48 protein-coding genes and 2 tRNA genes are annotated in these 56,876 nt (G+C 72.8%); 27 read left to right on the top strand and 23 right to left on the bottom strand.

What is annotated here, in order from left to right:
• Positions 1–196: 196 nt before the first annotated feature.
• Entirely contained in the window at positions 197–2,422 is a 2,226-nt protein-coding gene (locus ACIRD3_RS16040; protein WP_402216263.1) for a (Fe-S)-binding protein, read from the bottom strand.
• A gap of 344 nt (positions 2,423–2,766) precedes the next feature.
• Here ACIRD3_RS16040 and dnaK point away from each other — a divergent pair, with 344 nt between their 5' ends.
• The 6 genes from dnaK to ACIRD3_RS16010 all read left to right on the top strand — a co-directional run bounded on the left by dnaK (position 2,767) and on the right by ACIRD3_RS16010 (position 9,621).
• Positions 2,767–4,611: a molecular chaperone DnaK gene (gene dnaK, locus ACIRD3_RS16035; protein WP_402216260.1), complete on the top strand. Its 1,845-nt coding sequence runs from the start codon at positions 2,767–2,769 to the stop codon at positions 4,609–4,611.
• The gene (gene grpE, locus ACIRD3_RS16030) at positions 4,608–5,231 is read left to right on the top strand and encodes a nucleotide exchange factor GrpE (RefSeq protein WP_402216257.1); all 624 of its coding nucleotides are present in this window, start codon (positions 4,608–4,610) and stop codon (positions 5,229–5,231) included. Before dnaK ends, grpE begins: the two co-directional genes overlap by 4 nt.
• A 247-nt stretch (positions 5,232–5,478) precedes the next feature.
• A complete protein-coding gene (dnaJ, locus tag ACIRD3_RS16025) occupies positions 5,479–6,633 on the top strand; it encodes a molecular chaperone DnaJ (RefSeq protein WP_402216255.1) in 1,155 nt (384 codons plus the stop codon).
• 16 nt (positions 6,634–6,649) lie between these two features.
• A complete protein-coding gene (locus ACIRD3_RS16020) occupies positions 6,650–7,180 on the top strand; it encodes a heat shock protein transcriptional repressor HspR (RefSeq protein ID WP_402216367.1) in 531 nt (176 codons plus the stop codon).
• Positions 7,181–7,376: 196 nt separating this feature from the next.
• Entirely contained in the window at positions 7,377–8,378 is a 1,002-nt protein-coding gene (locus ACIRD3_RS16015) for a helix-turn-helix domain-containing protein (RefSeq protein ID WP_402216252.1), read from the top strand.
• Positions 8,379–9,009: 631 nt separating this feature from the next.
• A complete protein-coding gene (locus tag ACIRD3_RS16010; protein ID WP_402216249.1) occupies positions 9,010–9,621 on the top strand; it encodes a hypothetical protein in 612 nt (203 codons plus the stop codon).
• A gap of 7 nt (positions 9,622–9,628) precedes the next feature.
• Here the strand turns inward: ACIRD3_RS16010 and ACIRD3_RS16005 are convergent, their stop codons facing one another.
• The 4 genes from ACIRD3_RS16005 to ACIRD3_RS15990 form a co-directional block, all read right to left on the bottom strand.
• Positions 9,629–10,597, bottom strand: a complete 969-nt coding sequence (locus tag ACIRD3_RS16005) for a LuxR family transcriptional regulator (protein ID WP_402216247.1) — start codon at positions 10,595–10,597, stop codon at positions 9,629–9,631.
• Complete coding sequence (locus ACIRD3_RS16000; RefSeq protein WP_402216244.1) at positions 10,590–11,534, bottom strand: helix-turn-helix domain-containing protein; 945 nt, start codon at positions 11,532–11,534, stop codon at positions 10,590–10,592. The genes ACIRD3_RS16005 and ACIRD3_RS16000 overlap by 8 nt, the downstream gene beginning before the upstream one ends.
• Positions 11,524–12,519 carry a LuxR C-terminal-related transcriptional regulator gene (locus ACIRD3_RS15995; protein WP_402216241.1) on the bottom strand — a complete coding sequence of 332 codons (996 nt, stop codon included), beginning with the start codon at positions 12,517–12,519 and terminating at the stop codon, positions 11,524–11,526. The genes ACIRD3_RS16000 and ACIRD3_RS15995 overlap by 11 nt, the downstream gene beginning before the upstream one ends.
• A gap of 704 nt (positions 12,520–13,223) precedes the next feature.
• Complete coding sequence (locus ACIRD3_RS15990) at positions 13,224–14,336, bottom strand: TDT family transporter (RefSeq protein ID WP_402216239.1); 1,113 nt, start codon at positions 14,334–14,336, stop codon at positions 13,224–13,226.
• A gap of 71 nt (positions 14,337–14,407) precedes the next feature.
• Here ACIRD3_RS15990 and ACIRD3_RS15985 point away from each other — a divergent pair, with 71 nt between their 5' ends.
• A complete protein-coding gene (locus ACIRD3_RS15985) occupies positions 14,408–15,346 on the top strand; it encodes a LysR family transcriptional regulator (protein ID WP_402216236.1) in 939 nt (312 codons plus the stop codon).
• Positions 15,347–15,530: 184 nt separating this feature from the next.
• Positions 15,531–18,152 carry an ATP-dependent chaperone ClpB gene (gene clpB, locus ACIRD3_RS15980; protein WP_402216234.1) on the top strand — a complete coding sequence of 874 codons (2,622 nt, stop codon included), beginning with the start codon at positions 15,531–15,533 and terminating at the stop codon, positions 18,150–18,152.
• Positions 18,153–18,281: 129 nt separating this feature from the next.
• Here the strand turns inward: clpB and ACIRD3_RS15975 are convergent, their stop codons facing one another.
• On the bottom strand, positions 18,282–18,566 hold the full coding sequence (locus ACIRD3_RS15975) for a helix-turn-helix domain-containing protein (RefSeq protein ID WP_402216231.1): 285 nt from the start codon (positions 18,564–18,566) through the stop codon (positions 18,282–18,284).
• A gap of 355 nt (positions 18,567–18,921) precedes the next feature.
• Between ACIRD3_RS15975 and ACIRD3_RS15970 the strand changes: the two genes are divergently transcribed.
• From ACIRD3_RS15970 to pyrE, 6 genes are all read left to right on the top strand, one after another.
• The gene (locus tag ACIRD3_RS15970; RefSeq protein ID WP_402216228.1) at positions 18,922–19,479 is read left to right on the top strand and encodes a YbjN domain-containing protein; all 558 of its coding nucleotides are present in this window, start codon (positions 18,922–18,924) and stop codon (positions 19,477–19,479) included.
• Between the two features lie 188 nt (positions 19,480–19,667).
• Positions 19,668–20,828, top strand: a complete 1,161-nt coding sequence (locus tag ACIRD3_RS15965; protein WP_402216226.1) for a pyridoxal phosphate-dependent aminotransferase — start codon at positions 19,668–19,670, stop codon at positions 20,826–20,828.
• A 501-nt stretch (positions 20,829–21,329) separates the two neighbouring features.
• Complete coding sequence (locus ACIRD3_RS15960; protein WP_402216223.1) at positions 21,330–21,860, top strand: DUF2617 family protein; 531 nt, start codon at positions 21,330–21,332, stop codon at positions 21,858–21,860.
• Between the two features lie 154 nt (positions 21,861–22,014).
• Entirely contained in the window at positions 22,015–23,658 is a 1,644-nt protein-coding gene (locus tag ACIRD3_RS15955; protein ID WP_402216220.1) for a polyamine aminopropyltransferase, read from the top strand.
• Between the two features lie 378 nt (positions 23,659–24,036).
• Entirely contained in the window at positions 24,037–25,107 is a 1,071-nt protein-coding gene (locus ACIRD3_RS15950; RefSeq protein ID WP_402216218.1) for a hypothetical protein, read from the top strand.
• A gap of 65 nt (positions 25,108–25,172) precedes the next feature.
• Complete coding sequence (pyrE, locus tag ACIRD3_RS15945; RefSeq protein ID WP_402216215.1) at positions 25,173–25,709, top strand: orotate phosphoribosyltransferase; 537 nt, start codon at positions 25,173–25,175, stop codon at positions 25,707–25,709.
• Positions 25,710–25,790: 81 nt separating this feature from the next.
• Here the strand turns inward: pyrE and ACIRD3_RS15940 are convergent, their stop codons facing one another.
• On the bottom strand, positions 25,791–26,510 hold the full coding sequence (locus tag ACIRD3_RS15940; protein ID WP_402216213.1) for a DedA family protein: 720 nt from the start codon (positions 26,508–26,510) through the stop codon (positions 25,791–25,793).
• A gap of 380 nt (positions 26,511–26,890) precedes the next feature.
• Between ACIRD3_RS15940 and fbaA the strand changes: the two genes are divergently transcribed.
• Positions 26,891–27,913 (top strand): class II fructose-bisphosphate aldolase, encoded by a 1,023-nt coding sequence (gene fbaA, locus ACIRD3_RS15935; protein ID WP_402216210.1) that lies wholly within the window; start codon positions 26,891–26,893, stop codon positions 27,911–27,913.
• Between the two features lie 93 nt (positions 27,914–28,006).
• Here fbaA and ACIRD3_RS15930 read toward each other — a convergent pair whose 3' ends face one another.
• Both ACIRD3_RS15930 and ACIRD3_RS15925 read right to left on the bottom strand, forming a co-directional pair.
• Positions 28,007–28,426 carry a DUF3151 domain-containing protein gene (locus tag ACIRD3_RS15930; RefSeq protein ID WP_402216207.1) on the bottom strand — a complete coding sequence of 140 codons (420 nt, stop codon included), beginning with the start codon at positions 28,424–28,426 and terminating at the stop codon, positions 28,007–28,009.
• Positions 28,427–28,495: 69 nt separating this feature from the next.
• Positions 28,496–29,491, bottom strand: coding sequence for a zinc-dependent alcohol dehydrogenase family protein (locus ACIRD3_RS15925; RefSeq protein ID WP_402216204.1), 996 nt, complete (start codon positions 29,489–29,491; stop codon positions 28,496–28,498).
• Positions 29,492–29,602: 111 nt separating this feature from the next.
• On the opposite strand from ACIRD3_RS15925, the gene ACIRD3_RS15920 reads away from it, so the two are divergent.
• Both ACIRD3_RS15920 and ACIRD3_RS15915 read left to right on the top strand, forming a co-directional pair.
• The gene (locus ACIRD3_RS15920) at positions 29,603–30,337 is read left to right on the top strand and encodes a TetR/AcrR family transcriptional regulator (protein ID WP_402216201.1); all 735 of its coding nucleotides are present in this window, start codon (positions 29,603–29,605) and stop codon (positions 30,335–30,337) included.
• Positions 30,338–30,411: 74 nt separating this feature from the next.
• Positions 30,412–31,302 (top strand): DUF3152 domain-containing protein, encoded by an 891-nt coding sequence (locus tag ACIRD3_RS15915; RefSeq protein WP_402216198.1) that lies wholly within the window; start codon positions 30,412–30,414, stop codon positions 31,300–31,302.
• Positions 31,303–31,356: 54 nt separating this feature from the next.
• Here ACIRD3_RS15915 and ACIRD3_RS15910 read toward each other — a convergent pair whose 3' ends face one another.
• From ACIRD3_RS15910 to purS, 4 genes are all read right to left on the bottom strand, one after another.
• Positions 31,357–32,169: a sterol carrier family protein gene (locus tag ACIRD3_RS15910; protein WP_402216195.1), complete on the bottom strand. Its 813-nt coding sequence runs from the start codon at positions 32,167–32,169 to the stop codon at positions 31,357–31,359.
• 63 nt (positions 32,170–32,232) lie between these two features.
• Positions 32,233–34,488 carry a phosphoribosylformylglycinamidine synthase subunit PurL gene (purL, locus tag ACIRD3_RS15905; protein ID WP_402216192.1) on the bottom strand — a complete coding sequence of 752 codons (2,256 nt, stop codon included), beginning with the start codon at positions 34,486–34,488 and terminating at the stop codon, positions 32,233–32,235.
• Positions 34,488–35,165 (bottom strand): phosphoribosylformylglycinamidine synthase subunit PurQ, encoded by a 678-nt coding sequence (gene purQ / locus ACIRD3_RS15900; RefSeq protein WP_402216189.1) that lies wholly within the window; start codon positions 35,163–35,165, stop codon positions 34,488–34,490. The genes purL and purQ overlap by 1 nt, the downstream gene beginning before the upstream one ends.
• Positions 35,162–35,416: a phosphoribosylformylglycinamidine synthase subunit PurS gene (purS, locus tag ACIRD3_RS15895; protein ID WP_049654013.1), complete on the bottom strand. Its 255-nt coding sequence runs from the start codon at positions 35,414–35,416 to the stop codon at positions 35,162–35,164. Before purS ends, purQ begins: the two co-directional genes overlap by 4 nt.
• Positions 35,417–35,883: 467 nt before the next feature.
• Here purS and ACIRD3_RS15890 point away from each other — a divergent pair, with 467 nt between their 5' ends.
• The 7 genes from ACIRD3_RS15890 to ACIRD3_RS15860 all read left to right on the top strand — a co-directional run bounded on the left by ACIRD3_RS15890 (position 35,884) and on the right by ACIRD3_RS15860 (position 40,489).
• Entirely contained in the window at positions 35,884–36,201 is a 318-nt protein-coding gene (locus ACIRD3_RS15890; protein ID WP_030056585.1) for an Lsr2 family protein, read from the top strand.
• Between the two features lie 143 nt (positions 36,202–36,344).
• Positions 36,345–36,417, top strand: a tRNA-Gly gene (locus ACIRD3_RS15885).
• A gap of 39 nt (positions 36,418–36,456) precedes the next feature.
• Positions 36,457–36,529: transfer RNA gene (locus ACIRD3_RS15880), tRNA-Gly, on the top strand.
• A gap of 150 nt (positions 36,530–36,679) precedes the next feature.
• Positions 36,680–37,690, top strand: coding sequence for an ABC transporter ATP-binding protein (locus tag ACIRD3_RS15875; RefSeq protein WP_402216185.1), 1,011 nt, complete (start codon positions 36,680–36,682; stop codon positions 37,688–37,690).
• Positions 37,687–38,535: an ABC transporter permease gene (locus ACIRD3_RS15870; protein ID WP_402216182.1), complete on the top strand. Its 849-nt coding sequence runs from the start codon at positions 37,687–37,689 to the stop codon at positions 38,533–38,535. The genes ACIRD3_RS15875 and ACIRD3_RS15870 overlap by 4 nt, the downstream gene beginning before the upstream one ends.
• Positions 38,536–38,621: 86 nt before the next feature.
• Positions 38,622–39,866: a sensor histidine kinase gene (locus ACIRD3_RS15865; protein ID WP_402216179.1), complete on the top strand. Its 1,245-nt coding sequence runs from the start codon at positions 38,622–38,624 to the stop codon at positions 39,864–39,866.
• Positions 39,866–40,489, top strand: a complete 624-nt coding sequence (locus ACIRD3_RS15860; protein ID WP_402216176.1) for a response regulator — start codon at positions 39,866–39,868, stop codon at positions 40,487–40,489. The genes ACIRD3_RS15865 and ACIRD3_RS15860 overlap by 1 nt, the downstream gene beginning before the upstream one ends.
• 33 nt (positions 40,490–40,522) lie before the next feature.
• On the opposite strand, the gene ACIRD3_RS15855 is transcribed toward ACIRD3_RS15860, so the two are convergent.
• The 4 genes from ACIRD3_RS15855 to purD form a co-directional block, all read right to left on the bottom strand.
• Positions 40,523–41,422: a phosphoribosylaminoimidazolesuccinocarboxamide synthase gene (locus ACIRD3_RS15855; protein WP_402216174.1), complete on the bottom strand. Its 900-nt coding sequence runs from the start codon at positions 41,420–41,422 to the stop codon at positions 40,523–40,525.
• Positions 41,423–41,530: 108 nt separating this feature from the next.
• Complete coding sequence (locus ACIRD3_RS15850; protein WP_402216171.1) at positions 41,531–43,069, bottom strand: N,N-dimethylformamidase beta subunit family domain-containing protein; 1,539 nt, start codon at positions 43,067–43,069, stop codon at positions 41,531–41,533.
• A 239-nt stretch (positions 43,070–43,308) separates the two neighbouring features.
• Positions 43,309–44,892, bottom strand: coding sequence for a hypothetical protein (locus ACIRD3_RS15845; protein ID WP_402216168.1), 1,584 nt, complete (start codon positions 44,890–44,892; stop codon positions 43,309–43,311).
• A gap of 525 nt (positions 44,893–45,417) precedes the next feature.
• A complete protein-coding gene (gene purD, locus ACIRD3_RS15840) occupies positions 45,418–46,665 on the bottom strand; it encodes a phosphoribosylamine--glycine ligase (protein WP_402216165.1) in 1,248 nt (415 codons plus the stop codon).
• A gap of 368 nt (positions 46,666–47,033) precedes the next feature.
• On the opposite strand from purD, the gene ACIRD3_RS15835 reads away from it, so the two are divergent.
• Positions 47,034–47,819, top strand: a complete 786-nt coding sequence (locus ACIRD3_RS15835) for an SLATT domain-containing protein (RefSeq protein ID WP_402216162.1) — start codon at positions 47,034–47,036, stop codon at positions 47,817–47,819.
• 70 nt (positions 47,820–47,889) lie between these two features.
• On the opposite strand, the gene ACIRD3_RS15830 is transcribed toward ACIRD3_RS15835, so the two are convergent.
• The 3 genes from ACIRD3_RS15830 to ACIRD3_RS15820 all read right to left on the bottom strand — a co-directional run bounded on the left by ACIRD3_RS15830 (position 47,890) and on the right by ACIRD3_RS15820 (position 50,638).
• Positions 47,890–48,537, bottom strand: a complete 648-nt coding sequence (locus ACIRD3_RS15830) for a hypothetical protein (protein WP_402216160.1) — start codon at positions 48,535–48,537, stop codon at positions 47,890–47,892.
• 116 nt (positions 48,538–48,653) lie between these two features.
• Positions 48,654–49,706, bottom strand: a complete 1,053-nt coding sequence (locus ACIRD3_RS15825; RefSeq protein WP_402216157.1) for a GntR family transcriptional regulator — start codon at positions 49,704–49,706, stop codon at positions 48,654–48,656.
• 134 nt (positions 49,707–49,840) lie between these two features.
• A complete protein-coding gene (locus ACIRD3_RS15820) occupies positions 49,841–50,638 on the bottom strand; it encodes a carbon-nitrogen family hydrolase (protein ID WP_402216154.1) in 798 nt (265 codons plus the stop codon).
• Positions 50,639–50,811: 173 nt separating this feature from the next.
• Between ACIRD3_RS15820 and ACIRD3_RS15815 the strand changes: the two genes are divergently transcribed.
• Both ACIRD3_RS15815 and ACIRD3_RS15810 read left to right on the top strand, forming a co-directional pair.
• Positions 50,812–51,633, top strand: coding sequence for a maleylpyruvate isomerase family mycothiol-dependent enzyme (locus ACIRD3_RS15815; protein ID WP_402216151.1), 822 nt, complete (start codon positions 50,812–50,814; stop codon positions 51,631–51,633).
• Positions 51,634–51,745: 112 nt separating this feature from the next.
• Positions 51,746–52,489: a Bro-N domain-containing protein gene (locus ACIRD3_RS15810; protein ID WP_402216364.1), complete on the top strand. Its 744-nt coding sequence runs from the start codon at positions 51,746–51,748 to the stop codon at positions 52,487–52,489.
• A 55-nt stretch (positions 52,490–52,544) separates the two neighbouring features.
• Here the strand turns inward: ACIRD3_RS15810 and ACIRD3_RS15805 are convergent, their stop codons facing one another.
• The 3 genes from ACIRD3_RS15805 to ACIRD3_RS15795 all read right to left on the bottom strand — a co-directional run bounded on the left by ACIRD3_RS15805 (position 52,545) and on the right by ACIRD3_RS15795 (position 56,795).
• The gene (locus ACIRD3_RS15805; RefSeq protein ID WP_402216148.1) at positions 52,545–53,945 is read right to left on the bottom strand and encodes a nitrate/nitrite transporter; all 1,401 of its coding nucleotides are present in this window, start codon (positions 53,943–53,945) and stop codon (positions 52,545–52,547) included.
• A 132-nt stretch (positions 53,946–54,077) separates the two neighbouring features.
• Complete coding sequence (locus tag ACIRD3_RS15800; protein WP_402216145.1) at positions 54,078–55,310, bottom strand: M64 family metallopeptidase; 1,233 nt, start codon at positions 55,308–55,310, stop codon at positions 54,078–54,080.
• A gap of 261 nt (positions 55,311–55,571) precedes the next feature.
• Complete coding sequence (locus ACIRD3_RS15795) at positions 55,572–56,795, bottom strand: benzoate/H(+) symporter BenE family transporter (RefSeq protein ID WP_402216142.1); 1,224 nt, start codon at positions 56,793–56,795, stop codon at positions 55,572–55,574.
• Positions 56,796–56,876 lie beyond the last annotated feature (81 nt).

Here is a 56,876-nt window from a genome sequence, read left to right as displayed (position 1 = left end):
GCCTACTGTATTTCCTTCCGACCGAATGCCCGTCCGGCCCCTGTGCGACGGACGTCACCCCCGGTTCGCCCGCCGTACTGCCGCGGGCCGTCGGAAACGCCCAACTGCCCGGCCCGGCGGGCGCGTTGGCGGCGTCCACCGGGCCGGGCAGTTGTAGCAGAACTGTCGAACAGCGGGGCTGTCCGGCGACGGACGGCTACGCGTCCACCGTCGCGGGCCGCTCCTCGGCCTCGGCCGGCGGAGTGGCCTTCACGGAGTCGAGCAGCAGCTGGGCCACGTCGACCACCTTCAGGTTCTCCTTGGCCGCGCCCTCGTTCTTCTTGCCGTTGACCGAGTCGGAGAGCATCACCAGGCAGAACGGGCAGGCGGTGGAGACGATGTCCGGGTTGAGCGACAGCGCCTCGTCCACGCGCTCGGTGTTGATCCGCTTGCCGATGCGCTCCTCCATCCACATCCGGGCACCGCCGGCGCCGCAGCAGAAGCCGCGCTCCTTGTGGCGGTGCATCTCCTGCTGGCGCAGACCGGGGACCTTGTCCATGATCTCGCGCGGCGGGCTGTAGACCTTGTTGTGGCGGCCCAGGTAGCAGGGGTCGTGGTAGGTGATCAGGCCCTCGACCGGGTTGACCGGGACGAGCTTGCCCTCGTCGATCAGGTGCTGCAGCAGCTGGGTGTGGTGGATCACCTCGAAGTGACCGCCGAGCTGCGGGTACTCGTTGGCGATGGTGTTGAAGCAGTGCGGGCAGGTGGCCACGATCCGCTTGGTCGGGGCGTCCTCCAGCGCGGCGTTCAGCGTCTCGACGTTCTGCGCGCCGAGCATCTGGAACAGGAACTCGTTGCCCAGGCGGCGCGGGGAGTCACCGCTGCAGGTCTCCTCCTTGCCGAGGATCGCGAACTTCACGCCCGCGGTGTGCAGCAGCTCGGCGAAGGCCTTGGTGGTCTTCTTGGCGCGGTCCTCCAGGGCGCCGGCGCAGCCGACCCAGTAGAGGTACTCGACCTCGGCCGGGTCGATGTCCTCACCGATCACCGGCACCTCGATGCCGGTCTCCTTCTTGAGCTCCTTGACCCAGTCCAGGCGCGCCTTGGTGGCCAGGCCCCACGGGTTGCCCTTGTTCTCCAGGTTCTTGAGCATCGTCCCGGCCTCGGTCGGGAAGTTGCTCTCGATCATCACCTGGTAGCGGCGCATGTCGACGATGTGGTCGATGTGCTCGATGTCCACCGGGCACTGCTCGACGCAGGCGCCGCAGGTGGTGCAGGACCACAGGACGTCCGGGTCGATGACGCCGTTCTCCTCGGCGGTGCCGATCAGCGGGCGCTCGGCCTCGGCCAGCGCGGCCGCCGGAACGTCCTTGAGCTGCTCGGAGGTCGCCTGCTCGGTGCCCTCCATGTCCTTGCCGCCACCGGCCAGCAGGTACGGGGCCTTGCCGTAGGCGTGCTCGCGCAGGCTCATGATCAGCAGCTTCGGCGAGAGCGGCTTGCCGGTGTTCCAGGCCGGGCACTGCGACTGGCAGCGGCCGCACTCGGTGCAGGTGGAGAAGTCGAGGATGCCCTTCCAGGAGAAGTGCTCGACCTGGGAGACGCCGAAGACGGCGTCGTCGGCCGGGTCCTCGAAGTCGATCGGCTGGCCCTTGCTGGTCATCGGACGGAGCCCGCCGAGCGCGGTGCCGCCGTCCTCCTCGCGCTTGAAGTAGATGTTGAAGAACCCGAGGAAGCGGTGCCAGGCCACGCCCATCGAGGGGTTGATGCCGATGGTGATCGCCCACGCGAACGAGATGCAGATCTTCAGCATCGCGAACAGGTAGATCAGGTTCTCCAGCGTCCCGTGCGAGACCCCGGAGAAGGCCGCGACGATCGGGTACGAGACCAGGTGCTCCAGCCCGTACGAGTCGACGTTCTCCAGGGCGCCTTCCAGGCCGCGCAGCATCAGGATGCAGAGGCCGATGCCGAGGATCGTGTACTCGACGTAGAAGGCCTGCCAGGCGATCGAGCCGGCGAAGCGGGACTTCCGGCCGGACCGGGAGGGCAGGCTCAGCAGCCGGATCACGATCAGGGTCGCGATGCCCAGCGTGGTCAGGGTGCCGATCAGCTCGACGAAGAGCTGCCAGACCGTCCAGCGTCCGATGACCGGCAGCGCGAAGTCGGCGTCGAAGAGCTGGCCGAAGGCGTTGACCAGGGTCAGCACCAGGCTGAAGAAGCCGACGGCGACGAACCAGTGGGCGATGCCGACGATCCCCCAGCGGTTCATCCTGGTGTGGCCGATGAACTCGACCGCGACGGTCTTCACCCGCTGGGCGGGCTTCCCGAAGCGGGTGGAGTCCGGCGCGCCGGTCAGCACCACCTTGAAGATGTGCCACGCCGCACGGAGGGCGAGCGCGGTGCCGATCACGAAGGTGACCAGCGAGATGACGATCGCTGCTAGTTGCATCGCTCTCCGTCTCCTGCGGCTTGCGGTTGAGCAGTGTCTGCGGTTCTACGGTTCTACGGAGCTGAGTGTACTGGTCGGTAACTTGCCGGGCCGACGGCCCGGACATTACCGGTCGGCAACAGTTCCCCAGAAGGTTCCCAAGCTATGGCGGCAGTCACGTGACCACACCCCCGCAGCGGCCTCCACCATGACCCGCTCGGCGGCCGCCCGACGGCACCCTCACCGTCACTCGACGATCGCGCTCAGCAAAGTTGAGCGGCTCGCACTCAGGGCTGTTGACGCTGCCCCCCGGGTCATGCATCCTTGAGCCCGTAAAGCTCAACTCTTCCGTGGAGGTATCTACGATGGCACGCGCGGTCGGCATCGACCTCGGCACGACGAACTCGGTCGTCAGCGTTCTGGAGGGTGGCGAGCCCACCGTCATCACGAACGCCGAGGGCGCGCGGACCACGCCGTCCGTCGTCGCCTTCGCGAAGAACGGCGAGGTCCTGGTCGGCGAGGTGGCCAAGCGCCAGGCGGTCACCAACGTGGACCGCACCATCCGCTCGGTGAAGCGCCACATGGGCACCGGGTGGAAGATCAACATCGACGGCAAGGACTTCAACCCGCAGCAGATCTCGGCCTTCGTGCTGCAGAAGCTGAAGCGCGACGCCGAGGCGTACCTGGGCGAGACCGTCACCGACGCCGTCATCACCGTCCCGGCGTACTTCAACGACTCGGAGCGCCAGGCCACCAAGGAGGCCGGTGAGATCGCGGGCCTCAACGTCCTGCGCATCGTCAACGAGCCGACCGCGGCCGCCCTCGCGTACGGCCTCGACAAGGACGACCAGACCATCCTGGTCTTCGACCTCGGCGGCGGCACCTTCGACGTCTCCCTGCTGGAGATCGGCGACGGGGTCGTCGAGGTGAAGGCCACCAACGGTGACAACCACCTCGGTGGTGACGACTGGGACCAGCGCGTCGTCGACCACCTGGTCAAGGTCTTCCAGTCCGGCCACGGCGTCGACCTGTCCAAGGACAAGATGGCCCTGCAGCGTCTGCGCGAGGCCGCCGAGAAGGCCAAGATCGAGCTGTCCTCGTCCTCCGAGACCTCGATCAACCTGCCGTACATCACGGCCTCCGCCGAGGGCCCGCTGCACCTGGACGAGAAGCTCACCCGGGCCCAGTTCCAGCAGCTGACCGCCGACCTGCTGGAGCGCTGCAAGGTCCCGTTCCACAACGTCATCAAGGACGCCGGCATCTCGCTCTCCGAGATCGACCACGTCGTCCTCGTCGGCGGCTCGACCCGCATGCCGGCCGTCGCCGAGCTCGTCAAGGAGCTGACCGGCGGCCAGGACGCCAACAAGGGCGTCAACCCGGACGAGGTCGTCGCCATCGGCGCCGCGCTCCAGGCCGGTGTCCTCAAGGGCGAGGTCAAGGACGTCCTGCTGCTCGACGTCACCCCGCTGTCCCTCGGCATCGAGACCAAGGGCGGCATCATGACCAAGCTGATCGAGCGCAACACCACGATCCCGACCAAGCGCTCCGAGATCTTCACCACGGCCGAGGACAACCAGCCGTCCGTGCAGATCCAGGTCTACCAGGGCGAGCGCGAGATCGCGGCGTACAACAAGAAGCTGGGCATGTTCGAGCTGACCGGCCTGCCGCCGGCGCCGCGCGGCCTGCCGCAGATCGAGGTCACCTTCGACATCGACGCCAACGGCATCATGCACGTCGGCGCGAAGGACCTCGGCACCGGCAAGGAGCAGAAGATGACCGTCACCGGCGGCTCCTCGCTGCCGAAGGACGAGGTCGACCGCATGCGCCGCGAGGCCGAGCAGTACGCCGAGGACGACCACAAGCGCCGCGAGGCCGTCGAGACCCGCAACTCCGCCGAGCAGCTCGTCTACTCGACCGAGAAGTTCATCGCCGACAACGCCGACAAGCTCCCGGGCGACGTCAAGACCGAGGTCGAGACCGCCATCGGCGAGCTCAAGGAGGCCCTGAAGGGCGAGGACATCGCGAAGATCCGCGAGGCCTCGGAGAAGGTCTCCACCACCGCGCAGAAGCTCGGCCAGGCGCTCTACGCCAACGCCGACGCCGCCGGTGCCGCCGCGGCCGGCGACTCCGCCCAGGCCAAGGCCGAGGACGACGTCGTCGACGCCGAGATCGTGGACGACGAGAAGCCCAAGGGCGGTGCGTCGGCATGACGGACAAGCCGCAGGGCGGCAAGCCCGGCGACGACTCCGCCGCCGAGGAGGCCGTGATCAAGGCCGCCGAGGAGGCCGCGGCGGCCGGTGCCGCCGAGGGCGCCTCGGAGGAGCTCGCCACCGCCAAGCGCGAACTGGCCGAGCGGACCGGCGACCTGCAGCGCCTGCAGGCCGAGTACCAGAACTACCGCAAGCGGGTCGAGCGCGACCGGCTGACCGTCCGCGAGATCGCGGTCTCCAACATCCTGGAGTCCCTGATCCCGGTCCTGGACGACATCGGCCGCGCCCGCGAGCACGGCGAGGTCACGGGCGGCTTCAAGTCCGTCGCCGAGTCGCTGGAGACGGTCGTCGCCAAGCTGGGCCTGCAGCAGTTCGGCAAGGAGGGCGAGCCCTTCGACCCGACCATGCACGAGGCGCTGATGCACAGCTACTCCTCGGACGTCACCGAGGACACCTGCGTGCAGATCCTCCAGCCCGGCTACCGCATCGGCGAGCGGATCATCCGCCCGGCGATGGTCGCCGTCGCGGAGCCCCAGCCGGGCACCCAGACGGCCGCCGGCCCGGACGCCGAGACGAAGTCCGGCGAAACGGACAAGTCCGACGGTGGCTCGGACAGCTGACAAGCTGTGACAGCTGACAACCAGTGCGCTGCGGAGTCGTACGCCGGCCAGTACGGCGGCCGGCTCCGCAGCGCTCTGTCGACGGCGGCGCGTTCCACCGCTGTTGACAGCACAGTGACGATGGACATCGGGAGGTGGCGGGAGCCGTGAGCGAGCGCAGCATGGGGGTCCCCCCTGCCGAAGGCTGGGGAACCGTTGAGGGGTGCGTGGTCCGCTCAGCCGCCGCCGGGCGCAGCGAGGTGGACGCATGAGCGGTAAGGACTACGTGGAGAAGGACTACTACAAGGTCCTCGGCGTGCCCAAGGACGCCACCGCCACCGAGATCAAGAAGACCTACCGCAAGCTCGCGCGCGAGTTCCACCCCGACGCCAACAAGGGTGACGCCAAGGCCGAGGAGCGGTTCAAGGACATCTCCGAGGCGTACGACGTCCTGTCCGACGAGAAGCGCCGCAAGGAGTACGACGAGGCCCGCAGCCTCTTCGCCAACGGCGGCTTCCGGGCCGGCGGCCCCGGCGGCACCGGCAGCTACAGCTTCGACTTCGGCGACCTCTTCAGCGGCAACCAGGGCGGCAGCGGCGGCGGGCTCGGCGACGTCTTCGGCGGCCTCTTCAACCGCGGCGGCACCCGGCAGGCCCAGCCCCGGCGCGGCGCCGACGTCGAGACCGAGGTGACGCTCTCCTTCGAGGAGGCGGTCGACGGCGCCACCGTCCCGCTGCGGATGACCAGCCAGGCGCCCTGCCGCACCTGCAACGGCACCGGCGCCAAGTCCGGCACCACCCCCCGGGTCTGTCCCACCTGCGTCGGCGCGGGCACCGTCAGCCGCGGCCAGGGCGCGTTCGCGCTCTCCGAGCCGTGCAAGGACTGCCGCGGCCGGGGCATGATCGTCGACGACCCGTGCACCGACTGCCACGGCAGCGGCCGGGCCAGCTCGGCCCGCACCATGCAGGTCCGCATCCCGGCCGGCGTCCAGGCCGACCAGCGCATCCGGCTCAAGGGCAAGGGCGCCCAGGGCGAACGCGGCGGCCAGCCCGGCGACCTCTACGTCACCGTGCACGTCGACCCGCACCCGGTCTTCGGCCGCAAGGGCGACAACCTCACCGTCACCGTCCCGGTCACCTTCCCCGAGGCCGCCCTCGGCGCCACCATCGAGGTCCCCACCCTCGGCGGCCCCTCCGTGAAGCTCAAGCTGCCCCCGGGCAGCGCCAACGGCCTCACCATGCGCGCCCGCGGCAAGGGCGCCACCCGCAAGGACGGCACCCGCGGCGACCTCCTCGTCACCGTCGAGGTCGTGGTGCCCCAGCACGTCACCGGCGACGCGCTGGACGCCCTGGAGCAGTACCGCGAGGCCACCGCCTCCGACGATCCGCGAGCAGCCCTCTTCCGGGCGGCGAAGGGAGCGTGACGACCAGATGTCCCCGATGAACCCGGTCAACCCGGTCACCCCCGAGGGCCCGATCGGCCCCGGCCTCGGCGAAGGCCTGCCCGGCGACGGCACCCGCCGCCCCCGCCGGGCCCCCTCGGCCGCACCGCCGTACGTCCTCACCGAGGACACCCCGGTGTACGTCATCTCGGTGGCCGCCGAACTGTCCGGCCTGCACCCGCAGACCCTGCGCCAGTACGACCGCCTCGGCCTCGTCTGCCCCGACCGCACCGCCGGCCGCGGGCGCCGCTACTCCGCCCGCGACATCCAGCAGCTGCGCGAGGTCCAGCGGCTCTCCCAGGACGAGGGCATCAACCTGGCGGGCATCAAGCGGATCATCGAGCTGGAGAACCAGGTCACCGCCCTCCAGTCCCGCGTCGCCGAACTCGTCGACTCCCTGGAAGGCGCCGCCACCGCCCTCCAGCAGCGCGAGGCCGCCGTCCACGCCTCCTACCGCCGCGACCTCGTCCCGTACCAGCCCCCCACCCCCCAGTCCAGCGCCCTCGTCGTCTGGCGCCCCAAGCGCTGACCGACACCCGCCCGGCCCGCCGCCGGCCCCCTCCTGTCCGGGGGGTGCCGGCGGCTCGGCCTTGGTGAGAGAGTATCGACCTGGCGATCGGCCTAGCTCACGGGACACTAGCGATCTCATCGTCAGTAATGGACTCGCGTCCTAGGATCTGATGGAACAGGTCCCGGCGGGTTTCGGTCAACGGCAAGGAGCCGACATGAGTGGACGAGCTCAACTCGGCCCCATCTCAAATGGGGCACCGATACTCTCGGCAGAAGCTCGCGATCTCTTCTCGCAGATCATCAGGACCGGCGGCCGCACGGTGCGAGATGCAGCAGGCTCTGACGAGTCGAATCCACTGGACGAGTTGATCAGAATCGGACTTCTGGTTCCGGACTCCGATGCCCCGGACATCCTGGTTGCCATCGACCCGACCCAGCTCTCACAGAGCCTCAGCAGTGCGTGGCAGCGGCAGGCACTCGACCTTCTCTCTCGATCGGTTGCCCTGCCCGCCGAATTGAGTGAACTTGCCCAGGAATTCCACACACCCGGACAGGGTGGCGGCTCGATCGAATACGTTCATGGAAAGGTGCTCATAAACCAGAAGATGCAGCAGTACGCCGACGCAGGCGCAGAAGAGGCCCTAGCTCTTCAACCCGGTGGCCCGAGACCTCCCGAGCTACTGGCCTCGGTGATCGACCGAGACCTCGCCATGCTGAACAATGGCACAGAGATTCGCACGATTTACCACGCGAGCACGCGCTACCACCAGCCCACGCGAGACTATGTGGCACGTCTCGCCAAGGCCGGGGGCCAGTACCGGACTCTTGACGAGCCCTACACCCGCCTCATCGTGATAGACCGAAAGATTGCCGTCATTCCAGTCGCGCACGACTTGAACTCGGCCGCCTTCATTCATGAACCTGCAGTGGCAAACTACCTCGCCGAACAGGTCTTCGAGCCAAGCTGGAGCCGCGCCCTCGACTTCGACGGAGATCGCACAGTCCCTCAACAAGTCGTCTCACGACTCCGCCAAACAATCATTGAGCTGCTGCTCGCGGGAACCAACCACAGAGTGATCGCAAGGCGTCTGGGCATCAGCGAGCGAACCCTCGCGCGCCACATCGCCGAGATGCGCGAGGAGCACAATGTGGATTCCTTGTTCCAGCTCGGATACGCGCTCGCACAGGCGGAAGCCGCTGACAGGAAGCGGCTGTAGAGCCGCACCCCGCAACAACCAGCGCCAGATCGAGACCCTGGCGAGATTAGACAGATTTACTCTGCATGCGAATCAGATCATCCACAATGAAGGCTGGTCAGCGATCGACCCCGGCCGCCAGGCCTTGACGTACGCAGCTAGCCCCAGCTGATGTCATCCATGGCAGAGGCCGCGGCAGCCACCGACGAATCAGAGGGGGCGTCCGCAGGGTCGACAGCGAGACAGGCGCCTAGCAATGCAGCCACACCGACGGCAAGAGGCAGAACGGCCTTACGGACAAAACGGCACAAGTTAGACATACCCGCCCCTTCCGTCATCTGCTTCGAACGCAGCATCAAGACAAACTTATCGACCACATGTTGCCTTAGGGCGTGCGAGCCTGCCAACACCTGCGCGCCTGCGGATGCGTCATCTCACTGCCAGGCATCCACATGACACCGGGAAACCCTGGACGCGGCAGGCGCCCTCGATGGACGATCAGTTCGCCCCCGATAGTCCAGCACCAGTCGACAATTCTGTTGCTGTACTGTCAATTGAACCCAGCAGGGCACCGGACAACTTGAAGCAGCAACCACTCTCAACGCCTGCCGGCGCCACTTCCTAACCCGGTCGGCCTTCCCCCGGAGTCGACATGACTGAGCCCTACCTGCGTCACCACGACAGCCAGGCCCCTGAGGGCCGGCGTGCGCGTGTGTTCCTGGCCGCGCCGCTGATGCGGCTGACCGGCCCGGCCGACAGCGTGGTGACGCTCGCCAGCCGGACGCGGCTGACGACGCTTCGCACCACCCTGCTCCGCAGCGGTGCCGCCGTGTACAGCGCGCACCACAGTGACGCCTGGACCATCTCCGGCCGCGCTCCGGAGCCCCGCGTTCCGTCCGACTTCCGCGCCCTGCAGTCCGCGGACCTCGTGTTCGCCTACGTGGGAGCGCCGCTCTCGGCCGGTGTGAGCCTGGAGCTGGGCTGGGCCTCGGCGCTGCGGAAGCCGATCGTCCTCCTCGTCGACGAGGCCATCACCCACAACCCGCTGATCGCCACCATCGAGCAGGTCGCCCCCGTCCTGCCGCTGGTCTTCGACGACACCTGGTCGCAGGAGGCCCTCAACCACACGGTCGAGACCGCCCTGGACTGGGCCGGCATGGCCCTCTCCCTGCGCGAGGGATTCTGGACCGCCCCCGGCGAGCAGTTCACCGTCCCCCGGCAGCAGCCCCCGGTCCCCGGCTACTGGCCGGCCGCCACCGGCTGAGCAGCGCTCAGCCACCGGACTCCCCCGTCCGGGCTCCCCGCATCTGCCAGCCCAGTTGGAACAGCGTCTCCGCGTCGTACAGCTCACGCAGCCGGGCGATGTGACCGGCGACCGTCCGTTCGCTCAGTCCCATCCGGCTGGCGATCGCCCGCTGCGTGAGCCCGCGGGAGAGCAGACGGCCCACCTGCTCCAGGGTCGTGGACCCGGTGGATCCGTCGACGAGCGCCTCCCAGTCCACCACCTGGGCCTGCTCCCACTGCCGTTCGAAGACGCCCACCAGGTAGGCGACCATCGCCGGATCCTCCACCACAGCGGCCACCGTGTGATCGGCGGTGGCCGGGATCAGCGCGACGGCCCGGTCGAAGATCAGCGTCTTGGTGAACGGTCCGTCCAGCAGCCGGATCGGGGCACCGACCCGCGTGGACTGCGCCGCGTACTCGACGGTTCGCGGATCGGAGCAGGCCGAGGGCTCGAAGATGGTGTGCATGGCGCCGCCCCCCTCGACGTAGCGACGGGCCTGGTCCAGCGCGTCCGCCATGTGGTCGTGCGGTCGGGGCCCGCCCGGTTGGGCGGCCAGTGCTTCGTGCGGGTAGTCCCTGGTCGTCTGCGAAATCAGGTGCCGGATCTCGACCATGCCCGACACGCGCCGTATGCCACGGCCCGACGGACGCCGGCGAGGCGCCGAATCGTAGGCCTGCGCCAGATCGTCCAGCAGGTCCGGGACCAGCGCGGCCCGGGCCAGCAGGCGGGCGCTCTCCTCGCGGAGGTCGGCACCGATGCGCTCGCCGACGGTCCGCGGGTTCACCGCGCTGTAGGCGCTGTCGGCGATACGGAAGGCCAGCAGGCCGAGGTCGGCGAGTTGCTTGACCGCCGGTTCGTCCTCGGGGCGGATGTCGCCGAGGTGGATGCGGCCGCCTTCCTTGAGGATCTCCCGGTAGAACGCGCGGGCAGCCTCGGGCAGGTCGAGTTCAGGCATCACGGGCTCCCCTCATCTGCCACCCGAGCTGGAACAGCGTCTCGGCGTCGTACGACTCCCGCAGGCGGGCGATGTGGCCGGCGACGGTGCGTTCGCTGAGGCCCAGGCGGGTGGCGATGGCGCGTTGGGTGAGGCCCTGGGCCAGGAGGCGGGCGGTGTGGTGGTGGGTGGGTGGCTCGGTGGAACCGGCCGCCGAAGCAGACCAGTTGAGTCCTTCGGCGCGCTCCCACAGCTGCTCGAAGGTGTCGACCACGAAGGCGACCGTCGAGGGGTCGTCGACCACGGCGGCACTGGTGTGGTCGGAGGCGGCGGGGATGACGGCGACCTTGCGGTCGAAGACGAGGAGCCGTTCGTAGGGTTCGGCGAGCAGTCGGACCCGGGCGCCGTGCCGGGCGCGCAGGGCGAGCCGGCGTTGGACGGTGTGCTCGGTGAGGGCGGCGGGCTGGTGGAGGGCGCGCACCGCGCAGCCGCGGCGGAGCAGGGAGAGGTCCTGGGCGAGGGTTGTCCGGAGGTCGTCGTCGGCCGGGTGGGGGCCGGGCCGGGCGGCGAGGAGTTCCTCCCGGCACTCGGAGACGAGTCGGGAGATGCGTCGGCGGATGGCGGCGGTGCCGTCGACGTGGACGGCCTCGCCCGGTCCGTGGGGGCGGCGGACGGCCTCGTAGGCGGGGGTGAGCGGGGCGAGGGTGGCGGAGAGCCGTTCGGCGTGCTGGAGCAGTCGGGTGGCGCGGGTGCGCAGTTCGGCGCCGATGCGGTCGCCGAGGGCGCGCGGGTTGGCGGCGGTCCAGCCGGTGGGGGTGGCGGTGAGGAGGCCGCGGGCGACGAGCGCGGCGAAGGCGGCGCGGTCGGCGGGGGCGAGGTCGTCGGGGCGCAGTCGGCCGCCGGCCCGGACGGCGGCGCGGTAGAGGGCCCGTTCGGCGGGGGCGGGTTCATCGGTCATCGCGGGCGCCTCTCATCAGCCAGCCGAGCTGGAAGAGGGTCTGGGCGCCGTAGCGGTCGCGGAGGCGGGAGATGTGGGCGGCGACGGTGCGTTCGCTGAGGCCGAGGCGGGTGGCGACGGCGCGTTGGGTGAGGCCGCGGGCGAGGAGGCGGCCGACCCGGTCGGGGATGGTGCGGGCGGGGCCCTGGCCGAGGGCGGCGGCGGCTTCGGTGGTGTCGGCGCGGGCCCAGTCGCGTTCGAAGGTGCCGACCAGGAAGGCGATGGTGGCGGGGTCGCTGATGAAGGCCGCGGTGCTGTTGTCCTCGCTGGCGGAGATCACGGCGACGGTCCGGTCGAAGACGATGAGCCGCTGGAAGGGTTCGTCGAGGACGCGGATGAGGGAGCCGTGCCGGGTGACCTCCGCGGCGTAGGCGAGGGCGGGCGGCTCGGCGAGGGCGACCGGCTGGTAGATGGTGCGCAGTGAGCAGCCGCGCTGGAGGAGTTGGACGTCCTGGAGGAGGGCGACCTGCAGGGTGTCGGCGGGGCGGTGGCCGGGCTGGGCGGTGAGGACTTCGGAGCGGCAGTCGGAGACCAGCTGGGAGATCCGCTGGCGGATGTGGACGTGCCCCTCGACGTGGACGGCGCCGCCGGCCCGGCCGGAGGGGCGGGGCATCGCGTCGTAGGCGCGGGTGAGGCCGTCCAGGGCGCCGGGGAGGTTCTCGGCGCGGACCAGCAAGCGGGTGGCCTCGCTGCGGAGTTCGGCGCCGAGCCGGTCGCTGACCGAGCGCGGGCTGACGGCGGTGTAGCAGCGGTCCACCGGGTTGACCATCAGCAGGCCGATGTCGATCAGCTGCTGGAGGGGGCCGCGGTCGGTGTCCGCGACGCCCGCGCAGGGGATGCGGCCGCCCTCGGCGATGATCGCCAGGTACAGCTGCTGGGCGGCCTCGTCGGGTTCTCCGCCCACGGGCCCGGTCCGGTGCGGCGCGACCGTCTGTTCCGCCGTCACGTCGCACTCTCCCTGCCGGATGCCGCTCCCCTGGTGCCGCCCGCGCTCCCCCGCTGCGCGAGCCGCGGGTACCGGGGCCGGGCGGGCTCACGGTACCGGGTGCCGGTACGGCGTGATCACGCGGTCGGCGGTCACGGTACCGGGTGGGACGGCGGACCCCGGGCCCGGGTGCCGTCGCACCGGGGCCGCCGGGGGCCGCCGTCCGTACGTCAAGGTCACGGCGATTCCGTCGAGGCGGAGCAGCAACGCCTCGACGGCTCCGGTCCCGGGGGCCATCACCACACATGGTCCCCGGCCGGCGCTCTTCCCCCCCGTTCCACCGGCGCGCGAATGACGTGCCGGCGGTCAGCATCGAAGAGCGATCGCCGTCATCGGGCCGCGGTTGCCCGGACGACTTGACGTGTCTCCACCCTCACAGCGTGACGACCGGTGAACAAGTGCCGTCCGCGTGCAGGTTCGCGCAATTGCAGCTATCTGCAGGTTGGCGAGCGAGCGGCGAGTCGGGCGGCGGCCCGGGTTCCGGTAAAGCCCGAGGCCAGCGGGGGGTGCGGACGGCGCCCGGCGGTACCGCCGGTTGGCAGTGCACGGTCATCTCGCGGCTGCGCGTTCCTGCAACGGCGGCGTGCTCCCCTGAGCTGCGTGTCTACGGGCGGTGATCGTTCGACTCCCGCGCCCGCGCCGCGCCCCGGCCCCCGCCCGTCGGCTCAGCGCGCCAGCAGCCTGCCGCGCGCCAGCCCGGCCGCCGTACCGCCCGCCGCGAGCACCCAGGCGACCGCCAGCAGCAGGTACAGCCCGGCGGCCAGCGCGGTGAAGCCCCCGAAGCCGGTGTGCCTGGCGAGCGCCGAGGCGCCGGTGACGCAGGTGCCGATCGGGAAGGTGTACGCCCACCAGGTCATCGCGAAGGGCATCCCGGCCCGGCGGGCGCGCAGGTTGGCGGCGAGCGCGACGGCCAGCCAGAGCAGGGCGACGCCGATCACCGCGACGCCGTACAGCTCGGCGAGGTCGAGCATGGCGGGGGCCAACGCGGGCAGCACCGGCCGGGCCGCGTCGGCGAGCTGGTGGACGGCGGTGACGGACTGGCCGAGCGGGCCGAGCACCAGGAACAGCGAGGGGGTGAGCACCAAGGTGGGCAGCTTGCTGTGGAACAGCCCGGTGAACACGACCGGCAGCAGCACCAGGGTGGCCAGCAGCCCGATCCCGAACAGTCCGCAACAGGCGTACAGCATGGCCTGCCGCGGCGCCCCGGCCGGCAGGTGCGGGACCAGCACCGGGCCGCAGGCGGAGGCGACCAGCGGGGCGACCACCGGCAGCAGCCAGGTCGGGTTGGACTCCAGGGCGGAGACCCGGTGCCGGGTGATCATCAGGTACGGGATGCCGCCGGCGACGGCCAGCGCGTACAGGGTGCCGGCGCCCCACAGGACGGCGTCCACCGCGACCGCCGGGCCGGTGCCGATCACCCGGGAGCCGACCAGCAGCGTCCCGAGGCCGACCGACAGCAGGGCCATCGGCGGGCAGCCGTAGAAGACCGCGGCGGCCGGCTGCTCCAGCAGGTGGGCCCGGGCGGCCGCGCGGTGCCGGGTGAGGTGCACCAGCCGGGCCGAGCCCAGCACCAGCAGGGCGGCCAGGCCGAGCGCCCACGTCACCTCGGCGAGACCGGTCAGCCCGGGCGGTCGTACGGGCAGCGCGGCGGCGCCGTTGGCGAGGATCGCGGTGCCCATCACGGCGGCGTACCAGTTGGGGCCGAGCTGGGAGAGGTCGTACCGGGAGCGGCGGACGGCGGGGCGGGTCAGGGGGCGGACTTCGGCCAAGGCGGACATGTCCCCCACCATCCGCCCCGGCCCCGGCCGCCGGTAGCGCCGGGGAACCTATGGGGGCATAGCCTGACCCTATGCCCCTCTCCCCCCACGTCCCCGAACTCGGCGCCCTGGAACTGCTGCTCGCGGTGGCCCGGCTGGGCAGCGTCGGGCGGGCGGCGGCCGAGCTGGGCGTCAGCCAGCCGACCGCCAGCGCCCGGATCAAGGGCATGGAGCGGCAGATCGGCGTCCCGCTGCTGGACCGCTCGCCACGCGGCAGCAGGCCGACCGAGGCGGGCCGGCTGGTGGTCGAGTGGGCCCGGCAGGTGGTGGAGGCGGCGCAGGCGCTGGACGCCGGGATCGACGCGCTGCGCGAGCGCCGGGACGCCAAACTGCGGGTGGTGGCCAGCCTGACCGTCGCCGAGTACCTGATGCCGGGCTGGCTGATGGGGCTCGCCGAGACCAGTCCGGGCACCGCGGTGACGCTGCGGACGGCGAACTCGGCGGAGGTCGCCGGGCACGTCCTGGCCGGGCACGCCGACCTCGGCTTCGTCGAGGGCCCGGGCACCCCGCCCGGGCTCGTCGGCGCGGTGGTGGCGGCGGACCGGCTGGTCGTCGTGGTGGCGCCCGGCCACCCGTGGGCACGCCGCCGCAGCCCGCTGACCGGTCCGGAGCTGGCGGCCACCCCGCTGGTGCTGCGCGAGCCCGGCTCGGGCACCCGGGAGGTGCTGGAGACCGCGCTGCGGCCGTACGGGGGCGCCGCGCGGCCCCGCCTCGAACTGGCCTCGTCCACCGCGCTGAAGGCGGCGGCGATGACGGGGGCCGGGCCGGTCTGCCTGAGCGAGCTGGCGGTGGTGGAGGAGCTGGCGACCCGGCGGCTGGTCGAGGTGCCGCTGGCGGAGGGGCTGGACCTGCGGCGGCCGCTGCGCGCGGTCTGGCCGGCCGGGCAGCGGCCGGGCGGCCCGGCGCGGGAGCTGCTGGTGCTGACCCGCAAGGGCCGCAGGAGCCCCGCCGCGCGTTCGGCCCGGGGGTGAACCGGGCTGGAGGGCGCCCGGAACGTTCACCGGAAAGTTGAGTGGAATAGACTCAACTTAGTGCATGCTGGAAACAGCAGACGCCAGAAGACGTAGAAGACGTAGAAGACCGCAGGACGCCGCGGAACACGCGGCACCGGCGCGCAGCGAACCGTGAAGGACGACGAGGGAGGATCCCCCAGCAGTGGACGCCAGCAAGTTCACCACCAAGACGCAGGACGCCCTGTCCGCCGCGATCCGGCAGGCGGGCGCGGCAGGCAACCCGGACGTCAAGCCGGTGCACATCCTGATCGCCCTGCTGGAGCAGCCCGAGGGCATCGCCCGGCCCCTGCTGGAGGCGGTCGGGGCGGACGCCACCCGGATCGACGCCGAGGCACGTCGCCAGGCCGCCGCGCTGCCCAGCGCGATGGGTTCGACGGTCGCCGCGCCGCAGCTCGCCCGGGACACCCTCGCGGTGCTCACCGAGGCCGGGAAGCGCGCGGAGGACCTGGACGACCAGTACGTCTCCACCGAGCACCTGATGGTCGGCCTGGCCGCCGAGGGCGGTCCGGTCGCCGAGCTGCTGGTGCACCAGGGCGCGACGCCGAAGGCGCTGCTCGCCGCGTTCAAGGACGTCCGCGGCAGCGGCAAGGTCACCTCGCCGGACCCGGAGGGCACCTACAAGGCGCTGGAGAAGTACGGCACCGACCTCACCCAGGCCGCCCGGGACGGCAAGCTCGACCCGGTCATCGGCCGGGACCACGAGATCCGCCGGGTGGTCCAGGTGCTCTCCCGCCGGACCAAGAACAACCCGGTGCTGATCGGCGAGCCCGGCGTCGGCAAGACCGCCGTGGTCGAGGGCCTGGCCCAGCGCATCGTGGCCGGCGACGTGCCGGAGTCGCTGCGCGGCAAGCGGCTGGTCGCGCTGGACCTCGGCGCGATGGTCGCGGGCGCCAAGTACCGCGGCGAGTTCGAGGAGCGGCTGAAGGCCGTCCTGAACGACATCAAGGCCTCCGACGGCCGGGTCGTCACCTTCATCGACGAGCTGCACACCATGGTCGGCGCGGGCGCCGGCGGCGACTCCGCGATGGACGCCGGCAACATGCTCAAGCCGATGCTGGCCCGCGGCGAGCTGCGGATGGTCGGCGCCACCACGCTGGACGAGTACCGCGAGCGGATCGAGAAGGACCCGGCCCTGGAGCGCCGTTTCCAGCAGGTGATGGTCGGCGAGCCCAGCGTGGAGGACTCCATCGCCATCCTGCGCGGCCTCAAGGGCCGCTACGAGGCGCACCACAAGGTGCAGATCTCGGACGCCGCCCTGGTCGCCGCGGCCACCCTGTCCGACCGCTACATCACCGCCCGCTTCCTGCCCGACAAGGCGATCGACCTGGTCGACGAGGCGGCCTCCCGGCTGCGGATGGAGATCGACTCCTCCCCGGTCGAGATCGACGAACTCCAGCGCTCCGTCGACCGGTTGCGGATGGAGGAGCTGGCCCTGGAGAAGGAGTCGGACCCGGCCTCGGTCGACCGGCTGGCCCGACTGCGGCGCGATCTCGCCGACCGGAACGAGCAGTTGAGCGTGCTCACCGCACGGTGGGAGCAGGAGAAGAAGAGCCTCAACCGGGTCGGCGAGCTCAAGGAGCGGCTGGACGACCTGCACGGTGCGCTCGAACGCGCCCAGCGCGACGGGGACTTCGAGCGGGCGTCCAAGCTGATGTACGCCGAGATCCCGGCCGCCGAGGCCGAGCTCGCCGAGGCCCAGGAGCGCGCCGCCACGGCGGACACCGAGCCCGGGTCCGCCTCCGCCCCGATGGTCAAGGAGGAGGTCGGCCCGGACGACGTGGCCGACGTGGTCGCCTCCTGGACGGGCATCCCGGCCGGCCGCCTGCTGGAGGGCGAGAGCGCCAAACTCCTGCGCATGGAGGAGGAGTTGGGCCGACGCCTGATCGGTCAGGCGGAGGCCGTGCAGGCCGTCTCGGACGCGGTGCGCCGCACCCGCTCCGGCATCGCCGACCCGGACCGGCCGACCGGCTCGTTCCTCTTCCTCGGCCCGACCGGTGTCGGCAAGACCGAACTCGCCAAGGCCCTGGCCGACTTCCTCTTCGACGACGAGCGGGCGATGGTCCGGATCGACATGAGCGAGTACGGCGAGAAGCACTCGGTCTCCCGCCTGGTCGGCGCCCCGCCCGGGTACGTCGGCTACGAGGAGGGCGGCCAGCTCACCGAGGCGGTCCGCCGCCGCCCGTACAGCGTCGTCCTGCTGGACGAGGTGGAGAAGGCGCACCCCGAGGTCTTCGACGTCCTGCTCCAGGTGCTGGACGACGGGCGGCTCACCGACGGCCAGGGCCGCACGGTGGACTTCCGCAACGCCATCCTGATCCTCACCTCCAACCTGGGCAGCCAGTACCTGGTCGACCCGGCCACCCCGGAGACGGAGAAGCGGGAGCTGGTGCTGGGCGCCGTCCGCTCCGCGTTCAAGCCGGAGTTCCTCAACCGGCTGGACGACATCGTGGTCTTCGACCCGCTGGGCACCGCCGAGCTGAGCCGGATCGTCGACCTGCAGGTGGCCCGCCTCGGCGAGCGGCTCAACGAGCGGCGGCTCACCCTGGAGGTCTCCGAGGCCGCCCGTGACTGGCTGGCGCTCGCCGGTTACGACCCGGCGTACGGCGCCCGGCCGCTGCGCCGGCTGGTGCAGTCGGCGATCGGCGACCAGCTGGCCCGGGCCATCCTGTCCGGCGCGGTGCACGACGGGGACACCGTCCTGGTCGAGCGGAACGAGGAGGGCGACGGGCTGACCGTCCGCGGCCGGGGGCCGCTGGAGAAGTAGCGCCGTGCGCGCGGGCCGTTCCCTTCCGGACGGAGGGGGACGGCCCGCCGTCACGTCCGGGGCGGGCACCGCGGACGGCCGCCCGGCCGTCGCGGTCACCCGGCCGTCGCGGTCACTCGGCCGTCACGGTCACTCGGCCGCGCCCCGTCGCAGCCGCCGCCGCGACCGGTCCCGCCAGCTGCGCGCCAGCCGGTGCAGCTCGGCCCCCTGCGCCTCCGGCAGGTTCCAGGTCTGGGTCAGCAGCCGCAACGTCGACACCCGTGGACAGGACACCCCCCGTTCCAGGTCCCGGATCGACCGCACGCTCAACCCCGTGGCGTCACCGAGCTGCTCCTGCGTCATCCCCCGGTCCAGCCGGATGGTCCGCAGCAGCGCCCCGAGCGATGCGCCCTCCCCCGCCACCGTTCCGTCCACCTGTGCTCCCCCTCAACTCAGACCAGCTCAACTTGCCCGTACGGGACGGGCTTTGCGTGAAGTGAGTTCCGTCGCACGCTAACCGCATCCGGCCCGTACGGCAGGCGAACCCGCGCGCCGGGCGCGTGACGTGGCTCACTCGGGCCCGCCTCGGCGCGACCCCCGCCCCACCCCGGACACCCTCCGTGACCGGTGGCCCCCCAGCCGCCCCCGACACCCTCCGATCAGCACCGGAACGAAGATCGGCGCGCCCCCGGGTGCCCCTGTGAGCGGAGGCCCGGATGAGGCAGGATGGGAGGTGGAAAGGGCGGCCTCTCATTGCCGGCCACCACGTGCACTGAGGAAGAGGACCCCCATGAGCATCGACCCGTCGTCCATCCCGTCCTTCGGCGTGCCCCAGGGCGGTCAGCCCGGCGGCCAGGGCGGGCAGCCGGCCGGCCCGCCGCCGATCATCGTTCCGGACCAGGGCCTGGTCACCCAGCTGCTCGACCAGATGCAGCTCAAGCACGTCGTGGACGAGGAGGGCGACCTCACCGCGCCCTGGGAGGGCTTCCGCGTCTACTACATGTTCCGCGGCGAGCAGAAGGAGCTCTTCGCGGTCCGCGCCTTCTACGACCGCGCGTACCCGCTGGAGAAGAAGGGCGAGGTCCTCGACCTGATCGACGAGTGGAACCGCGAGACCCTCTGGCCCAAGGTCTACACCCACACCCACGAGGACGGCGTGGTCCGCCTGATCGGCGAGGCCCAGATGATCGTCGGCACCGGCGTCAACCTGGACTACTTCGTGACCACCACCGCCAACTGGACCCAGGCCGCGGTCGGCTTCGAGCAGTGGATCGTCGAGCGCCTCGGCCTGCAGAACGAGATCGAGGGCGAGGACGGCGAGGCCCCCGAGGGCACCGACGAGGCCTGATTCCGCCCGGCCCGCCCGGGCCCGCCGGGAAACCGCCCGGCCCGCGGCCCCGCCCGGTCCCGCGAGGCGCGCACCGGTCGACTCCGGTACGGCCCGCCACCGCGTTCGCGTCGGTGGCGGGCCGTTCTTGTCCCCCGACCCCGGCTGTCCCAGGATGGGCGCGACGACGACCCGTGTGAGGAGCCGCAATGGGAACCAGGCCGCTGCTGAACCGCCGACTGGACGGGATGGGCACGACGATCTTCGCCGAGATGTCCGCCCTGGCCACGGCCACCAGCTCGATCAACCTCGGCCAGGGCTTCCCCGACACCGACGGGCCCGCGGAGGTCCGCGAGGCGGCCGTCCGGGCCCTGCGCGAGGGCCGCGGCAACCAGTACCCGCCCGGCCCCGGCATCCCCGAGCTGCGCACCGCGATCGCCGAGCACCAGCAGCGCTTCCACGGCCTCGGCTACGACCCGGACACCGAGGTCCTGGTCACCGCGGGCGCCACCGAGGCCATCGCCGCCGCCCTGCTGGCCCTGCTCGAACCCGGGGACGAGGTCATCGCCCTGGAGCCCTTCTACGACTCCTACGCCGCCTGCATCGCCATGGCCGGCGCCACCCGCGTCCCGCTCACCCTGCGGGCCCCGGACTTCCGCCCCGACCTCGACGAACTGCGCGGCCTGATCACCCCGCGCACCCGGCTGCTGCTGATCAACACCCCGCACAACCCCACCGGCACCGTCCTCACCGCCGAGGAACTCGCCGTCATCGCCGAACTCGCCGTCGAGCACGACCTCCTGGTGGTCACCGACGAGGTCTACGAACACCTGGTGTTCGGCGCCACCCACCACCCGATCGTCGCCCTCCCCGGCATGCGCGAGCGCACCGTCTCCATCTCCTCCGCCGGCAAGACCTTCTCCTTCACCGGCTGGAAGGTCGGCTGGGTCACCGCGAGCCCGGCCCTGGTCGCGGCCGTGCGCACCGCCAAGCAGTACCTGACGTACGTGAGCGCCGGACCCTTCCAGTACGCCGTCGCCGAGGCGCTGCGGCTGCCCGACACGTACTTCGACGCCTTCCGCGCGGACCTGCTGCGCAAGCGCGACCTGCTGGTCGACGGCCTGGCGGCGGCCGGGTTCCGGGCCTTCACCCCCGAGGGCACCTACTTCGTCACCACCGACATCACTCCGCTCGGCGAGAAGGACGGCATCGCGTTCTGCCGTGCCCTGCCCGAGCGTTGCGGGGTGGTCGCCATCCCGAACGCCGTGTTCTACGACGACGTCGACGCCGGCCTTAGCCTGGTCCGCTTCACTTTCTGCAAAAAGGACGACGTCCTCCAGGAGGCCGTGGCCCGTCTGCAGCGCCTGTGAGGGGCCGCGCGCCCCCTTTCACGCCTGTCGAACAGCCGCGGGAGATCCCGACCACCTGTTCTGATGCACCATCAACTCGCCTTCCCGGACTGCCGTCTTACTGCCAGTGAGGCAAATCCGACAGCCCCTCCGGCACGGAACCGCCGCCCTCCCCGCACCCCGCGAGGAGGGCGGCGGCGCGTGATGCGCGCTGACGGCGCACGACCGGCGCGCACGGCGCACAACCCGGCGACAGGGGCGCGCGCTGTGCAGACTCGCACACCGGGTCGATCAGAGCCGGGAAGCGGGTGTGCTCGAAACGGTGAATGCTTGACAAAGTTGGGTAAATCACCGGCGGACCCGGCGTATTCGTGCTTCTCTGCTGCTGAATCTCCAGCCGGAATCCTTCCTTCCACGGTCGGCCGCGCCCAGGGCCGTACAGCCACGAACAGCCTCGCCATCGCCTAGGCCTACTCGCTGCTGCTCGGTGGGCGCGCACGGAGCTGAAAAGCGGAGCCGAGCATGCTCACCACACTGCAGACCTCCTACACGGACACCCGCGCCGGTGACCTCGCCTGGTGCCTCGGCGGCGAGCCGCTGCCCGCTCTCGCGGTCCGGGACCTGAGACTCGCCGGAGGCGGCGGCCCGCACCCCACCGGCACCCTCCAGCTGCGGCTGCTGGGCGCCTCGCACCAGGTGGTGATCGACGCCGGTCCCGGCCAGTGCCTGGAGACCGTCGCCTGTCTGCCCGGCCGCCGCACCCCGCTGCCGGCCCGGGTCGCCAAACAGGTCGGCGGCTGGGAGTACGAGTTCGCCGCCCGGATCGAGGCGCTGCCGCCGCACGACTTCGCGGCCCGCGCCCAGGAACTGCTGGCCCTGGTCGAGGGCCACCCGCGGGGCCTCGCCGGGGTCTTCCCGGGCGATCCCAGCGCCTTCACCGCATTGGTGACCCAGGGCGGCACCGACCGCCTGCTCTGGCGGACCTGGCACGCCTACCCGCAGGAGGGCCAACTGGTGTGCACCCGCTCCTCACTCGTAGTGTCCGGAGCATGACCGCCGAAGCCCCGGGCACACCCAGCGAGCCGGGCGTACGCTGCACAGCGCAGGCTCGTGAATCGCACGCAGGAACGATTCGTCAATCCGACGTCGTCCGCTGTCCGTCGGATGGACGCAGCCATCCGTCCCGCACGTCCCCTAGCGTTTGTTCGTGATCAACCATCCGGCCGGTCCGCCCGCCCGCCCGCGAGTGGACCTCGACGACGGCACCCCACCCAGGCCCGGGCACGGCCTCGCCCCACTGCCCGCCCGCCGTCGATCCCGGCTGCGATCCCGCCCCCGGCTCGCCCGCCTGACCGTCCTGGTCGCCGCCTTCGTCTGCGCGGCCTGCGGCCTGGTCTACGAACTCGAACTCGTCGCGCTCGGCGACTTCCTGCTCGGGGACACCGTCACCCAGACCTCCGTCGTGCTCTCCGTCATGGTGTTCGCGATGGGCCTCGGCTCCCTGCTCGCCAAGCGGCTCACCCGCCGGCCCGCCACCGCCTTCGCCCTGGTCGAATGCGCCCTCGCCCTCACCGGCGGACTCTCCGTCCTCGCCCTCTACTCCTGCTGGGCCTGGCTCGGCCACTACCAGGCCGCCATGGTCGGCCTCACCTGCCTCATCGGGATCCTGATCGGCGCCGAGATCCCCCTGCTGATGACCCTCATCCAGCGGATCCGCCGCGAGGACGCCGGACGCGCCGCGGCCGACCTGTTCGCCGCCGACTACGTGGGCGCGCTGATCGGCGGCCTCGCCTTCCCGTTCCTGATCCTGCCCACGCTCGGCCCCGGCGACGGCGCCCTGCTCACCGGCGCCGTCAACGCCGTGGCCGGTGCCGCCGTGGTGCTCTGGCTCTTCCGGGAGGAACCCGCCCCGCGGATACGGCGGCTGCTCTGGGGCGGCTGCCTGCTCGTCCTCGCCGCACTCGCCGCGGCCGCGGCCGGTTCCGACGCCGTCGAACGCGCCGCCCGGCACGCCCTCTACGGCGACCAGGTCCGCTACGCCAGCCGCAGCCGCCACCAGGAGATCGTGCTCACCGGCCCCGTCGAGGGCCCGCTCCGGCTCTACCTGGACGGGCGGCTCGCCGTCTGCGGGCCCGACGAGTACCGGGCCAGCGAGGGCCTCGTCCACCCGGCCATGGCCGCCGGCCCGGACACCCGGGTCCTGCTGCTCGGCGGCGGAGACGGGCTCGCCCTGCGGGAGGTGCTGCGGCACCGGGGCGTGCGCTCCGTCCGGTTGGTCGACGCCGACCCCGCCCTCCCCCGGCTCGCCCGCACCGACCCCGCGCTCGCGGCCCTCGGCGGCCACTCCCTCGACGACCCCAGGGTCCGCACCACCGCCGCCGACCCGATGGCCTGGCTGCGCGGCGCGGACGCCTCCGGTGGGGAGGGTCCGTACGACGTGGTCCTCGCCGACCTGCCCGCGCCGGCCGACGGCGGACCGGTCAAGTTCCACTCCCAGGAGTTCTACGGCCTCGCCGCCCGGCTGCTCTCCCCCGGCGGCCGGATCGCCGTCCGGGCCGGGAGCGATCCGGACGGCCTCTGGCAGATCGAGTCGGGCCTGCGGACGGCCGGGCTGCGGACGGCCCCGTACGCCGTCCCGGGCAGCCCCACCGCCACCTGCCGCCCCGGACAGCCCGACACCGCCCAGAACTACCTCCTCGCCGCCGCCGCGCACCCGCCGCTCACCCTCGCCCCCGACGCCCCACCACCCCGCGCCCTCACCCCCGACACCCTCCGCACCTCCACCGTCCACCTCGGCGCCGCCCGCCCCACCCGCCCCCCGGCCGCCCTCACCCTCCTCGGACCCCGCTGACCCACTGGCGGAGGGCGGCCCGGCGGGGTGGGCGGGCAGCGCCCGGAGGCGGGCGAGGGGAGCTGCGGGACCGGGGGTACCGGATGGGCCGCAGAGGCCGGGCCGGGGGCTCACGGCCCGCGTCGGACCGGGCCGGGTGGCGAGGCGGGGCACGCCGGCGGAGGGCGGCCCCGCGGGGCGGGCGGGCAGCGCCCGGAGGCGGGCGAGGGGAGCTGCGGGACCGGGGGCACCGGATGGGCCGCAGAGGCCGGGAAGTGGGCGGGAGCTGGGGCGGGAGGCGGGTGGCGCGAGGGGTGTCGGGGTGGGGCGGGTGCGGTGGGGAAAGTCGGGTGGTGGTGGGTAGGGACCGGGCGCGGTCGGGTCGGTAGGCTCCGTGGCATGGAGCATGAGGTTGTCGTCCCGATGTCCGCCGAGCTGGTGCGGCAGGCCTTGCAGGATCCGGCGCTGCTGGCGCGGAGTGTGCCGGGCCTGAGCACCGAGCCGGCCGCCGTCGGGAGCGGACCGGCCGACGAGATCGGCGGGCGGCTGAAGCTGCGGATCGGCGGCTCCACGATCACCTACAAGGGCGTGCTGTCGCTGATCGAGGGCCGTGAGGGCGTGCTGACCGTGCTCGCCGAGGGCCAGGAGGCCCGGGGCAGCGGGGAGGCGACCGCCACCGTCCGGGTGAGCGTCGCCGCCGGCGCCGAGGACGGCTCCGCCGTGATCCGCTTCACCGGTGACCTGAGCGCCACCGGTCGGCTGACCGAGTTCGACGGGGAGACCCTCGACGCCACCGGCCGCCGGCTGCTGGACAGGTTCGCCGCCGCCCTGGTCGCCCCCGAGGGCGAGCAGCAGGACGAGCAGGACGACGAGCAGGACCAGGACGCCGGGGCGGCGACCGCCGGGGTCGTCTTCATCGAGGACCGCCAGGACCAGCCCGGCGACGACCTGGACGACGACCTCTCCGACCTGATCGCCTTCTCCGACGCCGACGCCGAGCGCTTCGGCCTCCCCATCGGCTCCGCCGCCGATGACGACGAGGACGACGTGGACGACGTGGACGACCGGAACGGGACGGGGGACGGCGCCGGGGACGAGGACCGGGACGACGTCGAGGCGGCGGACGACGTCGAGGACGGCTCCGCCGGGCGGGACGCCGTCGCCGAGGAGATCCCCGTCGAGCCGCTGTTCGCGTACGAGGAGGAACCGGTGCTCTCCGGCCCGGTGCGCCGCAGCATCGTCGGCCGGTCCGCCGAGGAGGTGGACCACGCCCCGCCGCGCGGCCCGTACGCCCCGGCGCTGCCGGCCCGCAGCGCGCGGGCCCGGGCGGCGTCCCGCTGGGGTGGCGAGGCCGGCGGGATCGTGGTGCCGGGCACCGGCGGCCGCAGCGCGATGCCGTGGGTGATCGGCGGCTCGGTGGCGCTGCTGGGCGGTGCCGTGGTGCTGGTCAGGGCCCTCCGACGGCGGTAGCGGGGAGCGTCACGGGGGTTGCCGTGCAGGCAGCGGGCCCGACACAGGGCCTAGACTGAACGCTCATGAGCAACGACCGCGACGCCCTGCTGGCGCAGATCAAGGACAAGGCCGTCGTGCACGGCAAGGTCACCCTCTCCTCCGGCAAGGAGGCCGATTACTACATCGACCTGCGCCGGATCACGCTGGACGGCGAGGCCGCCCCGCTGGTCGGCCGGGTGATGCTGGACGCGACCTCGCACCTGGAGTACGACGCCGTCGGCGGTCTCACCCTGGGCGCCGACCCGGTGGCCACCTCGATGCTGCACGCCGCCGCCGCGCGCGGGCGGCAGCTGGACGCCTTCGTGGTCCGCAAGACCGGCAAGGCGCACGGTCTGCAGCGGCGGATCGAGGGCCCGGACGTGAAGGGCCGCCGGGTGCTGGCGGTCGAGGACACCTCCACCACCGGCGGCTCGGTGCTGCAGGCGGTCGAGGCGCTGCGCGAGGCGGGCGCCGACGTGGTGGGCGTCGCGGTGATCGTGGAGCGCGGCGGCGCGGGTGCCGTCGCGGAGCAGGGCCTGGAGTACGTGACCGCGTACACCCTGGACGACCTGGGTCTCTGACCCGCCCGGTGAACGGCGGAGGGCCGGATCCGTTTCACGTGAAACACGTGGAACGGACCCGGCCCTCCGGTGCGTACGGGGTCAGCCGCGCCGGTGCCGACCGCCACCGGCCTGCGCCGGGGTCTCGTCGACGCCCTCGGCGCCGCCCGCCTTCTTCTTCCTGCGCTCGCGCAGGACCTCGACCAGGACCGGCGAGACCGACAGCAGCACGATCAGCAGCACCGCAGGGATCAGGTACTTGTCGATCACCGGGGCCAGCGCGTCGCCGAAGAAGTAGCCGATCAGCAGCATGGACTCGGTCCAGAGCACCCCGCCGACGACGTTCCACACGAAGAACGTCCTGGCGGGCATCTCCAGGGTGCCGGCGACCGGGTTGAGGAAGGTGCGGATGATCGGCATGAAGCGGGCCAGCACCACGGCCTTGCCGGAGCCGAACTTGTTGAAGTACTCCTCCGCCTTCACCACGTACTCGCGGCGGAAGATCTTCGATTCGGGCTTGTCGAACATCTTCGGCCCGACCTTGGCACCGATCAGGTGCCCCAGCTGGGCGCCCGCGATCGCCGCGACCGGGCAGCCGACGAGCAGGACCGCGATCGGCAGCTTGGCGCCGTCACCGAGCACCGACGAGGCGGCGTTCGAGGCGGCGACGCCCGCGAGGATCAGCAGCGAGTCGCCGGGGAAGAAGAAGCCGACCAGCAGGCCGGTCTCCGCGAAGATGATCGCGATCAGCCCGATGGCGCCGAGGGACGAGATCAGGGATTTGGCGTCGAGCAGGTTGACGGCCAGCTGGTTGTAGTCCACGGGCGCAGGATAGCGGGCGTACCTTGCGACCGGGCGGGCGCACGGTGGCCGCGGGCCCCGCACCCCGGCCCGGACGGGCCGGAGTGCCCGGGCCGCGGCAGGGCCGTCCCACCCGCCCCACCGGCCCCGGGCCGCGGCGTTTCGACTGGCGGGCTCCTGCTGACCTGCGGGCACGAGTCTGGGAAGATGGCCGAGGCGTCCCGGTCCGCGGCGGCTCCACCACCCTCATGGCCGTACCGCGGAGGTCGCCTCGATACCTTGGTGCCGGAGAGCCACCACGCAACGCCGCGCGTCGGCGGGCCGGCACGGAGTCGTCAAGAAGGCGTACACAGCGTCGGACAGCACCGTCCGTACGCCGCAACCCGACAGGAGCGGATCGCATGCCCATCGCAACTCCCGAGGTCTACAACGAGATGCTGGACCGGGCCAAGGCGGGCAAGTTCGCCTACCCGGCCATCAACGTCACCTCGTCGCAGACCCTGCACGCCGCGCTGCGCGGTTTCGCCGAGGCCGAGAGCGACGGCATCATCCAGATCTCGACCGGTGGCGCGGAGTTCCTGGGCGGCCAGCACAACAAGGACATGGTGACCGGCGCGGTCGCGCTCGCCGAGTTCGCCCACATCGTCGCCGCCAAGTACGACGTCACCGTCGCGCTGCACACCGACCACTGCCCGAAGGACAAGCTGGACGGCTACGTCCGCCCGCTGCTGGCGATCTCCGCCGAGCGCGTGGCCAAGGGCGAGAACCCGCTGTTCCAGTCGCACATGTGGGACGGCTCCGCCGAGACCCTCGCCGACAACCTGGCCATCGCCCAGGAGCTGCTGGCCCAGGCCGCCGCCGCCAAGATCATCCTCGAGGTCGAGATCACCCCGACCGGTGGCGAGGAGGACGGCGTCACCCACGAGATCAACGACGAGCTCTACACCACCGTCAACGACGCCGTCCGCACCGCCGAGGCGCTCGGCCTGGGCGAGAACGGCCGCTACCTGCTGGCCGCCTCGTTCGGCAACGTGCACGGCGTGTACAAGCCGGGCAACGTCGTGCTGAAGCCGGAGCTGCTGCGCGAGCTGCAGGACGCGATCGGCAAGCAGTACGGCAAGACCGACCCGTTCGACTTCGTCTTCCACGGCGGCTCGGGCTCCACCGCCGAGGAGATCGCCACCGCGCTGGAGAACGGCGTCGTGAAGATGAACCTGGACACCGACACCCAGTACGCCTTCACCCGCCCGGTCGCCGGCCACATGTTCGCCAACTACGACGGCGTGCTGAAGGTCGACGGCGAGGTCGGCAAGAAGAACACCTACGACCCCCGCACCTGGGGCAAGCTGGCCGAGGCCGGCATGGCCGCCCGCGTGGTCGAGGCCGCCGAGCAGCTGCGCTCGGCCGGCAAGCGCCTGAAGTGAGCCCGGCGGTCGCGTCGAGCGACCGCGACGGCCGTGCGAGACAGGGGTGCCCCCGGCGGAGGACCGCCGGGGGCACCCGCACGTCGGGGGTTCCTACTGCTTGAGCTCCGCGTACGCCTCCGCGCTGCTGTCCTTCAGGAACTGCCAGCAGCGGGCCTCCTCCTCGGTCTCCTTGATCGCGCCGGCCGCCCGCGCGAGCGCGGCCAGGCAGCGCAGGAACCCGCGGTTGCCGCGGTGCTCCCACGGGACCGGGCCGTGGCCCTTCCAGCCGTTGCGCCGCAGCGCGTCCAGGCCCCGGTGGTAGCCGGTGCGGGCGTAGGCGTACGACTCGACGTACCGGCCGGCCGCGTAGGCGTCGTCGGCGAGCATGGCCCAGGCGAGGCAGAAGGCCGGGAAGTCGGCGGCCACCTGGGTCGGTGAGGCCGACTCCTCCGCCAGCATCCGGTAGGGCCGCTCCTCCTCGGGCAGGAGGGTCGGTTCGGGACCGTCGAGAAGATTCCTGTGAAGCGCCATGCCCTGAAGTCTGCCACCCGAGGCTCAGGGGTCAACCGCCGCACCGCGATCGGTGCCCGGCGCGGAGGGTCAGTGCCGGACGGTGACCACGATCTTGCCGACCTGGCCGTTGGACTCCATGTGCCGGTGGGCGTCGACGATCTCCGTCAGGTCGAAGGTGCGGTCGATCAGCGGCCTCAGGGTGCCGTTGCGCAGCCCGGCGTGGACGAAGGACCGGCCGCGGCGGAGCGCCTCCGGGTCGCCGACCAGCCCGGCCACCGCGTAGCCGCAGACGTTCAGCGGCCAGCGCATCGGCAGCGGCGTGGGCCGGGAGTCGAGCCAGCCGTACACGATCAGGGTGCCGCCGGGTGCGACCAGCCCGGCGAGGTCCGCCAGGCCCGGGCCGCCCACCGGGTCGAGGACGATCCGCGCGCCCGCCTCCCCGGTCACCGCCTCGACCTTCGCCACCACGTCGGGGCCGCCGTCCGCGACCACCACGTGCGCCGCGCCGGCCTCCCTCAGCTGGGCCTCCTTGGCCGCCGACCTGGTCACCGCGACCGGGACGCCGCCGAGCGCCGCGACGATCTGGACCGCGGCGACGCCGACGCTGCTGGAAGCGGCGGTGATCACCACCACGTCGCCGGGAACCATCCGACCCGTCTCGACCAGCGCGCCGTAGGCGGTCAGGTAGGACAGCCAGACGGCCGCGCCGGTGACCGCGTCCAGGTCGGCCGGCCGGGGGAGCAGGGTGGTCGCGGGCACCACCGCGTGGTCGCCGTACACGCCGGAGCCGGACATCCCGGTGCCGACCGCCAGGACGCAGACCGCGTCGCCGGGCGCGACGTCCGTCACGCCGGGGCCGACGGCGATCACTTCTCCGGCCGCCTCGCCGCCGAGCCGGGAGCCCGGGAGGGTCGCGTCGTACCAGTAGCCGCCGGAGCGGAACAGCGCCTCCGCCCGGTTCAGCCCGATCGCGTCGATCCGGACCAGCGCCTCCCCCGGGCCCGGGTCCGCCAGCGTGACCTCCTCCAGTCGCAGGACCTCCGGTCCGCCGATCTCGTCGAACAGCACCGCCGTGCTCTCCATGGCTTCCGCCCCCTCGTTCGTCCGGCTCGTTCGTTCCACCGGTTCGTTCGGCGCTCGTTTTCCGTGCACCGTTCTGTTTTCGCGCACCGAACTCTAATTCAGCTCTGTACGATGTCAAGCGTGGAAGATCGGAAACCCGGCCGACGGGCCCGGCTGCGGGCGCAGACCACCGCGGAGATCAAGCGGATCGCCCTGGAGCACATGGCCGAGCAGGGCGCGGACGCGATCTCGCTGCGCGCCATCGCCCGCGAGATGGACATGAGCGGCAGCGCCATCTACAGCTACTTCGACACCCGGGACGACCTGATCTCCGAGCTGATCGGCGACGTCTACACCGCACTGGTGGACGCCCTGGAGGCCGCCCGGGACGCCGTGCCCGAGGACGACCCCGGCGGCCGGATCACCGCCTGGGGCGAGGCGCTGCGCACCTGGTCGCTGGCCAATCCGCAGGGCTTCCGGCTGATCCACGGCGATCCGGTGTCCGGCTACCGGCCGCCCGAGGGAGGCCCGGCCCCGGAGGCGGCGAAGCGCGCCTGCCTGGGACTGGTCGGCCTGATCGCGGCCGCCTGGCCGACCGCCCGGGACCTCCAGGACGACCCGTCGGCGCGGTGGAGCGACTTCTCGGAGGACTTCACCGCCAAGGTCCGCGCGCAGGACCCGGACCTGCCGCCGGCCGCCGTGGCCCTGGCGCTGCGGATCTGGGGGCGGATGCACGGCCCGGTCGCACTGGAGCTGCACGGCCACCTGGGCCCCCAGGCGCACCACCCGGACCGGCTGTACCGACGCGAACTGCAGGACCTGGTCCGCTCGCTGGGACTGCCCGTCACCCGGACCTTGATGGTTTGAAGTCGGGCCCGTGCGGGAACCCCGGCACGTGATCTGCATACCGGGTACATGGACATTCACCCGTTCGCCATGTCATGGTGACGCTCGTGCCCGAATCCCGACCCGCCAGTAGGCGAGCCGCCCCGAACCGCAAGGGCGGCCGGAGACGCCGCCGGCCACGTCGCAGGGTCGGCCCTGGCATGCTCACGGCGCTGGTGCTGTCCGTCCTGGTGCTGGGCGCCTCGGTGCTCCTGCTGAACCGGACCTCCGGCACGCCGACCGCCACTCCCGCCACCCAGGCCCGGGCCATCCCGCCCGCCGAGGCGGCGCCCGCGGCGGCACCGACCCCGGCGCCCACGCCCTCCGCCGCGCCCACCCCGACGCCGACCCCGACGCCCACGGCCACCGAGCCGGACGCCGGCCCCACCAAGGGCGCGGGCACCTTCACCATCGCCCCGGCCAACGCCAAGCCGGTCGGCCGCGGCAACGTGCGCCGCTACCGGGTCGAGGTCGAGGACGGCATCGGCATCGACGCCTCGGCCGCCGCCGCCCAGATCCACGGCATCCTCGGCGACCCGCGCGGCTGGACCACCGACCGCAAGAACGGCTTCCAGCTGGTCGCGAGCGGCCCGTACAACTTCACCGTGAAGATCGCCTCGCCCGCCACCGTGGACCGGATCTGCGGCGCCTCCGGCCTGGACACCCACGGCGAGGTCAACTGCAACGTCGGCGACCAGGTGCTCGTCAACTCCAAGCGCTGGAACACCGGTTCACCGCAGTTCAGCGGACCGATCGACGACTACCGGGCACTGATCATCAACCACGAGGTCGGCCACCGGATCGGCCACGGCCACGAGACCTGCCCCGCGCCGGGCAAGCCCGCGCCCGCGATGATGCAGCAGATCTACGGCCTCAAGGGCTGCACCCCCAACGCCTGGCCGTACTCGGCGGACGGGACGTACCTGAGCGGGCCGTCGGTGCCCTGACCCCGGCGGTCCCGGCGCGGGGGTGAACACCCGTCGACATCCGCGCCGGACGGATCAGCCGAGCACCGGCAAGTACCCGCTCAGGTCGCTGCGTTCACCCGAGGCCGACAGCGCGGCGGCGTCCACCGCGGCGGCCCACGCGGTGCGGCCGGTGGCGAGCCGGATCCAGGTCAGCGGGTCGGTCTCGACCACGTTGGGCGGGGTGCCGCGGGTGTGCCGGGGGCCCTCGACGGCCTGCACCACGGCGTACGGCGGGATCCGCAGCTCGACCGCCCCGCCCGGGGCGCGGTCGGCGAAGGCGTCGGCCAGCATCCGGGAGACGGCGGCGAGGGCCTGCCGGTCGTGCGGGAAGGCGTCCAGGCCGAGCGCGTCGGCCAGGTCGTCGGCGTGCACGACAGTCTCCACCAGCCGGGTCACCAGCATGTCGGTGAGCGTCATCGAGCCGAGCCGGATCTCGAACCGCCTTGCCGGATCGGCGACTTCGGGCCTTTCCAGCATTCCGGTCAGCGCGTCCGCGGCACGCCCGAAGGCGACCGACACCGAGGGCGGGTCCCCGCCGAAGTCCGCCGCAGCCCGCTCCTTGGCCTGCTCGTCCAGGAGTGCCGCGACGGTGCCGACCGCCGCCGCCCACCCCGACAGGTCCAGGGTCGGCCGGCCCTGGAGCGGATCGTCCAGGTGTGCCGGTACGAAGTCGAGTTGGACGGCGAGGTGCGCGAGAAGGTCCCGGACCGTCCACTCCCCAAGCCTGGTCGGCAGGTCCAGCTGCTCCGCGGTGAGGCCGTTCACGGCCGAGCGCAGCGCCCCGGTCTGTGCGGCCAGCGCGGCGCGGACCTTCTGCGGCTGGTACGTACGGGACTTGGCAGGCATGGGCCCAAGATACGCCGAGGGGCGGTCGGCTCCCAGAGCCGACCGCCCCTCAGGACGGGTGCGTCAGGCCAGCAGGGCCTCGATGACACCGGTGTGGGCGTCCTTCAGCTCGGCCAGCGTCACGCTGAACTGCCCCTGGACGTCGATGCTGTCGCCGTCCACGACACCGATCCGGGTGGCCGGCAGGCCACGCGCGGTGCACATGTCGTTGAACCGGAGCTCCTCGCTGCGCGGTACCGCCACGACGGCGCGACCGGCCGACTCCGAGAACAGGAGGACGAACGGGTCGATGCCCTCGGGCACGACGATCCGCGCGCCGTGGCCGCCCTTGAGGCAGCTCTCCACGAGCGCCTGGCCGAGGCCGCCGTCGGACAGGTCGTGCGCGGCGTCGATCATGCCGTCGCGCGAGGCGGAGATCAGGATCTCGCCGAGCAGCCGCTCGCGCTCCAGGTCGACCTTGGGCGGCAGGCCGCCGAGGTGGTCGTGGACCGCCTGGGACCAGGCCGAGCCGCCGAGCTCGTCCGCCGTGTCGCCGAGCAGGTAGAGCAGCTGCCCCTCCTCGGCGAAGGCGACCGGGGTGCGCCGGGTGACGTCGTCGATGACGCCGAGCACCGCGACCACCGGGGTCGGGTGGATGGCGACCTCGCCGGTCTGGTTGTACAGCGAGACGTTGCCGCCGGTGACCGGGGTGCCGAGCACCAGGCAGGCGTCGGCCAGGCCGCGGGTCGCCTCGGCGAACTGCCACATCACGTCCGGGTCCTCGGGGGAGCCGAAGTTGAGGCAGTCGGAGACGGCGAGCGGCTTGGCGCCGCCGGCCGCGACGTTGCGGTACGCCTCGGCCAGGGCCAGCTGGGCGCCGGTGTACGGGTCCAGCTTGGCGAAGCGGCCGTTGCCGTCGGTGGCGACCGAGACGCCGAGGTTGGTCTCGTCGTCGATCCGGATCATGCCCGAGTCCTCGCCGTGCGAGAGCACGGTGTTGCCGAGCACGTAGCGGTCGTACTGGTCGGTGATCCAGGACTTGGAGGCCTGGTTCGGGTGGCTCGCGACCTTCAGCAGGTCGGCCTTGAGGCCCTCGCCGGTGGTCGGGCGGGCCAGCCGCTCGGCGGTGGGGGCGTCGGCCTGCAGCGCGTCCTGCCAGCTCGGGCGGGCGTACGGACGCTGGTAGGTCGGGCCCTCGTGGGCGACGGTGCGCGGCGGGACGTCCACCACGAGCTCGCCGTGCCAGTAGATCTCCAGGCGCTCGCCGTCGGTCACCTCACCGATGACGTTGGCGATGACGTCCCACTTCTCGCAGATCTCCAGGAAGCGGTCGACCTTGTCCGGCTCCACGATCGCGCACATGCGCTCCTGCGACTCGCTCATGAGGATCTCCTCGGGCGAGAGCGTGTGGTCGCGCAGGTGCACGGTGTCGAGCTCGATCCGCATGCCGCCGGAGCCGGCCGAGGCGAGCTCGCTGGTGGCGCAGGACAGACCGGCGCCGCCGAGGTCCTGGATGCCCTTGACGAGCTTCTCGCCGAAGATCTCCAGGGTGCACTCGATCAGGAGCTTCTCCTGGAACGGGTCGCCGACCTGGACCGCCGGGCGCTTGGCCGGCTTGGTGTCGTCGAAGGTCTCGGAGGCCAGCACCGAGACGCCGCCGATGCCGTCGCCGCCGGTGCGGGCGCCGTACAGGATGACCTTGTTGCCGGCGCCGGAGGCCTGCGCGAGGTGGATGTCCTCGTGCTTCATGACGCCCACGCAGAGCGCGTTGACCAGCGGGTTGCCCTGGTAGCAGGAGTCGAAGACGACCTCGCCGCCGATGTTCGGCAGGCCCAGGCAGTTGCCGTAGCCGCCGATGCCCGCGACGATCCCGGGCAGCACGCGCCGGGTGTCCGGGTGGTCGGCCGCACCGAAGCGCAGCGGGTCCATCACGGCGACCGGGCGGGCGCCCATCGCGAGGATGTCGCGCACGATGCCGCCGATGCCGGTGGCCGCGCCCTGGTAGGGCTCGATGTACGACGGGTGGTTGTGCGACTCGACCTTGAAGGTGACCGCGTAACCCTGGCCGACGTCGACCACACCGGCGTTCTCGCCGATGCCGACGAGCATCGCGTCCGAATCGGGCTTCTTCTCGCCGAACTGCTTCAGGTGGACCTTGCTGCTCTTGTACGAACAGTGCTCCGACCACATGACGGAGTACATCGCGAGCTCGGCGCCGGTGGGGCGGCGACCGAGGATCTCCCGGATGCGCGCGTACTCGTCCTCCTTGAGGCCGAGTTCGGCCCAGGGCTGGGCGGCGTCCGGGGTCTGCTCGGCGTTCTTGACGGTGTCGAGGCTCATCAGGCGTTCACCAGCTGCTTCAGGACGGAAGTGAAGAAGCCCAGGCCCTCGGTGGTCGGACCGGTGAGCGGCTCCACGGCGTGCTCCGGGTGCGGCATCAGGCCGACGACGTTGCCGGCGGCGTTGGTGATGCCGGCGATGTCGCGGTACGAACCGTTCGGGTTGACGTCCAGGTAACGGGCGACCACCCGGCCCTCCGCCTCCAGCTCGTCCAGGACGTGCTCGTCGGCGACGAAGCGGCCCTCGCCGTTCTTCAGCGGCACGACGATTTCCTGGCCGGCCGCGTAATCGCGGGTCCAGGCGGTGCCGGCGTTCTCGATGCGCAGCTTCTGGTCGCGGCAGATGAAGTGCAGCGAGTCGTTGCGGGTGAGCGCACCGGGCAGCAGGTGGGATTCGCAGAGCACCTGGAAGCCGTTGCAGATACCGAGCACCGGCATTCCGAGCTTCGCCTGCTCGATGACCGTCTCCATCACCGGGGAGAAGCGGGAGATCGCACCGCAGCGCAGATAGTCGCCGTAACTGAATCCGCCCGGCAGGACGACGGCGTCGACCTGGTGGAGATCCTTGTCACGGTGCCAGAGGGCGACCGGCTCGGCGCCGGCGAGGCGGACCGCCCGCTGGGCGTCGCGGTCGTCGAGCGAGCCGGGGAAAGTGACGACGCCTACGCGGGTGGTCACTTGCCCTCCTCCTCGACCCGGACGGTGAAGTCCTCGATCACGGTGTTGGCGAGAAAGGTCTCGGCGGCTTCGCGGATACGGGCGAGCGCCGCGTCGTCGACCGGGCCCTCCACATCCAGCTCGAAACGCTTGCCCTGGCGGACGTCGGCGATCCCGGTGAATCCGAGACGGGGCAGTGCACGCTGCACCGCCTGTCCCTGGGGGTCGAGGATCTCCGGCTTGAGCATGACGTCGACTACGACGCGTGCCACTGGCACTCCCGGTGGTGTCTTCGGTGAGGCGGGGGAACTCCAGACTACCGGTGGTTTCGGGCAGGATTGCTGGCCGGGGATAGCGACGCGCGTAGACCCGGGACCCTTACGCCGCAAGGGATCCGGCCCCCCGACCCCCCGTCCGGGGCGGTCGGTTTCCACGGATTCGGCACCCCGAACGGCACCCCCCGGAGAACACCCGAATACGGCACTTGGGGACAGAACCGCCCGTCCCGCTCATCGGTATCCGGCAGTCCCGCGAAGACACGTGAATATCCGGAAAAGAATGCCGGACTCTTCGATTTCGACCCCCTTCGGGTGCAGAATAGGGCCACCTGTCGCGACAAGTGCTGCGTATCAGGCGGGCCACCGGGCCTGCCCGTATGCGCTTGCGCGAGTTGGTGCACATCAGGCCCCGGGGCGTACCCCGCGGACCGGTGGCCGAATTGCCGAGAGGATTGACGCCCATGGCTCAGCGTGTAGTTGTCACGCTCTCCGACGACCTGGACGGCGGCGCCGCCGCGGAAACCGTCCACTTCGGCGTCGACGGGAAGTCGTACGAGATCGACCTGTCCGTGGACAACGCGGAAAAGCTGCGCGAGGCCCTCGCCCCGTTCGTCGCCGCCGGCCGTCGCCAGAGCCGCACCGGAAAGTCCTTCCGCCGCACCGCGCTCACCCCGGACCCGGCCGCCGTCCGCGCCTGGGCACTGTCCCGCGGCATGGAACTGCCGGCCCGCGGCCGCATCCCCAAGCACGTGTACGAGGCGTTCGCCGAGGCGAACTGACCCGCCCGGGGCACCGCCCCAGGTCGCCCCGCCCGCCCTGGACCGAAAGGGTGGGGCGACCACCCCGAACGATGCTGTAGAGTATTCCTCGTCGCCGCAACGGAGAGATCCGAAGAGGCGGCCGGTGCCCCACCAGGCACCGTGCGGACGTGGCTCAGTTGGTAGAGCATCACCTTGCCAAGGTGAGGGTCGCGAGTTCGAATCTCGTCGTCCGCTCGCAGTGCGCGAGCACAGCACAACTCAATAGTTTGACCTGCGGACGTGGCTCAGTTGGTAGAGCATCACCTTGCCAAGGTGAGGGTCGCGAGTTCGAATCTCGTCGTCCGCTCAGAAAGAAGGGCCCCCTCGATCGAGGGGGCCCTTCGGCATTCCCGCGCGATCTCCCGTGACATTTGTCATCGCCGACCCGTGGATCCCCACCGCGATGTCATGACGGCGTGCACTGCCCGCCCGCTCCGGGCGGCGGAAGGCTTGGGGCATGGAAACGAGCCGCCCCTCCGGGCCCAGCGACAGCGTGATCGAGGTCACCGACCTGCACCGCCACTACGGCACCGGCGCCACCGGCTACCACGCCGTCCGCGGCGTCGACCTGACCGTCGGCCGCGGTGAGCTGTTCGCCCTGCTCGGCACCAACGGGGCCGGCAAGACCTCCACCATGGAGCTCATCGAGGGCCTGGCCGCCCCCAGCGGCGGCACCGTCCGGGTACTCGGCCACGACCCCCACCTGGAGCGCGCCGCCGTCCGGCCGCGGATCGGCATCATGCTCCAGGAGGGCGGCTTCTCCGGGGACCTCACCGCCGCCGAGACCGGCCGCGTCTGGTCCGGGCTGAGCAGCGGCGCCCGCCCGGTCGAGGAGGCGCTGGAACTGGTCGGCCTCGCCCACCGCCGCGACGTCCGGGTCAAGCAGTTGTCCGGCGGCGAACGGCGCCGGCTCGACCTCGCGATGGCCCTGCTCGGCCGCCCGGAGGTGCTGTTCCTGGACGAGCCCAGCACCGGCCTCGACCCCGAGGCGCGGGCCGCCGTCTGGCGGCTGGTCCGCGAACTGCGCTCCCAGGGCACCACCGTGCTGCTCACCACGCACTACCTGGAGGAGGCCGAGGAGCTGGCCGACCGGCTGGCCATCATGCACGGCGGGCAGGTCGTCACCACCGGCACCGTCGCCGAGGTCATCGCCGGACGGCCGTCCCGGATCGCCTTCGAGCTGCCCGAGTTCACCGGGGCCTCGCTCCCGCTGCTGGCCGGGGCGGAGGTCACCGCCGACGGCCGCAAGGTCACCGTGCAGACCGCCGAGCTCCAGCGGACCCTCCACGACCTGCTCGGCTGGGCCCACCACCACGGCATCGCGCTCGGCGCCCTGGACGCCCGCAGCGCCTCGCTGGAGGAGGCCTTCCTCGCCATCGCCTCCGAGGCGGCCCACCAGGCCCCGCCGCAGGGCCCCGCCGCCCCCACCCGTACCGCCCGCCGCCGCCTGATCGGATCCGCCCGATGACCACCGCCGCCGCCACCACCGCCACCGCCGCCACCGCCGCCACCGGCCCGCAGAGCACCGCCACACGCCGGCTGCTCGCCCTGGGCCGGGCCGAGGCCACCCTGCTGCTGCGCAACCGCACCGCGCTGTTCACCGCGCTGGTACTGCCGCTGCTGCTGGTCTTCTCCCTGCGGGGCGTCCTCGCCCAGCAGGCCGAGTCCAACCCCGGGCTGGACGTCGACTCGCTGCTGGTCTACGGCGCGGTGGGGATGATCCTGGCCTTCGTCGTCTACTACAACCTGACCGCCGCCTACGTCGCCCGGCGCGGCGAGCTGGTCCTCAAGCGGCTGCGCACCGGCGAGGCCCGGGACATCGAGATCATGCTCGGCACCGCCGTCCCCTCGCTCGCGCTCGGGCTGCTGATGGCCGCCGTGATCGGGGTCGGCGGCAGCGTCGGCCTGCACCTGGCGGTGCCGGTCAACCCGCTGCTGGTGCTGGTCGGCCTGGTGCTGGTGCTGGCCACCATGATCGCCTTGGCCGCGCTGTCCAGCGCCTTCACCAAGACCGTGGAGAGCGCCGGCATCACCACCCTGCCGGTCATGCTGATCATGCAGTTCGGCTCCGGACTGTTCATCCCGCTGGAGGTGATGCCCGCGCAGCTCGCCGACGCCTTCCGCCTGCTGCCGACCACCCCGGCCTTCCAGCTGGTCCGGGTCGGCTGGTTCGGCACCGACGGCTCGGCCGCCGCCACCGGCTTCGTCGGCTCCTGGGGCGCCGCCGCCCCGCACCTGGTCACCGGCGCGGTCTGGCTGGGCCTGGCGGTCTGGGGCGCGGTGCGGTACTTCCGCTGGGAACCCCGCCGCTGACGCTCCGATGGGTCCGAAGGAGTCCCCGCTGTCCACCTCTGATAGGAAGGCTGCGACACGACCATGATCGAGCGGGGGGCAAGTCGATGGTCCGGGGGCCGATCCGCCGCTGGAAGGGCTACGGAAAGCCGCAGCGCGCCGAACTGTACTTCCGCTGGTCGCTCTACCTGATGGCGTTCTTCACACTGCCGATCAGCCTGCTGGCCAGTGCCGCCTCCGCGAGCCGACCGGGTTCGGAGACCGTCCTCCGGGTCGCCCTGGTGCTCACCCTGGCCTCGGTCCTGGTGACCCTCCGGGCGTACCGCACCTCGCTCGACCACTACCTGAAACGGCCCACCGATCACCGGCGCTGGCTGATCGTCAACACGGTGCTCACGGTGAGCGGATCCTGGGCCCTCCTGCTGCTCGGCCCGTCCTCCGGAGGAGACGCGAACCCCCACGGTCCGCCGTTCACCGCGGTGATCGCCGCCGCCCTGGCGGGGTCCGCGGTCGGCCCGCTGAGCGTCGGCCTGCCGCTGTCGTGGGTCTGGGCGGCCGGGCCCGGCCTGCTGCTCCTGATCACCCCCGCGCTACTGCTGGCGGGAGTCGCCCCCTCCACCACGGCGGGATGGCTGGTGGGCGCGATCATCGGCACGGTCGTCCTGAGCGCCAGCTGCCGCAGCTTCGCCTGGCTGACCGCCATCGTCTGGGAGCTGGACGGCGCCCGCGAGGCGCAGTCCCGGCTGGCCGTCGCCGAGGAGCGGCTGCGCTTCTCCCGCGACCTGCACGACGTGATGGGCCGCAACCTCACCACCATCGCGCTGAAGAGCGAACTCGCCGTCCAGCTCGCCCGCCGGGGCCGGCCGGAGGCCGCCGAGCAGATGGCCGAGGTGCAGAAGATCGCCCAGGAGTCGCAGCGCGAGGTCCGCGACGTCATCCGCGGCTACCGCACGGCCGACCTGCACGCCGAGGCGATCGGCGCCCGCGCCGTGCTGCGCTCCGCCGACGTCGCCTGCGAGATCGACCTCGGCGAGCAGGCCGACGAGCTGCCGCCGAGGGTCCAGTCGGTGTTCGGCTGGGTGATCCGCGAGGCCACCACCAACGTGCTCCGGCACAGCGAGGCCGGCCGCTGCCTGATCCGGCTGAGCCGGGAGGACGGCCACGCGGTGCTGGAGCTGGAGAATGACGGGGTGCCCGCCGTGCCGCTCCCCTCCCAGGGCGGCGGCACCGGGCTGAACGGGCTGCGCGAGCGGCTCGCCGCCCACGACGGCGAGCTGACCGTCACGCCCGCCGAGGGGGGCGTCTTCCGGCTCCTCGCCACCGTCCCGCTGCGCCCCGGAGAGGCCCCGTGATGACCGACCCCACCGCACCCGTCCGCGTCCTGCTCGCCGACGACGAGCACCTGATCCGGGGCGCGCTGGCCGCGCTGCTCTCGCTGGAGGACGACCTCGACGTGGTCGCGCAGGCCGGCTCCGGGCCGGAGGCGCTGGCGATGGCGCGGGCGCACCGGCCGGACGTCGCGGTGCTGGACCTGCAGATGCCGGGCAAGGACGGCATCGAGGTGGCCGCCGAGCTGCGCCGGCTGCTGCCGGACTGCCGCTGCATGATCGTCACCGGCCACGGCCGCCCCGGCTACCTGAAGCGGGCGCTGGAGGTCGGGGTGCGCGGCTTCCTGCCGAAGACCGTCTCGGCCGCCGACCTGGCGGGCATCATCCGCACCGTGCGCTCCGGCGGCCGGTACGTGGACCCGGAGCTGGCGGCGGACGCGATCAGCACCGGGGAGACCCCGCTGACCCCGCGCGAGACGGACGTCCTGGAACTGGCCGCCGACGGCACCTCGATCGCCGAGATCGCCGAGCGGGCCTCGCTCTCCCAGGGCACCGTCCGCAACTACCTGTCCTCGGCGGCCGGCAAGCTGGGCGCGGAGAACCGGCACGCGGCGGTGCGGATCGCCCGCGAGCACGGCTGGATCTGAGCCCGGCCGCCGCCCGCGGGCGCTCCGGACGGCTCAGGCCCAGGTGGTCCCGGTCAGCCGCTCGTACACCTCGATGTACTTGGCGCGGGTCCGCTCGACCACCTCGGCGGGCAGCGCCGGCGGCGGCTGCTCGCTGTAGCGGTCCCAGCCGGAGGCCGGGGAGACCAGCCAGTCGCGGATCAGCTGCTTGTCGAAGGAGGCCTGCGAGCGGCCGGGCTCGTACTCGTCGGCCGGCCAGTAGCGGGAGGAGTCCGGGGTGAGCACCTCGTCGCCGATCACCAGCTCGCCGTCCAGCAGGCCGAACTCGAACTTGGTGTCGGCCAGGATGATGCCGCGCTCGCGGGCGATGTCCCGGGCCCGGGCGTAGACGTCCAGGGTGGTGCGGCGCAGCCGGTTCGCCAGCTCGGCGCCGATCCGGCGGGCGGTCTCCTCGTAGGGCACGTTCTCGTCGTGCTCGCCGACCTCGGCCTTGAGCGCCGGGGTGTAGATCGGGGCGGGCAGCTCGGAGCTGTTCTCCAGGCCCTCCGGCAGCGCGATGCCGCAGACCGTACGGCTCTCCTCGTACTCGGTCAGGCCGGAGCCGGCCAGGTAGCCGCGGGCGACCGCCTCGACCGGGATCATCTCCAGGCTCTTGCAGACCAGCGTGCGGCCCTTCCAGTCGGCGGGGGCGCCGGCCGGGACCTCGGTGGAGATCACGTGGTTGGGGACGATGTCGGCGATCCGCTCGAACCACCACAGCGAGAGCTGGGTGAGGATGCGGCCCTTGTCGGGGATCTCGTTCGGCAGCACCCAGTCGTGGGCGGACGTCCGGTCACTGGCCACCATGACCAGTTCACCCGACTCGGTGCGGTAGAGGTCGCGCACCTTGCCGGTGTGCAGGTGGACCAGGCCGGGTACCTGGACCGGCTCGGGCTTGGTGACAAATCCGCTCAAGGTGTCTCAGTCCTCAGGGGTCGTTCGCGGCGTGGGGCACTGCGAAAGGGGAGGTCACTGCCCCCGCAGTCTTTCACGCCCGCCGGACGGCGGACTTTCCGGTGGACCTCAGTTCTTGCAGAGCCGGTCCAGCAGGTTGGCGGTGGCCCGCTGGATCCGCTCGTCGGTCAGCCCGGGGCGCCCCAGCGCGGGCGACCAGGCGAAGGTGCCGGCCGCGAAGACGTACGCGCCGCTGGGCGCCCGGTACAGCGAGGTCTCCTGGTAGCGGGTGCGGCCCGCCAGGTCCCGGTACGGGGAGTGCGCCAGCAGCACCCGCTCGGTGTGCTCGGGCAGCGCCACCTTGGGGTAGTAGCGGTCGGCCTCGCCGGCCACCAGGCCCGGCAGCTCGTCGCCCTCCCGCAGCCCGGTGCCGTCCCAGAGCCAGTGCGCGGTGTGCCGGGCGACCAGCGGCACGGGCGCGGCGACCCGGCCCGAGTACTGCACCCCGAGCAGGTGCTGCTCGGGCTCCCCCGCGTCCCGCCACAGCGCGCTGGAGGCGCCGGACACCCCGGCCGCCGGGCTGCCGGGCCGGACCTTCTGCCGCTTGCGGCAGTTGAGCAGCCGGTTGGGCTCACCGGAGGCGGCGGCGGTCAGCTCGACCCGCCAGTACATGGTGTTGGCGGAGAGGAACACCAGCGAGGTGCCGCCGTCCCTGGCCCGCTCGGCGGCCCGGCGCATCGGCGCGGACCAGTACTCGTCGTGGCCGGGGAAGACCAGCGCCCGGTGCCGGGACGGGTCGACCAGCCCGGCGTGCAGGTCGGTGGCGGTGGCGTAGGACAGGTCGTAGCCGTAGCGCTCGGCCCAGCGGATGAAGTCGTACGCGTGGCCGACGTGCAGCGGCAGCCCGGCGGTGGCGTGCGGGCGGTCGAAGGAGACCGTGACGGCCGCCTCCGGCTCGCCGACCAGGCCGCCCCGGCCGTCCCAGGCGTGGTAGAGGCTGGCGCCGGTGCGGCCGTCCTCGGGGAACAGGTTGTACGCCTGCCAGGTCACGTCCGGGAGCACCAGGAGCAGCTCGGCGGTGTGCCCCTGGTCCTCGAAGTCCCGGACCGTGAAGGGGATGTGGCTGCGGTGCAGCATGTCGGCGGTGGTCAGCACGGCGACGTACGAGCCGGGCTTCCAGTGCACCGGGACCTGCAGCCGCCAGGAGTGCCACCAGTGGTGGCAGGAGACCGTCCGGTCGGCCACCATCGGGGCGGGCTGGGCGAGGCCGGCGATCAGCGGGCTGGAGGTCATGTGGCGGGCGCCGTCGCCGCCGTAGTGGCCGATCCGGTAGACGTCCACGGTGAACTCGCGGGGCGGGTTGACGGTGACCCGGAGGTCGACCGAGCCGCCGGGGCGGATCACCCCGGCCGAGGCGAAGCCCTTGATCTGCTGGTCCACGTCGTTGGCGCTCTGCGGGGTGCCGACCGGCGGCTTGGGCCGGGCGCCGGCGGTCAGCGGCTGCTGGCCGGGCGCGTCCACCGAGACGTACCAGGGGACGGCGCCCTCCGCCCCGGCGAGGTACTGGTCCGGGCTGCGCAGCCAGGGCAGCGGGCCCTGGCCGAAGGGGTCGGAGACGCTGTAGGCGTGCGTTCCGGACTCCCAGCGGCGGTTGAGTTCGGTGCCCACGCGCCCCTCCCAGTGCCCTTCCGTGACTCCTCGCTCACCCGAGGCCCCGGTTGGCACGTGCCCCCCGGATGTGCGTGCGGTCCAATACACCACAGAGTGCTGGCACTCCGTCACCCTCCGGTGCCAATTGGTGCCGGGAATCTCGCGGCCGGTCCGGAGGGGGCTTCCGGCCTGCGAAGACGACCGGCGGCCGGCCGGCCCGGGGGCGCGTGCGGGGGTGCCGAGCGCCGTCCCACCCGTCACAGCCGTACGGGTTTCTCCAACCGGACGTCGGCGGCGTCCAGCCAGGCGCGCAGCGGGCCGTCCTGGCCCTGCTCGACGGCCTGGGCGACCGGTCCGGCCAGGTCGGTGCGGCGGACCCCGCCGAGCTGCAGCACCGGGCCGTCCAGCCAGTCCAGGCCCGGGGCGCCGCCGGCGGTGTCCACGGCCGCGCAGCAGACCATCGCGGTGACGTGGTCGACCAGCAGGTCACGGCCGGTGCGGTCGGGTTCGAGCAGCGGGGCCGGGGCGGTGGTCCGGGCCAGCTGGGCGGCGAGGGCGGCGGCCAGCCGCTCGCCGTCGCCCTCCGCGAGCCGGACCAGCAGCCGGGTGAGGGTCGGGGCGCCGGGGCGGGACTGCGGGGCGAGCCGGTCCAGGGCGGACTGCAGGGTGGCGGCACCCGCCCGCCAGCCGGCGTCCACCACCTCGGCCGGGTAGTCGGCCCACTCCAGCTCGTGCCAGGCGCCGGCCGCCGGGCGGCCGAAGAACAGGTCGGCGGCGAGCCGGGAGACCGCCCGGTCGACGGTGCCGGGCTCCTCCAGCAGGTCGCAGGCGGGGCGGTCGCCGAGCCGGCTGCCGTAGCCGTCCGCCAGCCGGTCGCGGCGGGACAGCTCGGTGAGCGCGGCGACCACGCCGGCGTTGAGGTGGGCGGGGTGGCGGCCGAGCCGCCAGGCGGGCAGCGCGACCCGGGTGAGCAGGCGGTCCCAGCCCGCGTAGGCCAGGCCGACCTGCTCCTGGGCGGCGATCCGCAGGCCGTAGTCGACCGCCCTGGCCTGCTCGGAGGCCCAGCTCGCGACGGAGCGCTCCAGCTCGGCGGAGTGGCCGCGGCAGGCGGCGAGCAGGCGGCGGGTGATCCGGCGGGTGATCCGGTCGGCGAGCCCGGCCGGGCCGCGCCGGGGCGGCCGGGGCGGGGCGGCCAGGGTGCCGCCGCCCAGGCCGGGGGCGGCGCCCCGACCGGAGTCCAGACAGGCGTCCAGGCTGCGCAGGAAGCGGCGGGCGGCGGCGATCTCCGGGTCGGCGGAGGCGCCGGTGCCGGCCACCACCGGGGCGAGCAGGGCCCGCAGCTCGCCGGCCCGCATCCACCAGAGGAAGGGCGAGCCGATCACCAGCACCGGGGCGGGCGCCTCGGGGTGCGGCCGCAGCGGGCCCGGCCGGACGGCCGGCGGGACGTCCTCCAGCCAGCTGTCGCAGTCCGGTGTGAGGGCGACCGCGGAGGGCGCGGGGACGTCCAGCCGGTCGGCCAGCTCGTCGATCAGCCGGTACAGCTCCGGGGCCGCGGTGCGGTCCAGCGGGACGGCGGGGGTCCGGGGCGGCTCGGCCCGGCGCAGCGCGCGGGCGGTCAGCCCGGCGACCAGCAGGGTCAGCGCGGCGACCGCGCCGACCGCCCAGCGGGCGGCGTCCCAGCCGGCCGCGTCGGCGGCGCCGGGCGCGCCGATCCGGCCGGTGAACCGGCCGGCGAGCAGGACCACCGCCACGGCGGCGGGCAGGACGGCGGCGGCCCGGGCGAGACCTCGGACCCGCAGCACCGCCTGGGCGTGAGCGCGCGCGGTGTCGACAGCGGCCATACGGTGCGGCACCCCCTTCGGAGTCCTCGGGCGCCCTGTTACGGGCCCTGAGCCGACTCGAAACGATCAGTTCCGACCGGGAAGCGGAGGCGTCCGATCCCGGTAGTGCATGCTGCGTGGCGCTACTGACATTTTCGACGCCCCGGTCCGGGTCGTCGTTCCGGATCGCCCCGGTTTCCACTCGTCCCGGTGACGCCGCCCGGATTCCGGACGCCGCGACCGGTCCGGTGCGAAGCACCCGGCGACCGCCCGGCCGGACGCCGTCCAGCATCCCCCCGCGAAAGCGCCGCTACCCGGCGGCGACCCCGGCGCACGGGCCCCGCGCGCTGCGATCCAGCGCACCATAAGGCCGGGCGCCCCGTTACGTCAGCCGGATGCGGGTGCTGTCACCCGATGGGCTGGAATCCGTCGACCGAACGGTGCGTCCGCCCCGTGCACCACTCCGGTCCCGAAACGCCGGGGGCGCTGCGTCCATGGGGGTTGGTTCCCCACGGCACGCAGCGCCCCCGGCGCGGCTGAACTTCCCTACGCGGTGGCCGCCTTCAGCGCGATGTCGGTGCGGTGCTGGCCGCCCTTGAGCGAGATCCGGTCCACGGCGGCGTACGCGCGCTCGCGCGCCTCGGCCAGGTCGGCGCCGGTCGCGGTGACCGACAGGACGCGGCCGCCGGCGCTCAGCACCTGCCCGTCCTCGCCCGTCGTCGTCCCGGCGTGCAGCACGAAGGCGGTGCCGTCCGCCTCGGCCTCGGCCAGGCCCTCGATCGGGTCACCGGTGCGCGGCGCGGCCGGGTAGCCCTCGGCGGCGACGACCACGGTGACGGCCGCCCCCTCGTCCCAGCGCAGCGGCTCCAGCTGGTCCAGGGTGCCGGTGGCGGCGGCCAGCAGCACGGCCGCCAGCGGGGTGCGCAGCCGGGCCAGCACGACCTGGGTCTCCGGGTCCCCGAAGCGGGCGTTGAACTCGATCACCCGGGTGCCGCGGGAGGTGAGCGCCAGGCCCGCGTACAGCAGGCCGGAGAACTCGGTGCCGCGGCGGCGCAGCTCGTCCACGGTCGGCTGCAGGACGGTCTCCAGGACCTCCTCGACCAGACCGGCGGGCGCCCACGGCAGCGGCGAGTAGGCACCCATGCCGCCCGTGTTGGGGCCCTCGTCGCCGTCCAGCGCGCGCTTGAAGTCCTGCGCGGGCTGCAGCGGGACGACGGTGGTGCCGTCGGTGATCGCGAACAGCGAGACCTCGGGGCCGTCCAGGAACTCCTCGATGACCACGCGCTCGCAGGAGGCGGCGTGCGCCAGCGCGGCCTCGCGGTCGGAGGTGACCACGACGCCCTTCCCGGCGGCCAGCCCGTCGTCCTTGACCACGTACGGGGCGCCGAAGGCGTCCAGCGCCTCGGCCGCCTCGGCGGGGGTGGTGCAGACGTAGGAACGGGCGGTGGGGACGCCGGCGCCGGCCATCACGTCCTTGGCGAAGGCCTTGGAGCCCTCCAGCCGGGCGGCCGCCGCGGACGGGCCGAACACCGGGATGCCGGCGGCGCGCACGGCGTCGGCCACGCCGGCGACCAGCGGGGCCTCCGGGCCGACCACCACCAGGGCGGCGCCGAGCCGCCCGGCCAGAGCGGTGACCTGGGCACCGTCCAGCTGGTCGACCGGGTGGACCGTCGCCACCTGTGCGATCCCGGCATTGCCCGGGGCACAGTGCAGCTCGGTCACGGCGGGATCTTGGGACAGAGAGCGGCACAGGGCGTGTTCGCGGGCGCCGCCGCCGATGACGAGGACCTTCACGCCTCGCAAGCGTAGTCGGTGGCCCGTTCCGGCCGCCCTCCGGTCCCGTCGGATCCTCCAGGAGAAGAGGTCGGTACGCCGACGATGCCGGAGGATCCTCCAAACCCGGAGGGGCCCTGGGAACGGTGCGTGCACGGGTCACGACCGCGGGTCACCGGACCCTCGCTCGGACGGGTGAAATCTCGCCGGGCCCCGCAACTCGCTCACCTCGGGTTCCGGTGGCCGAAACCGGTAACGATCAACCGCGAAGGTCCCCCACGGTCAGCCATTTGGCGGTAAGAAGTGCTGTTGGACAACCACCGGCGGACAGCACGTCAGCCGATGCGCCGACAGACCCAGCCGCCCGCCCGCCACAGGGAGCCCCACAGGTGAGCCAGCCGGAAATGCAGCCCGAGGAGAGTGCCTGGGGCAAGGAGATCGGCGAGGAGGACCCGCCCGCCGCCGCCGTGGTCCGGCGGGCCTCCACCCGCCACCGGGCCGATCTGAGCACCCGCCAGTTCCCGCTCGGGGACTGGGGCGAGCCCGCCGAGCGGCTGGAGGAGCTCTACCGCTGGTCCGAGGAGCGGGCGGTCGAGGCGATCGAGTGGTACCGCCGGGACCGCGTCTGGAAGCGCCGGTGGGCCCGACTGCTGCGCTTCACCGCGGCCGGTTTCGCGGTGGCCGGGGTGACCGCCCCGCTGGTCGACCTGACCGGCAGCTTCGCGCACGGCACCAGCTGGGGCTACGTCGGCCTGGCGCTCTCCGCCGCCTGCTTCGGCGCCGACCGGGTCTTCGGCCTCACCTCCGGCTGGATGCGGGACGTCTCCACCGGGCAGGCCCTGCAGCGCCGGCTGGAGGCCTTCCAGTTCGACTGGGCGTCGGAGTGCGTGCGCGAGGTGCTCGGCCCGACCGAGGGCACCGCGGGCGAGGCCGCCGAGCGCTGTCTGGGCGTGCTGCGCCGGTTCTGCGAGGACGTCTCGGACATGGTCCGCTCCGAGACCTCGGAGTGGATGCTGGAGTTCCGCGCCTCGATGACCCAGCTGCCCACCCAGGCCCCCGGGAGCTGGGGCGGGCGCACCGAGCCGGGGGTGGGCGCCCAGGTGCGGGTGCTGCCGCCGCCGGGCACCCGGCCCACCATGCCGCGCCAGCGGCCGCCGGAGGGGCCGCTGCGCTAGCGGGCGCCGGAGGGGCCGCTGCGCTAGCGGGCGCCGGGGCTCCGAGCGGGCGACGGGAGTTCGGAGGGGCCTACGCGAAGACGATCATCGAGCCCTGGGTGACGCTCCTGGTCGCCGCCGCGTACAGGCCCGACCAGGCGTGCCGCTCCCGGGCGAAGGGGTGCACGTCGTCGATCGGCGGCCCGAACGGCTGCTCCAGGCCGGTCGGGCCGAGCGGCCGCGTCGGGTTCGGCGGGTTGAGCGGGTCGATGCCCAGCGCCGGTGCCACGGCATGGAGTTCGCGCAGCAGCCCGTGGCTGGAGCCGAGCGGGCCGCCGGTGGCGAGCAGCGCGTCGTCCACCAGCGGCACCGCGAAGTCGATCGGGACGTACGCGCCCGCGTGGTCGAAGTGCCAGACCAGGTGCGACTGTTCGGCACTGCTCTCGAACATCTCCAGCAGCTGCTCGTAGTCGCCGCCGAGCGCGTCGACCGGGGTGATGTCCAGGCCGGTGAGGCCCAGCAGGTAGGCGCGGCGCAGGAAGTGCAGCGAGTCGTAGTCGAACGCGGCTATCGGCTCGACCGCACCGCTGAGACCCGGGACGTACTCGTAGACCGGCACCTCGGGCAGCCCGCGCGAGGTCAACACCGCGTTGTAGAGGGCTAGATCGTCCCGGAAGGGGTTGTCGGGGCTGTGGCTCAGCACGTCCACCAGCGGGACGAGCCAGAGGTCGCAGGCCATGGCCGGCAGTTCCTCTCCGGGCGGCGGGGGATCGCCCGCGGGGCGGGACGACGACGGGGGCGCAGTCGGCACCCGGAGGACCCTTTCGCGGGCGCCCGGTCCGACGCCCGCCCACCCTACCGGCCCGGCGCCGCGTGCGGATCGGGCCGTCCCCGCTGGGCCTCGGAGGGCGGGGAGGACAGCCGCCGGCCGAACCGGCCGTACGGCACCGAGCGGGGCTGCGGCACCAGACCGAGGCCCAGTCCCAGCTCGCGGCCGAGCTCCCGGCCGACCTCGTCGCCGCGCAGCGGCCGCTCGTCGCGGCCGTCGGGCCCGGTGGCACGGTGGGCGGCGGGCTCTCCGGCCCGGTCGGCGGCGCCCCCGGCGGCGGGTTCCGGCGCGGGCGCGGACTCCGGGGCCGAGGGATCGACGGCGCCGGCCGGCGGCAGCGCCCCGGTGGTCTCCTCGAGCAGCCCCAGCACCGTGACCGACTCCAGCGGCTGCCCGGCCAGCTCGGCCAGCAGCCGGGCGGTGGACAGGTTGTACTCGCAGATGATCCGGTGCGCGCCGGCCAGGTCGTGCGCCTCGATCGCGCCGACCAGGTCCAGGTGGCGGTCCCAGCAGACCCCGCCCAGGCCGGGCATCTCCCGCAGGTAGGGGGCGGCGAACATCCAGGACTGCACCCGCAGCCAGTCCAGGTAGTCGGCGATCCGGCGGTTGCCGAGCAGTCCGGCGACCTCCTGCCAGAACCGGCGGTCGCAGCCCACCATCACGTCCAGGTTCCCGGCCCGGGCGGCCCGGACGGCCGCGTCGGCCCGCCGGCGCAGCGAGGGCAACCGGCTGAGGTCGGGCAGGGCCCGGCGGGTGGTGAACTGCCGGTGGAAGCTGTCGGTGAGCAGGACCCGGGACTCGAAGATCTCCAGGAAGTCGTCCCAGCCCAGCTCGGGCACGGTGAAGCCGCGGTGGTGCTCGGCCCGCAGCAGCCCCTGCGCGCCGAGGTCGACCAGCGCCTCGCGGGCCGGGGTCGCGGAGACCCCGTACAGCTCGGCGATCTCCTTGACGGTGAAGTTGCGGCCGGCCGCCAGTCGGCCGGCCATCATCTCCTCGCGCAGGGCGCCGGCGATCTGCTCGCGCAGGCTGTTGCGGTGGATGACGGGACGGGGGGAGTCGCCTGTGCCGTTGCCAGGCATGGGCGCGACCTCCTCGGGCGGGCCGACCGGGCCGACCTTCGGGCCGGCGGGAACACGACGAGTGCTCATCTTCTCAAACCCGTCGGGGCCGGGTCGGAACCAACCCTCCGGTACGGCCGGGGACCCGGCCCGGTTCAGCGCTGGACCGGCGCCGGGATACCCAGCAGGCGGTCCCGCAGCACCGGGAACTCCTCCCGCGCCTTGGCCACCTCGGCCGGGTCGAACTCGACCGTCAGCACCTGCTCCTCCGTCCCCGCCTCGGCCAGCACCCGGCCCCACGGGTCCACCACGACGCTGTGCCCGGCCTGCTCCACCCCGGCGTGCGTCCCGGCGGTGTTGCAGGCCAGCACGAAGGCCTGCTCCTCCACCGCCCGCGCCCGGGCCAGCAGCGTCCAGTGCTCGCGCCGCCGGGCCGGCCAGGCCGCCGGAACCACCAGCAGCTGCGCACCGGCGTCCAGCAGCGCCCGGAACAGCTCCGGGAAGCGCAGGTCGTAGCAGGTGGCCAGGCCCAGCGTGGCGAAGTCGGTGGGCGCGGTCACGATCTCCTGCCCGGCGCCCATCACCACCGCCTCGCCGCTGTCGAAACCGAAGCGGTGGATCTTGCGGTAGGTGTGCACCAGCTCGCCGTCCGGCGAGAACAGCATCGAGGTGTTGTAGATCGGCCCGTCCGGATCCCGTTCGACGATCGAACCGGCGTGCAGCCAGACCCCGGCGGCCCGGGCGGCCGCCGCCATCGCGTCCGAGGTGGGCCCGTCCAGCGTCTCCGCGCCGTCCGACCAGAGGTCGTAGGCGAAGCCGCCGAGCGGCCACAGCTCCGGCAGCACCACCAGGTCGGCGCCCTGTTGCGCCCGCACCAGTGCCGCCGCCCTGGCCCGCCGCTCGGCGGGCGGCTCGGCGTCGGAAACCGCGAGTTGGATCAATGAAGCGCGCACAGTACCACCGTCCACCGCAAGAGACCTACGATCGTCACCCGAAAGCGCTGCCCAGCTGTCTCCCGGCAGCGTAACGTGCGGTTAGCGTGCGCGCCCGGAAGCCGGACCAACCCGGCCGGCGGTGACGCCGGGGCGCAGGTGGCAAGGAAGCTGACGGAGGGCCGGAGATTCCCGTGACGGACAACCAGACCGTGCAGGCTTACACCGAGGCGTGGACCCAGAGCATCGAGTCCATATCGGAGCTGGTCGCCCCCCTTCCCGAGGGTTCCTGGAACCGGGCCACCGAGTGCCCGGGCTGGTCCGTACGGGACGTCGTCTCGCACGTCATCGCGGTCGAGTCCGAGCTGCTCGGCGACCCGCGCCCGATCCACTCGCTGCCGCGTGACCTCCGTCACGTGACCACCGAGTTCGCCCGCTACGTCGAGCTGCCGGTCGACAAGCGCCGCTGCCACACCGCACTGGAGATGACCAGCGAGCTGGAGTACACGATCATCCGCCGCTCCCGCGCCCTGCGGAACGCCAAGCAGACGCCCGACGAGCCGGTGCGCTGGCCGGCCGGGCCGCTCGCCCGGGACGTCCCGTACCACGAGCTGCTGCGGATGCGGGCCTTCGACGTCTGGGTGCACGAGCAGGACCTCCGCCGGGCCCTGGACGCCCCCGGCAACCTGGACGCCCCGGCCGCCCTGATCACCCGCGACCTGCTGCTGGAACTGCTGCCCAAGGCCGTCGCCAACAAGGCCGGCGCCCCCGCCGGAACCGCCCTGGTGCTCGACGTCACCGGCCCGGTCGAGTTCCTGCGCACCGTCCGGGTGGACGCCACCGGCCACTGCACCGTGGACGAGTCGATCAGCCTCGCCCCCGACGTCCAGCTCTCCATGGGCTGGGAGACGTACCTCCGGCTCGCCTGCGGCCGCGGCCGTCCCGGGCCGGTGTCGGTCGAGGGCGACAAGGAGCTGGCCGACCGGGTCCTGGCGAACTTCTCCGTGACCATCTGAGACCAACCGGCGCCCACCACCCGGCGTACACGCACGGCCGCACGCCGGGTCGGCACCACTCGTGCTGGTGCGGTCGAGCTTCCCGGTCACCGGGCAGCCGATCAGGGTCGTGATGATCGACGGTGCGCCGTGGTTCGTCACGACTGACGTGTGCCAAGTGCTGGGGCGCGGCAACGCGGCGCAGGCCGTGAAGGGGCTGGATGATCACCAGCACCGCACCGTCGACATGCGATCCGTAACTGTCACCAAAAGTGATAGTCACGACGTTTCCGCAGGTCGGAAACTGTACAGCCACGCGAATCCGTACCTGCGCGTGATGAACGAAGGAGGTCTGTACACGCTGCTGATGCGGTCCAACAAGGCGTCCTCCAAACCCGTCCGGGACTGGGTCACCGAAGAGTTGCTCCCGTCCATCCGCCGCGGGGACACCGACGTCCCCACCCAGCGGGGGCGGATGGCGGAGACCCTCGCCGAGGCGATCGGCCGGCAGGTGCAGGTCGTCGCGGAGATCGACCACGAGGACTGGCCCGGGCTGACCGTCCACTCCGACGGGACGGTCCACTGCGGTCACGGGGAGATGGTCCTCCACCTGCCGAGCCGGGAGGAGGACAGCGGGCCACCGTTCGGGGCGTACTTCGCCTGCCCGGGCGGGGAGCGGGTCGGCATCCGGGGCAGCCGGATCGTCCCCGGCTGCCCGAAGCTGAAGCTGGTGGACCTGATCCGTCTGCACCGCGGAGCACGGACCGCCCCCCGCACCGGGTCGGTCCCCGGGCCGATGCGAGCGGAACTCCATGGGGCCCGCATCTTCGGGACGCCACGGCAGATGGCCGTTTTCCTGCGGGAGTACGGCCGCTGACGCCCGCTGCCGTCGCTTCCGGCGAGGGGAAACGCGTCCTCGCCGGTGGGGAACGCTAGGCGGTGATCCTCCGGCGCAGTCGGAGGATCATCAGCGTCCCCAGCGCCAGGGGGACGTACTGCCAGCAGAATGCCCAGCGGAAGGCATCGGCCGGGTAGCCGTCGGTGCCTTCCGGGGTGAGGGCGTCCAGCAGGACGCCGACGCCGAAGAGGGTGATCATCGTGCCGATGAAGCCGCCCATGTTGACGATCCCGGAGGCGGTGCCGAGCCGCTCCGCGGGGTTCCGTGAGCGCGCGTAGTCCAGGCCGACGAGCGAGGCCGGGCCGTTGCTGCCCATCACCAGGATGATTCCGACCAGCAGCCACACCGGTGGGTGCCCGCCGGGCCAGGCGAGCACCAGGGCCCAGCCGAGCCCGGTGGTGGCGATGACGGTGAGGACGATCGGCATCCTGGCCCGCGCGGTGCGGGAGAGCAGTCGGCCGAAGAGGAACCCGAAGCTCATGTTGCTGAGCACCAGCAGGGTCAGCAGTCCGCCGGCCCCGGCCCTGGACATGCCCTGCGCCTGCACCAGGTAGGGCAGGCCCCAGAGCAGGCCGAAGGCGTTGCCGGGGAACTGGGTGGTGAAGTGGATCCAGAGCCCGAGCCGGGTGCCGGGTTCCCGCCAGCAGTCCCGGAGCTGCCGGCCGACCCCGGGCCGTTCCCGGTGCTCCACCGGCCGGATCGGTTCCGCCGCCACCGGGGACTCCCGGAGGAAGAGCGCGACCAGCGCGAACACCGCGACGCCGAGCAGCGCGATCGCGGCGAAGGTCGGCGTCCAGCCCTCGCTGTGCAGTGCCTGGGCGAGCACCACCGTGGTGATCAGGTTGCCGCCCATCCCGGCCAGGCCGGTCAGCTGGGCGACGAAGGGGTTCTTCGCCGCCGGGAACCAGCGGGCGGCGATCCGCAGCACGCTGATGAAGGTCATCGCGTCGCCGCAGCCGAGCACCGCCCGGGAGGCCAGTGCGGGGGCGAAGGAGGAGCTGAACGCGAAGGCCAGCTGGCCGGTGCTCAGCAGCACGACCCCGAGCAGCAGCACCCGGCGCGGCCCGAAGCGGTCGACCAGCAGGCCGACCGGGACCTGCATGGCCGCGTAGACCAGCACCTGGAGGATCGAGAAGGTGGAGAGCGCCGAGGCCCCGATCCCGAAGCGGTCGGCCGCGTCGAGTCCGGCCACACCCAGGCTGGTGCGGTGGATGACCGCCAGGACGTAGACGCTGACGCCGACGGACCAGGCCAGCCAGGCCGCGCGGCCACCGGGCGGCACGGGCTGCGCGGACTGCGCGGACTGCGCGGACTGCGCGGGCGCAGGAGCGGTCGCGGGGGCGGCCGGGGGCGCAGGAGCGGCCGGGGGCTCGGCGGCGGTTCGGGGAGCGGGGGCGGACAGGGGCGCGACTGAACGGGCGGGCTCCACGGTCATAGTGCGACCAGACTAGTCATCCCATGATTGGACGCCCAGGGCGGGGTTCGGTCGTACGGACGCGAACCCGTGCCCCCTCGGGCCCGCGGATCCGCCGGTGCGCTCCCCCGGCCCCGCGGGGCTCGACCGGCCTCAGCCGGCCAGCGTCCAGGACACCGACCGGGTCATGTAGCGGTCCCGGAAGGCCTCGTCCCGCACCCAGTCGGTGGTGTCCCGGACGGTCGCCGTCACGGTGGCCGTCCGGCCCGGGGCCAGCTCCAGCTGCGCGGTGTCCAGCCAGGAGCCGTCGGGCGACTGCGGCGTCACCGGGGTCCCGTCCACCTTCCACTCGACCTTCAGCTGCCGCGGCCCGGTCAGCGGCAGCGGCCGGACGTCGAGCCGGGGCCGGCCGCTCACCTCGCCGGGCGCCGGGCGGGGGGTGTCGGTCGGCCGGACCTTGCGGTACAGCTCCTCGATGATCGCCTCGCGCGAGGGCAGGTTGTACGCGCTGCCCAGGGTGCGCATGACCGAGTCCTGGGTCGGCCGGTACAGGCCGTTGGCGCTGCGGTACGCCCCGACCACGCCGGCGCCGTCCGGGGACTCGGCACCCAGCCAGCGCCACCACTTGGTCTGCTTCCTGCGCATGTCGTCGGCGTTGAGCGTGGAGAGGTTCGGGTAGTCGGCGTCGTCCGGGGCGCTGTCGTACTCGTCGCCGAGGTCGCCCACGGTGTGCCCGATCTCGTGCTGGATGATCCGCCCGGCGTCCTGGCTGCCGCCCGCGAGGGTGGTCACCCCGGTGCCGCCGGCCCCGCCGTACTCGGAGGAGTTGGCCAGCGCGATCAGGTACTGCGGCCCGGCGCCGTCCCCCGCGTACCGGGCGGTGGCGGCCTCGTCGGCGCAGAGCAGCCGGGCGGTGCCCTCGCACCAGAAGTGCATGCCGAGCGGGGTGCCGGGGTTGCGGCCGCGGCTCTCGGTCTCGGCTATCCCGGAGACCGGGGAGACCACCTCGACCCGCCGTATGTTGAAGAAGCCCTGATAGGTGCGGAAGGGCTCGATGTCCATCAGTGAGTGCCAGGCCTTGTCGGCCTGCTGCCGGAACAGGTCCTGCTCGTCGGCGGTGTAGCCGTCGCCGAGCAGGACCAGGGTGATCCGGTTGGCCGGGTCCCCGGTGCGGCGTATGTCGACGGTCGGGGCGGCCGCGGGTATCCGCTGGTCGGCGCGGACCGCGGTGTGCGGCGGTACCGCCCGGTCGGCGGGGGCCCCCGGGCCGATCACGCCGAACGGCGAGGGGCCGGCCAGCTCCAGGGCGGCGGGAAGCAGGGCGGTGGACACCAGCACGAGCGCGGCCAGACTCCGGACGAGACGGCCAGGGTTGCCAGGCGGCATACGGGTGCGTCCTCGGGGCTCCGGTCACCCGGCGTCGCCCGGGTGGTGGAGCGGAGACGTACCCGGACCGGCGTGTCGCCCTCACCGGCGGCCGCAAATGTCACCGACCTGGCCGAACGATCCGCATCCTCCCAGCCGTACCGGTCATACCAATCACTCCACCCGCCGGGGGCCGCGCCCGCTCACCCACCGCCGAACGCCCAGGCGCTCCCAACCTCCGAACGCCCGGACCGCCCGGAAAACCCGGGGCGCCCGGAACGCTCACCGCCTCCGGGACCCCAGCACCAGGTGGGTGCCCAGCCCGAAGAGCAGCCCCCAGAAGGCCGAGCCGATCCCGAACAGGCTCATCCCCGACGCGCTCGCCAGGAAGGTCACCACCGCCGCGTCCCGTCCGCGCTCCTCCGCGACGGCCGCCGTCAGGCTGCCCTGCAGCGAGGCCAGCAGCGCGACGCCGGCGATCACCGCGATCAGTTCCTTCGGCAGCCCCGTGAACAGGCTCACCAGCACCCCGCCGAAGCTGCCCACCAGCACGTACAGCACGCCCGAGGACATCCCCGCGACGTACCGGCGGCGCGGGTCCGGATGGGCCTCCGGGCCCGAGCAGATCGCCGCCGTGATCGCCGCCAGGTTCACCCCGGGCGAGCCGAACGGCGCCAGCAGCATCGACACCGCGCCGGTCGAGCCGATCAGCAGCCGGTCGTCCGCGCGGTAGCCGAAGGCCCGCATCACCCCGAGCCCCGGCGCGTTCTGCGAGGCCAGCGTGACGATCGTGAGCGGGAGCGCCAGTCCGACCAGGGCCGACCAGGAGAACGCCGGGACGGTCAGCACCGGCACGGTCGGCCCGCCCGAGCCCAGGTGCAGCGGCAGTCCGACGGTGAGCGCCGCCAGCACCCCGCCGACCAGCAGCGCCACCGGTACGGCGTACCGCGGCGCGAAGCGCTTGGCCAGCAGGAAGGCCGCGAAGCCACCCACCACCAGCACCGGTGCGCTGTGCACGGCACCGAAGATCCCGGCGCCGAAGGAGAACAGGATGCCCGCGAGCATCGCGTTCACGATCCCGACCGGCACCGCCCCGATCAGCCGGCCGAACCAGCCGGTCACCCCGAACAGCGTCACCACCGCCGCGCTCACCAGGAACGCCCCGACGGCCTCCCGGTACGGGTAGTCGCCCAGGCTGGTCACCAGCAGCGCGGCCCCCGGGGTGGACCAGGCGGTGATCACCGGCGTCCGGGTCCACCAGCTCAGCGTGAAGCCGCTCACCCCGCTGCCGATCGCGACGGCCCAGATCCAGGACGCGGTGTGCGCCGCGTCCAGCCGTCCGGCGGCCGCCGCGGCGAGCACCACCACCAGCGGCCCCGAGAAGGACACCGCGACGCACACCAGTCCGGCCAGCAGCGCCGTACCCGACGCGTCCCGCCGCAGCGACCGACGTTCCCCGCCCTCGATCGGCGTCGTCTCCGGTCTGATCGTCAGCTCATCCGTCATCCCGGCAGTATCCCGAAGCGCCCCTCCGAAGACTCCCGAAAAAAGTTTTGGAACCACCTGCAACCCCCGCCGGGGATGCGC

Origin of the sequence: Kitasatospora sp. NPDC093550, from assembly GCF_044764985.1 — a bacterium.
Taxonomy (GTDB): Bacteria; Actinomycetota; Actinomycetes; order Streptomycetales; family Streptomycetaceae; genus Kitasatospora.
This window is presented reverse-complemented; position numbering and strand designations above follow the sequence as displayed.

Bases quoted from the DNA above. Each gene is read 5' to 3' on its own strand.
- ACIRD3_RS16040 (WP_402216263.1), bottom strand. From the start codon at position 2,422: ATGCAACTAGCAGCGATCGTCATCTCGCTGGTCACCTTCGTGATCGGC.
- dnaK (WP_402216260.1), top strand. From the start codon at position 2,767: ATGGCACGCGCGGTCGGCATCGACCTCGGCACGACGAACTCGGTCGTC.
- grpE (WP_402216257.1), top strand. From the start codon at position 4,608: ATGACGGACAAGCCGCAGGGCGGCAAGCCCGGCGACGACTCCGCCGCC.
- dnaJ (WP_402216255.1), top strand. From the start codon at position 5,479: ATGAGCGGTAAGGACTACGTGGAGAAGGACTACTACAAGGTCCTCGGC.
- ACIRD3_RS16020 (WP_402216367.1), top strand. From the start codon at position 6,650: ATGAACCCGGTCAACCCGGTCACCCCCGAGGGCCCGATCGGCCCCGGC.
- ACIRD3_RS16015 (WP_402216252.1), top strand. From the start codon at position 7,377: ATGAGTGGACGAGCTCAACTCGGCCCCATCTCAAATGGGGCACCGATA.
- ACIRD3_RS16010 (WP_402216249.1), top strand. From the start codon at position 9,010: ATGACTGAGCCCTACCTGCGTCACCACGACAGCCAGGCCCCTGAGGGC.
- ACIRD3_RS16005 (WP_402216247.1), bottom strand. From the start codon at position 10,597: ATGCCTGAACTCGACCTGCCCGAGGCTGCCCGCGCGTTCTACCGGGAG.
- ACIRD3_RS16000 (WP_402216244.1), bottom strand. From the start codon at position 11,534: ATGACCGATGAACCCGCCCCCGCCGAACGGGCCCTCTACCGCGCCGCC.
- ACIRD3_RS15990 (WP_402216239.1), bottom strand. From the start codon at position 14,336: ATGTCCGCCTTGGCCGAAGTCCGCCCCCTGACCCGCCCCGCCGTCCGC.
- ACIRD3_RS15985 (WP_402216236.1), top strand. From the start codon at position 14,408: ATGCCCCTCTCCCCCCACGTCCCCGAACTCGGCGCCCTGGAACTGCTG.
- ACIRD3_RS15970 (WP_402216228.1), top strand. From the start codon at position 18,922: ATGAGCATCGACCCGTCGTCCATCCCGTCCTTCGGCGTGCCCCAGGGC.
- ACIRD3_RS15965 (WP_402216226.1), top strand. From the start codon at position 19,668: ATGGGAACCAGGCCGCTGCTGAACCGCCGACTGGACGGGATGGGCACG.
- ACIRD3_RS15960 (WP_402216223.1), top strand. From the start codon at position 21,330: ATGCTCACCACACTGCAGACCTCCTACACGGACACCCGCGCCGGTGAC.
- ACIRD3_RS15950 (WP_402216218.1), top strand. From the start codon at position 24,037: ATGGAGCATGAGGTTGTCGTCCCGATGTCCGCCGAGCTGGTGCGGCAG.
- pyrE (WP_402216215.1), top strand. From the start codon at position 25,173: ATGAGCAACGACCGCGACGCCCTGCTGGCGCAGATCAAGGACAAGGCC.
- fbaA (WP_402216210.1), top strand. From the start codon at position 26,891: ATGCCCATCGCAACTCCCGAGGTCTACAACGAGATGCTGGACCGGGCC.
- ACIRD3_RS15930 (WP_402216207.1), bottom strand. From the start codon at position 28,426: ATGGCGCTTCACAGGAATCTTCTCGACGGTCCCGAACCGACCCTCCTG.
- ACIRD3_RS15925 (WP_402216204.1), bottom strand. From the start codon at position 29,491: ATGGAGAGCACGGCGGTGCTGTTCGACGAGATCGGCGGACCGGAGGTC.
- ACIRD3_RS15920 (WP_402216201.1), top strand. From the start codon at position 29,603: ATGTCAAGCGTGGAAGATCGGAAACCCGGCCGACGGGCCCGGCTGCGG.
- ACIRD3_RS15915 (WP_402216198.1), top strand. From the start codon at position 30,412: ATGGTGACGCTCGTGCCCGAATCCCGACCCGCCAGTAGGCGAGCCGCC.
- ACIRD3_RS15910 (WP_402216195.1), bottom strand. From the start codon at position 32,169: ATGCCTGCCAAGTCCCGTACGTACCAGCCGCAGAAGGTCCGCGCCGCG.
- purL (WP_402216192.1), bottom strand. From the start codon at position 34,488: ATGAGCCTCGACACCGTCAAGAACGCCGAGCAGACCCCGGACGCCGCC.
- ACIRD3_RS15890 (WP_030056585.1), top strand. From the start codon at position 35,884: ATGGCTCAGCGTGTAGTTGTCACGCTCTCCGACGACCTGGACGGCGGC.
- ACIRD3_RS15875 (WP_402216185.1), top strand. From the start codon at position 36,680: ATGGAAACGAGCCGCCCCTCCGGGCCCAGCGACAGCGTGATCGAGGTC.
- ACIRD3_RS15870 (WP_402216182.1), top strand. From the start codon at position 37,687: ATGACCACCGCCGCCGCCACCACCGCCACCGCCGCCACCGCCGCCACC.
- ACIRD3_RS15865 (WP_402216179.1), top strand. From the start codon at position 38,622: ATGGTCCGGGGGCCGATCCGCCGCTGGAAGGGCTACGGAAAGCCGCAG.
- ACIRD3_RS15860 (WP_402216176.1), top strand. From the start codon at position 39,866: ATGACCGACCCCACCGCACCCGTCCGCGTCCTGCTCGCCGACGACGAG.
- ACIRD3_RS15845 (WP_402216168.1), bottom strand. From the start codon at position 44,892: ATGGCCGCTGTCGACACCGCGCGCGCTCACGCCCAGGCGGTGCTGCGG.
- ACIRD3_RS15830 (WP_402216160.1), bottom strand. From the start codon at position 48,537: ATGGCCTGCGACCTCTGGCTCGTCCCGCTGGTGGACGTGCTGAGCCAC.
- ACIRD3_RS15825 (WP_402216157.1), bottom strand. From the start codon at position 49,706: ATGCCTGGCAACGGCACAGGCGACTCCCCCCGTCCCGTCATCCACCGC.
- ACIRD3_RS15810 (WP_402216364.1), top strand. From the start codon at position 51,746: ATGATCGACGGTGCGCCGTGGTTCGTCACGACTGACGTGTGCCAAGTG.
- ACIRD3_RS15805 (WP_402216148.1), bottom strand. From the start codon at position 53,945: ATGACCGTGGAGCCCGCCCGTTCAGTCGCGCCCCTGTCCGCCCCCGCT.
- ACIRD3_RS15800 (WP_402216145.1), bottom strand. From the start codon at position 55,310: ATGCCGCCTGGCAACCCTGGCCGTCTCGTCCGGAGTCTGGCCGCGCTC.
- ACIRD3_RS15795 (WP_402216142.1), bottom strand. From the start codon at position 56,795: ATGACGGATGAGCTGACGATCAGACCGGAGACGACGCCGATCGAGGGC.